Source organism: Acetatifactor aquisgranensis (assembly GCF_943193215.1).
Classification (GTDB): domain Bacteria; phylum Bacillota; class Clostridia; order Lachnospirales; family Lachnospiraceae; genus Acetatifactor; species Acetatifactor aquisgranensis.
Window position 1 is genome coordinate 1 of record NZ_CALPDH010000036.1, and the last position, 51,072, is coordinate 51,072.

Sequence of the window (51,072 nt, forward strand, 5' to 3'; positions counted from 1 at the left end):
ATTTTACTCTGAGGTATCTTTTTATCAACCACCTTTCTTGGAATTCCCTATGTTTGTATTATACAGGAAGCTCCATTTTGATATAATCTCCTGCTCCCCATTCCCCAATCTGCCGGAAAGCCGGGATGCCTGCCTGAATGCCCTTATTTATGCTTTCCTGTCAAAAGACGGCTTCTCCTCCAGATAATCCGGCAGTGCTTCCAGTTCCTCCCCTTTGCCGTTCTTTAGGGAACGGTACTCATTAAAGTAGATTCCGTAAAATTCCCTTTCTTTTTCCCGTTCAGCCGGAGTCCTCTCGCAAGCCCACCCGTATCCCGAACCGAGATACGTCAATACCTTTGTGCCCTGGCAGTAAATGTCCGCACCGTATCCCCCGCTTGTCAGGATGGGGCAGGTCAGCGTCCCGCCCCCTGCCAGGGCGAACTTCTTTTCGGCAAGGCTCTCCGTCCTCCCGTCCGCCGCCTCCAGAAAGTCAAGCAGCGTCAGCTCCCCGCTTCCATGGCATTTCGGATTGCCGCCCTGCCGCTTCAGCGCATTTTCAGCCTGCCGGTAAAGCGCCTTCCTGTCGGGCGACACATCAGACATATACTCTGCACACAGCTAATCCGGACAGAGTATGCACTGTGGAATACATGCCAAACACAAAAAACTCTCTGCGTCAGGCTGTCTTCAAAGGATTCCGCACAGACATGGTGTCGGAGGATATAGACTGACAAATCGTCCTCCGCCTATGGATATATTCCAGTTCTGCCCTGCCTGCAGTATTCGCCGCCTTCCGTGCCAGCTCCTTGATCTCGTCAGTAAACTCAGCCTTTGATTTACTGCTTTTCCCGGAACTTGGAATGATTGACCAGTCAGGCCCCCTGCCGCTCAATGGCATACTGTGTTTCGTATTTGCAGAATTTACTGCACTTAAAGCCGAAATTCCCATGAGTACACCTCACAATTCATTTTCCTATCTGCGGTTCCCCTTCCACTCAAAGCCACTCCTGCTCCCCTGATTCCCCAATCCGCCGGAACGCCGGGGATACCTGCCTTGTTGGGCTGTGGCTTATCGGGGATATACAGCCGATAGAATCTATTTTCTGTTCATGAAATCCCAATACGCCTGCATACTGTACTGGTAATATGCCGCCGCTTTTTTCTGGCTCAACAGCTTCATATCACTAATCTGTTTCTGGAACATATCCATGAAATTTGTCCTGTCGTTCAATCCCATCATACCCGTTCCCGGTGGAAGTGATGTAAGCCCTCCGTTCTTGTCTACACCCATATAGGATTCCAATGCAGTCATTTCCACTAATGAAGCATTCCGGGGATTTATTTTGTTGATATATATGGTCTGCTCGAATTCATCCCCATTCTCATCAACACCTTTTGCAATCACAGTCGGGTCATCTTCTGTTGAGCCTTCTGCATATTTGATATAGAAGGACAGCCCTGTCCCATTGCTGCCGGAATACAGCATATCATCTGTTTTCAGATAAACAGTATGGCCTTTCTTAACCGCCGCATTGTTTACCTGTTCTGCAAAATTCTTTCCTGTCGTATTCTGCTGTGTTTTTCTTGCTCCCTGCCATGCCGGATATCCCGCTGTACCTATTCCATTTACACTCATCTCCAAATATCCTCCATTATTTATTATCACGGCTCCTCTGTCGGTCAGAACCACGCCCGCTCCCTTGTAATAAGTCCGAGCGGTTCATTGCCTTATAAATACCCTCCCCCTCACCTCCGGGCAGACCGCAGAGGCAAAGCACTATGCGCCTCTGCGGAATAAGATGTAAAGAATATAAGTTCCATCTTACTGCTACAGAGAAAGTATGTCAAATTGTTTCGGTGATATATCCATTTTAAACAGAAACTGAAATGCTTGCCTCATGTTCCGCAGAAACCGTCTCTCCTGTTTTTGTATAGGTTACAGGCTCCTTTACGGCATCCATCTTTATTTCATCGGAGCCTATGCTGCCAGAATCTACATTATCCTTCAACAATACCTTTCCTTCTTCACTGATCTCCACGGTATCTGTATTGGTGTCAGCATTCCTGTTTCCCTCTATCCTATCTTCCAGCTTTTCACGTTCTTCCCTGCGCTTCTGGATAGCCTCTTCACGCTGCAACTTTGCTTTTTCCCTTGCCTCCCTTGCGTCTTCTTCCATTCCTTTGTCAGCTTCCGCCTTATAATCCTCCGCCTTACCGGAAAATTCATCAGCATACCCCATTGCGCGCTCCATTGTTGCTGTATCGCCTTTACGCCTTGCTTCCTTGAAAACACGCATAGGGGTATTCATCAGATTCATATTCGTCCTTGCTCCTACAAGACCTTCCATCGTCTTTGTATTCATAAAACCGCCTCCCAATCATCGTTTTTAAGAGCATATAAACCCTCATTTATTTTTTCGGTGGCGTGGATATACGATATTAGGTTTATGTTTCAAACAGCCGTTTTGGTGTCATGTGCGGTATCCGAAAACGGCATTAAAATAGATATCACGAAAATACCTTTTCCGGCTTCTTTATGCACTGCCCCGTTATATCTATTCACCACATCGCCAACATTCAGCAGGCCGATACCGTGTTCCTGTGAATCGTCTTTATTCGTAAAGCCTTCTGTAAGCTTTTCCGTCCTGTCCATACTGTTTTTTACTTCGATCAGAAAACATTTCTTTACAGTCCTCGCCTGAATATTGATAAAGCGGCTTTCATCTTTCTGCATCCTTCCACACGCTTCCAAAGCATTATCCAGTATATTGCCCATTAGGACACATAAGTCAAATTCATTGATGCAGCATCCCTTTGGCATCTGCATATCACATTCCCATTTGATGTCCTCCCCTTCCGCCTGTTTCCGCTTCAGGTACAGGAGAGCGTCCACCGCCTTATTCCCTGTCAAATCTCCCCCTGCATCCAGAATAACACCCTCCATATTTTTTAAGTAGTCCTCTATCTTCTCCCATTCTTTATTCCGTGACAGCGCCGTCAGAGCAATAATATGATTTTTCATGTCATGCCGTAACCGTTCCGACTGTCTGTACTGCTCCGTCAGCATTTTGTAAACCGAAATCTGCGAATGGTACTGGCTGCTCTTTTCCTGCTCCAGATAAATCCGGTTCATTCCAAACACATAAAACCCTGCCGCTGCCATAGAAAGGAAAGCCAAAACCAAAAATTCAGAATGGCTGAAAATCTGGTCGTAATACACCCCCATGCCGCCCCCGCTTCTGACCATAATTCCATTGCTCGCACCCAGGCTTGCCACATCATACACTGTAACGATCACAAGCAAAGGAACAGCCAATATGGCATACCACTTTCCCGGCTTGCCGCAAAAAACAGGCTCAAGACGTTTGGACATCAAATATATCGCAAATATGGCAAAGCAATAGCCAATACCGCTGACCAGTCCTCCTTTCCAACCTCCAAAAAGCGGTTCCGGAATCTTTTTTACCGTATGTAGGAAAAACAGCACCAGACAGTCTAAAAGAGAAGCGCAGAACTCTGATACCAGCTTTATAACCACTATCAGAATAGAGGCCGCCAAAATCCTTTTTTCCCTATCTGACCGAAAAAACAGTATCACCAATCCCACAAAGAATATAGAACCCGACACTGCGAAGAAGCTATACAGGTCAGGATACCGCCGACCCAAAATATTCCTTAACAGCAGGCTGCAAAAGGAAATGATTACAAACAACCGCGCCCTCCTTTTGGAAGTTCCTAAAAATTTCATGCAAAACTTGTCCGCCGCCCACAGACACCCCAAACAGAATGGCGCTACAATTAAAATATCAGCATAGTCTGAGAGTTGTTTCATAGTATACCTCCATTTTTCCGCATGACCTTAAGCATCTCCTGAACAAACTCGTCATACCTTCTCTTTGCAATCACGATTTTTTCCCCGTTTTCCAGAACCACTTCCTTCCTGCTATACCCGTCAACATATTTCAGATTTATAAGATAGCTTTTGTGGCATCTGAAAAAACCTTTATCCCGTATTTTGTTCTCCAGTTCCCCTATCTGTTCATAATAAGTAAAAATTCCTTCCGGTCCATGGGCATCGACTATTCTTCCTTTTATCTCGAAATAATATATATCATCAAGGAATAACTTCTTTTTCTGCCTTTCCCTGCTTACTATGATAAATTCCTGTGAACGGCTTTGTGTTTTAACGATGGCTTTTTGCAGTACATTTTTTAGTTTCCTGTCATCCACAGGCTTCAACAGATATTGGAAAGCCTCCACGTCATACGCTTCAAACACATACTCCCTGCTGGAAGATATAAAAATGAGTATCTTATCAGATGCCTTTTTACGAAAAGCCTGTGCTGTTTTCATCCCATCCAAATCCTGCATAATGATATCAAGGAAAACAATGTCAAAACTTTCCAGTGCCTGCAGCAGTTCCCCGCCGCTTCGGAACTGGCGGATGATGCATGGTATTTTCATTTCTTCCATAATTTCTTTAATTCTCTTTGCCATATTGCAGCATTCTATGACTTCATCATCACAAACCGCTATTGAGAGCATTTCATCACCTGCCTTATATGGGTATATCGTATATATCGACAAAAACGGGCATAAAGTTTTGTTAATGATATGAACGGGCTTTTTCGTGTAATAACCGTTTCAAATATATTTTTCGCCATTCGTCCGATATAAGGCGGCACAAACGCAAACCGCCGTGTAAGCATATTACCTCTGATTCCCCTTTCCAATACGCAGACCGCCGCATATGGCGGTTTGCCATAGCGGCGGTCTTTAATCATCAAAAAACACCATCTACTCTAACAATTTTTTCTTTAACATTTCAATCTCTGTTTTTGAGATACCTTTCTTTAATAAATAGTCTTCTATTGTTCCATATTTTTCTCGCAGAAATGACAAAACAGCATCCATATACTCAGATTTAATGTATAATAGAAAATCAGGAATGCCTCCCGGAACATTTTTTGCTATTTGAGACATTTGATACAGATAGGCATTTGATACTTCATAATCTGCAATAATGTCTATGTCCGCAACATTTCCTAAACCTCCATGCCCGCACACTTGGCACCACCATAAATGAAACTGTGCAGACGATAGGTTCTTGATTTTGTTTGTGCCGTTATTTATACTTATGGCAACGGCAAAAATCGTGTTTATTTTGGGCTGGAAGCCCGTTTCCTAAACTGATTTCAGGTACTCTCATTTGCACCACCACCTGTCCAGCCATTTAAGAACCCCGGTTCACGGCCAAAGGACGTATAGTAAAATGATAAGAGACAGAGTACCGTGCCGTAAATTCCACCAGGAGGTGCCAGTATGGATAGAATTTACGACAATTGTTGTGGTATTGATGTTCACAAAAAACTTATCGTTGCCTGCTTCCGATGCGGCAAAAAGCAGGACGTGCGTGAGTTTGGCGCAACAACCAGAGAACTCCTCTCATTGGCTGACTGGCTCAAAGAAGGCGGCTGTGAAATGGTCGCTATGGAGAGTACAGCCTCTTATTGGAAGCCTCTGTACAACATCCTTGAATCTTCTGACTTGAATGCCATGGTGGTCAATGCCCGCCATATGAAAGCTGTTCCAGGTCGAAAAACAGACGTAAAAGATGCGGAATGGATCGCTGACCTTTTACAGCACGGTCTGCTCCAGCCCAGTTACATTCCCGACAAAGACCAGCGGGAACTGAGGGAATTAGTCCGTTATCGCAAAAGCCTTGTAGGTGAACGTACCAGAGAATTGAACAGGCTCCAGAAGATGCTGGAAGGAGCCAACATCAAGTTGTCCGGGACCGTATCTGACATCAATGGCAAAAGCGCCCGCAGCATCCTGGAGTATCTCCTTACCGGGGAGCCCATCGATGAGGCAAAATACGATGAGATGTATAATCAGAAGGTCATTGCCCATAATCTCAAAGCCACCAGGGAGCAGATCATTGATGATCTCAATGGTGCCATGTCATCTCTCCAGCGCCGGATGATGAAGGAACTTCTCATCCATTTGGACGAACTGAATATTCACATCAGAAATCTGGATGATGAGATTGACAACTTCATGAAACCGGAGGAAAAGCAAGCTTCCCAGGCAATCCAGGACGTGACTGGCATAGGCAATACCAGTGCCCAGGCCATCATTTCTGTCATTGGTACGGATATGGAGCGTTTTCCAACGGATAAACACATTTCATCCTGGGCAGGGTTGTGTCCTGGAGACAATGAAAGCGCCAAAAAGAGAAAATCTGGAAAGACCAGAAAAGGGAACTCTCTACTACGGACAACATTGATCACCTGTGCGCATGCAGCTGTAAAAAACAAGAAGTCTTACTTCCATGCTCAGTTTATGCGGATAAGTGCCCACCGAGGGACAAGGCGTGCCTGTGTGGCCGTTGCCCATTCCATGCTCATTGCGATATACCACATCCTCAAGGATGGTGTTGTTTTCAAGGATCTGGGAGCTGATTATTACAACCAGTTCAACGAGGAACGCAAGATCAATGCATACCTTAAAAAGTTAAAAGCGCTTGGTTGGGAAGCTCCAGTAGTTGCCGCATAAACCTGTCAGTTAAGTTTAAAATCAGCTTTTTTGAGTTTGAGGGGGCAGTCTGCGCTTTTTTGGCTACCCGGAAGGTTGTGTTTCATAGTAATAAAAGCAGCAGCGCTGAAATTACTCCTGTTCTGTCTTTCCCCTCCTGGCAATGAAAAAGTGTGCCACCTTCTGAATCAGCCATTGTATGAAAAATTTGAAATATGGCTTCATCATTTTCATAATAAGAATTGCTACCATTCCCATACCCCATAAAGCCGTATTCAATGTTTCCATCCTGCCCAGTTCTATAAATTTTGCATCCATTGTTATATCTTCTCAAGATTTTTCACAAAAAAAATTTAAAAAATGAAAAAAAACAGTTGGCAAAATGCTCCTACCTGTGTTATAATAATTTTGTTCGCAGGATTAGTACATTGGTAGTATATCAGCTTCCCAAGCTGAGGAGGCGGGTTCGATTCCCGTATCCTGCTTTCAGGAAAGTTCTAAGATTTATCAAAAAACCAATCAAATTGTATTTGATTGGTTTTTATTTTGCCTGAAACTCAGGTATACTGCTTATAATCTGGCTTTTCTCATCTATGCTCCGCCTGTTCCCGTGGCTTTTGGTATTGCCTGTCGGCCCACTCACAGGTATGTGGATGCGGGTTTAAAGGTATTGTCAGCCCAGCCGCTGCTAGCTCGTATGGATTTGGACTAAAACAGGCGTAAAGCCTTTATTCAATCAGCAAAGTGCTGAGCGATATCGCTTTGTTGAGCCCGGGGAGCTATCATTTGATTTCACTGTCTTTCTGCCTCTCAAGAATCTCCTCCAATGTCCTGGGCGTATACTCCATGTAATCTATCATGGCGCCGCAGTTGAACATTTCGCAGGGCTTATCGTATAGCATCTCCATCTCGTATTTCACGCGCTTCATCATATTCCACTCAAAGCTGATATGCACATGCCCATACAAGTGATACCAGCCGTAGTAATGATGATTGAAGCAGGGAATAGGGTAATGGCTGAGCACGACTCCCTTTTTGTCAGGAAAAAGCAGTTCCTTATAATCTGTTATCTCCATGAAAAGAGACTGGAATTCCCGGTTTTTCAACAGATTCCTATCGTGATTCCCGACAATCAGATGTTTTTTTCCGTTCAGCGCCCTGACGATTTCATTGGTTTTAGTAGCGTTATACCAACTGATGTCCCCCAGGACAAATATCTCGTCATCTGGGCCTGCCGCATTGTTCCAGTTCTCTATCAAAGCCTCGTCATGTTCCTCTATGGTCTTAAAAGGCCTGTTGTCGAAAGCCAGCGCCGCTTCGTGGCCGAAATGTGTGTCCGCAATAAAGAAATATGCCATGGAATCTCTCTCCTTTCAGCCAGCCTGCGCCCCTAGGATATCAATCTGGCACATCCCCATGGTCTCCAGAGCCGCCTCGTGAGTCTTCGGCGTCACACCGGCGCAGCAGGAGGCATCCACGGCAATCTTCATCTCAGGAAAGTGGGCTTTCAGCAGCAGCGCGTTGGACACTACGCAGATATCCGTGCACAGCCCCACCAGTTCCAGCTCTATCTCTCCTTCAGCAGCCGCCTTGGCGATTTCCTCTACCAGCTTCGTGGAGCCGAATGTCCCTTTTTCGATAGTACGGTAATTTTTCTCCGACAGGGCGTACAGAATTTTTTCGTTCAAGAGCCAGCCGTCGCTGTCCTTGACGCAATGGGGCACAGGCAGCTTTTTACCCTCCGATGTCTCCAGATAATCCGCATGATGCGTGTCCAGAGTGGCGAATATCCTGCCCTCGAATCCCTCAATCTTTGCCGCCACATTGTCCACGATTCCCTGGGCCTCTTTCGTCCCCAGCGCTCCGTCCACGAAATCTTTCTGCATATCTACCACAATCAGAATCTTCTCCATAAAACCCCATCTCCTTATCTTTACGAAAAACCCCGGGACAGATATCCGTTCCCGGGGGATTGCATTCGCCTAAACTTATGCCAGTTTACTCTTTGCAAGCTCAGCCAGTGTCTTGAAGCCCTCGGCATCATTCACTGCCATCTCTGCCAGCATCTTTCTGTTGATTTCCACCTCAGCCAGCTTCAGTCCGTACATGAATCTGCTGTAGGACAGGCCGTTCATCCTTGCCGCGGCGTTGATACGGGCAATCCACAGCTGTCTGAACTGACGCTTTCTCTCTTTTCTGCCCGCATAAGCGTTGGCAAGAGCTCTCATGACAGACTGCTTCGCTATTCTGTACTGTTTGCTCCTTGCTCCCCTGTAACCTTTCGCAAGCTTCAATACTCTTTTATGTTTTTTCTTGGCGTTCAAGCCACCTTTAATTCTTGCCATTCTTAATCTCCTCCTGATTCTAATTTAAACCGCACATCTTGTCCGCCTTACAAGTAGGGCAGAATCTTCTTCATATTCTTCTCGTTCGTCTTGTCCGTTATGGCAGGTTTCCTCAGATTACGTTTGGTTTTCCGAGACTTCTTGGTCAAGATATGGCTCTTGTAAGCCTTATTTCTTTTCAGCTTACCCGTTCCTGTCACTTTAAAACGCTTTGCAGCAGATCTGTTTGTCTTCATTTTGGGCATAGCAATTTCCTCCTAAATTTTAATAATCTATATATACTCGGCGATAAAATCCTTTACAGCAAACGCCGTTTATATATTAACTCACTCATCCTAACGTTTTTCGGATAAAAACATCGTCATGCTCCGGCCCTCTACTTTCGGTGCCTTTTCAATCACCGCGATATCGGCCACGCTCTGGGCAAAATCATCCAATATGTGCTTGCTGGTGTTCATATGGGCCATCTCACGACCGCGGAACCGCAGCGTCACTTTCACCTTGTCGCCCTTGCTCAAGAATTTCCTGGCGGCATTGACCTTGGTGTTCAAATCGTTGGTGTCAATGTTGGGGGACAGGCGGATTTCCTTGATTTCAATGGTCCGCTGCTTCTTCTTTGCCTCTTTTTCCTTTCTGACCATCTCATACTTGTACTTGCCGTAATCGACGATCTTGCACACCGGGGGCTTCGCGGTGGGGGCAATCTTCACCAGATCCAAACCCGCCTCCTCAGCCATTCTCATTGCCTCTCTGGCGGGCATGATGCCCAGCTGCGCACCGTCCTCCCCAATCAGACGAATCTCCTTGTCCCGAATCTGTTCGTTAATCATTAAATCGCTAATGGTCTTATACCTCCCCATAAGAAAAGTGGATAGCATGACTATCCACTTTCACTCACCGAACACAGAGCAGCTTCCTGCCTGTGTATGAAATCTATGTCGTGAACGCTTACTGGCTCGATTGCCGTAAGGTGAGAGCGGATACTCTGCTTGGTCATGTGTTTCAGCACATCGTGTTCTTCACACTTTCTTACATTACCATAGATTTCATTTGTTGTCAATATCAAATTTTGATTTTTTTGTTTTTTGAATCCAGATTATTTCTCCGTAAACGTGGCGCAGGCCGTCTCTTTGCAGTCGCAGGCACCGCAGCCCTTGATATCCACATGGTCCGCATGACATTTATAGTTGGAATTGTAGACACATTTCACCGCTTCGCAGTCAATGCTGATGGTTTTGCTGGGATGCACCACAGAGCTTTTGAAAGAATCCATCCCCTCCCGCCTTTTGGTAAAACTCTCGCAGCAGGTCTCTTCACAGTCGCAGGCTTTTGTACCGCCCACGCAGATATCTCCCTTACAGCACAGATGCTCCTCGTTGTAGCCGCAGTTTTCCACCGCGCATTTCAAATCCGCCATATAAGCCTCCTTCTGCGCTGCTGTCCCGTTTAATGAAATCCATCTTCGGATTCGCGGCAAGCAGCGCAGAGGCGGCGAATCCGGACAGGACTTTCGTCCGCTCCGGTTCCGGCCGGATGCGGCACCTAGTCCTGTCAGAATCAGTATGCCCCATTCTTTCCGTCCTATTCTGATGTCAGTGAAAAGATAATTGATGATTTATACTGCTTAACGATTTCACTTGCCGTGAAACCAGACTGCATAACGCTGACTGGTTCAATCGCATGATTGCATTAGGCAGTATTCAGCGTTATGCAGTATAAATCACTTTGCGCTCTCCTGCACCTCTTCTTTGCGGATCTCCTTGGTGCGGATTTCTTCACAGATCTGGTCAAGGAACGCGGCAAGGGGTTTCTGTCCTTCGTCCCCGGCGAACCGGCTCCTGACGGACACTAGTCCCTCCTCTTCCTCCTGCTGACCTACCACCAGCATGTATGGCACTCTGTCCAGCCTGGCCTCGCGAATCTTGAAGCCTATCTTCTCGGAGCGGTTGTCCACTGTGGCGTCGATATCCTTATCTTTCAGCTCCTTCAGCACTTTTCCGGCATAAGCCTCGTACTTTTCGGAGATAGGCAGCACGCGCACCTGCTCCGGGCACAGCCAGGTCGGGAACTTTCCTGCGTATTTCTCAATGAGCCAGGCCAGCGTCCGCTCATAGCAGCCGATGGAAGTCCTGTGGATGATATAAGGACGGACCTTGTCGCCGTTCTCGTCGATATAGTACATGTCGAACTGCTCCGCCAGCAGGGCGTCCCACTGGATGGTGATCATGGTATCCTCTTTGCCGTACACGTTCCTGGCGTTGATGTCCACTTTCGGCCCGTAGAAAGCGGCCTCGCCCACATCTTCCACAAAAGGAATCCCCAGTTCCCCGAGCACGCGCCTGATAGAGCCCTCCGTCTCCTCCCATACTTCCGGCGCACCGATATATTTCTCACGGTTCTCCGGGTCCCATTTGGACAGATGATATGTCACGTCCTCCTCCAGCCCCAGGGTCTGCAGGCAGTACTGGGCCAGGGCGATACAGCCCTTGAACTCCTCCACCATCTGGTCCGGCCTGACAATCAGGTGTCCCTCGGAGATGGTGAACTGCCGTACCCTGGTAAGCCCGTGCATCTCCCCGGAATCCTCGTTGCGGAACAGCGTGGAAGTCTCGCCGTAGCGGCAGGGCAGATCGCGATAGGATTTCTGGCTGTTCTTGAACACATAGTACTGGAACGGGCAGGTCATGGGGCGCAGGGCGAAGACTTCCTTGTCTTTCTCTTCGTCCCCCAGCACGAACATGCCCTCTTTGTAATGATCCCAGTGGCCTGAAATCTTATACAGGTCGCTCTTTGCCATCAGCGGCGTCTTGGTACGGACATAGCCCCACTCCTTGTCCTCCAGATCCTCGATCCAGCGCTGGAGCTTCATGACCATCTTGGTCCCCTTGGGCGTCAAGAGCGGCAGTCCCTGACCGATTACATCCACCGTGGTGAACAGTTCCATCTCACGGCCCAGCCTGTTGTGGTCCCGGCGCTTGGCATCCTCCATGCGCTCCAGATGGGCCGCGAGTTCTTCCTTTTTGTTATAAGCGGTACCGTAGATGCGCTGGAGTCTGGCCTTGTCGGAATCACCTCTCCAGTAAGCCATGGAGGAAGAAATCAGCTTGAATGCCTTGACTCCTTTGGTACTCATCAGATGAGGCCCCGCGCACAAATCCACGAAATCGCCCTGACGGTAGAAAGAAATCTCCGCATCTTCCGGCAGATCCTGTATCAGCTCTACCTTATAGGGCTCGCCGCGATCCTCCATGAACTTCACCGCTTCCGCCCTGGGCAGGGTGAAGCGCTCCAATTTCGCGCCGTTTTTGATGATTTTCTTCATCTCCGCCTCAAGGGCGTCCAGATCCTCCCTGGAAAAAGGCTCATGGTCGAAATCATAATAGAATCCCGTGTCGATGCTGGGGCCGATGGCCAGCTTCACCTGGGGGAACAGGTTCTTCACCGCCTCTGCCAGCACATGGGAGGCCGTATGGCGGATGGTCGCCAGACCCTCCTCATCGTTTGCCGTGCAGATGCTCAGCTCACAGTCACAGTCGATGACTGTCCTCAGATCCACTACTTTCCCGTCCACCTTGCCGCAGCAGGCAGCCCTTGCCAGCCCTTCGCTGATGTCCAGGGCAATGTCGTATACGCTGAGAGCGTTTTCATACTCCTTGACGGAGCCGTCCTTCAATACGATTTTCATCTGTGTCCTCTCTCCTTTCTGTTCCTGCAGGCTCTCCTGCATCCGCATTCCTTCTTTTCCCTGCCCTGCTCCAGCTTCCCGGTGCCGGCTTCGCAGCCACTGCCGTCCCCATTGCCGCAGCCGATTATGACACCGTGGGGCAGGGGTGCCATCCGCAGGCCGTGAATGATTCCGGCCAGCAGGCATATGGCCCCTGTCATCCAGAGCATCGTCTTTGTCACGGTCACCTCCCCATCGAAACAGGTCTCTTTCAGCTTCCTGCAGTTCTCTTTGAACTCTTGCATTTTCTGTCATCTCCTTTTCCGAATTTTTCCATTTGCACATACCGAATTCAGCCGGGGATGTCCCCGCTGCCCAGAGTGAGCCCTGCGCGCCGCTCCGGCGGTGTCTTCCAAGCGCCCCGGCCTTTTCGCGCAGCTCTGTGCACAGACCCGTGCATAGAAAAACGTCCCCTGCAATCAAAAATTGCAAGGGACGTTTCTGTCTGCCATTCCACCATGGGAATCCGTAAAACGCGGTTCCACCCTTGTTGCAGCCACAAGCAAAGCTGCCACTTTCTTAAGCCTGTAACGGAGGCTTCCGTGCCCGATTAAGGGCCGCTCCGAGATGGTCTTCAGAAGCCTTACGCCGAACCGCTCACAGCACCGGTCTCCCGGGCGGTCCTCTCTGGGAACGTTCCACATCCTACTCTTCTCTTCAACGCTTTTTCTGGAGTGCTCTACTTCCCTATCATAATACCTTTCCGCCGGAAAGTAAAGTACTTTTTTTCGGAAATATCTCCGAATCCGGCTCAGGTTGCCTTTGTGCCATTGATGGCCGTCATGATGCAGTCGTTTACCTCTTCCCGGCTCATGTCCAGCGCCACCGCCAGCTCTCCGTAGAGATTCTCCTCCGCCAGATGAAGATACTTCGCATCCAGAGCGGTCATTTTCCTGCCAGCCTGAATCCGCTTCTGTTTCCGCAGATTTATGGTCTTGATAAGCTTCACCAGCTCCTCGCAGTCATTGGACTTCATGCATTCCTTGTATATCTGCTCCGTCATCTTTTCATTGATGATGGTCAGCAGCTGAATCTCCGGAATCGTCCCAATCAACCGTTCCGCCTCTGTCCGCTCCAGCACTTTGCGCATCAAGGGTTCCTTTTGGGAATCCACCGGCACATATACTGTGCTTCCCGCTGAATACAAAGGTTTCAGGATATAGTATTGTTTCTCCTTATCCACGCCTGAAATATTCAGGGCCGTGATATTTTCCACCACACAGACGCCCTTATTGCTGCATATCACATAATCTCCTATCTGAAACACCTGAAACCTCACTTTCTGCAAATCTGCAAATATCAACCTCCGCTATATGTTATAACCATATTATAACAGGTTTAAACGCAATTTGTCAGCATTTTTCATTAATGAGGGCGATTTTTGTGAAATATGCGCATGGCGTAATCGTAGTATTTTGTACAAAAATTAAAACATATTTTGTCAATCGATAACTTTTACACTTTCAATAACAGGCTGATTGGCCTTTTCCACTGTGCCATTATTGTCAGTCACCGGCGTATCCTCACAGATGGCATCCACCACCTCGATGCCCTCCGTCACATAGCCGAAGCAGGCATACTGTCCGTCCAGGTAAGTGCTGTCCTCATGTACGATGAAGAACTGGGAGCTGGCACTGTCCATCATCTGGGAACGTGCCATGGAGATTGCGCCCCTGGTGTGGGACAGATTGTTCTCGACACCGTTCTGGGAGAACTCGCCCTTGATTTTCTCATCGGAGCCTCCTGTGCCATTGCCCAGCGGATCCCCTCCCTGTATCATGAAGCCGGAAATAATGCGGTGGAAAGTCAGTCCGTCATAGAAGCCGTCTCCCGCCAGCTTCAGGAAATTCTCCACTGTGATGGGAGCCACATCCCCGTCCAGCTCCACGGAAATGGTGCCGTAATCTTTCACTGTGATCTCCACATGATGTTTCCCTGCGACATCTGTCGCCGAATCGTCTTTCTCCTGATTTTCTTCTTCCGGTACGCTTTCGCCTGCATCGTCGGTATCGGTCGTATGCAAAATGGATGATGTAAGGTCTGATTCGTCCAGCTGCGCGATCTCTTCTGCAGAATCTGCCGAAGATTCCGTCTCTTTGCTGTCCCCGCAGGCCGCCAGGGATACTGCGATTACTGCTACCATCAAAATGCTCAATAATTTCTTTTTCATTTTCTCTCCCTTTCTATTCTATAAATACGCAACAACAATGCCACCATAGATGTCAATGCACCTATGATGGCACAATCGCACTTTTTTTATGCAAAATCACCAATGGTTCTCTGCGTCCTCTGCGGGAAGACTATATTGTATAGTCAAAACGCTGACCAGTATAACTCTGACGCTCCTCTTTTACGGTACTCCAGTCTACCTGGCTGATTTTCTCCGCCAGCTCCTCTACCGTAGAGGCGAACACTGTGGTGCGTTTGCCGCTTCTTCCCTGGGCCATGTACTCGGCCGCCTCTGCTTTCTCGGCATCCTTTGCCGCTGTCCGCTTGTCCTCGCGCTGTTTCTCGATGCGCTCGCGCTGCTTTTCGCTGTTCTTCTCCAGCTCTGCGAAGAAAGATACTTCTCCGTCATCGCCGAAAGAAATACCGATGCGGGATATGTCGTCCGCTTTGTCGCCAAGCTGCGTCTTCATCTCATCCAGCTTGGATACGGCATTGTCCAGGATTTTCAGATTCTTGTTCTTCACGTCCTCGTCCGCAGCCATCTTCTCCAGTTCTTCCGGAGTGAACAGGGCCGTGTACTCGCCCGTGCCCCTGGACAGCAGGGAGGCAGCCTCCTCGTCCGTCTCAAAATCCGCCACCATGAAATCCATGTTGCCGTAGGACTTCTGCAGCTCTTTCAACAGCTTCTGGGCCGCTTTGCTTAAGGTAGGGGACTTTTTATTCTCCTTGGCAGCGTCCGCTTTCTTTGCTTTGTCAGCTTTGGCCCGCTCCGCGTCCTTTGCGGCCTGGGCGGTCTTCTCATAAATACTGCTCTGATAATAACTTCCTATTTTTTCCATTTTCTGCCCTCCATAGCTTTTTACCGCATCTTCCTTTGATGCCCTGTCTTTCAGCCATACCTCTTACCGGGGGACACCCCGTCTGTCTTTTATTTCGGCAAAAATAAGGAAAACTTTACCGTAAAACGGAATAGACTTCACATCGCGGATATGATATACTTTATACACTTACACCAGATAACATATAATGAACAGGATTTTAAGAAAGAAGGAGGTGATGATATGGCATTGACCCAGGAGGATCTGCAGGCGATAGCCGGCTTGCTCCAGCCTATCCAGGGAGAAATCCAGGCTATGAAAGGAGAAATCCAGGCTATGAAAGGAGAAATCCAGGCTATCAAGGGAGAAGTCCAGGCTATCAAGGGAGAAGTCCAGGCTATCAAGGAGGACGTTCAGGAATTAGCTCGCCGCACGACCAATATTGAGCTGACTCTCGAAAATGAAACGAACCGCAATATCAAAATAATTGCCGAGGGACATCTGGATTTAAGCCGAAAGCTGGATGATGCTCTGAAAGTGGAAAATGAAAAGGAGTTGCTTCTGATTCGCGTCAATATACTCGAAAACGAGCTGAGGAAAGTCAAGGAACGGCTGGCACAGATTGCGTGACACCATTCGTACACAGGATAAAGGACAACAATACCCATCGCAAGGAGGAACCGTACATGAATTATCGCAAATTAGGTAAGACAGGGCTGATGGTCAGCGAAATCGGCCTGGGCGGAGAATGGCTGGAGCGCCATAACGCGGAAGAGGTGAAGCAGGTCGTCCAGCACTGCCAGGAGGCCGGAATCAACATTCTGGACTGCTGGATGTCCGAGCCAAATGTGCGCACGAACATCGGGAAAGCCATTGCCGGGAGCCGGGAGAAATGGTATATCCAGGGCCACATCGGCTCCACCTGGCAGGGCGGCCAGTATGTCCGCACCAGAGACCTGACACAGGTAAAGCCCGCTTTCCAGGATCTCCTGGAGCGGCTGCAGACGGACTACATAGACCTGGGGATGATTCATTTCGTGGACGAGCCCGCGGAATTCCGCAAAATCATGGCTGGTGAATTCCTGGAGTATGTCCAGGGTCTGAAAGAGGCCGGAACCATCCGCCACATCGGCATGAGCACCCACAATCCTTCCGTGGTGAAGCTGGCGGCGGAAAGCGGCATAATCGAGATGGTCCTGTTCTCCGTCAACCCGGCTTTCGACATGCTGCCTCCCACGGAGAACATCGACGACTATTTCGCGAAAGACTATGACGAGGGCCTTGGAGGCATCGCCCCCGAGCGTGAGGAGGCCTACCGGCTCTGCGAGCAGAATGGAGTGGGCATCACCGTCATGAAAGGATATGCCGGCGGCAGGCTGTTTTCCGCGGAGAGCTCTCCTTTCGGCGTAGCACTGACACCTGTACAGTGTATCCATTATGCGCTGACCAGGCCCGCCGTGGCCAGCGTCATGGTGGGATACGACACGCCGGAGCATGTGGATGCCGCCGTGGCCTATGAGGCTGCCACCATGGAGGAAAAGGACTATGCCAGCGTGCTGGCCAAGGCTCCCAGTCACAGCTACTATGGGCAGTGCACCTACTGCGGGCACTGTGCGCCCTGTCCCGCCGGCATCGACATCGCTATGGTAAACAAGCTTTATGATTTGGCCCTCATGCAGGACGAGCTGCCCGCCTCCTTAAAGGCCCATTATGACCAGCTCTCCGCAAATGCCAGCGCCTGCATCGGCTGCAAGGGCTGCGAGAGCCGCTGTCCTTTCGGCGTCAAGGTTGCGGAACGGATGGAGAAGACACGGAAGCATTTCGGCTGACGCGCGGCCAATGTCCCGGCGGCGGTTCTGAAACCATATCTCAGAACCGCCGCTTCAGCGCCCGCTCTGTGGGAATAATCGGCAGCATCATGATGATGCATTCCACCAGGCTGACAATGCCGCCCCACAGTCCTACCATACTATCGCCTTTCCCCAGACAGGGCAACATGGCCGGCACGGAAAGCACAAGCATCACGGTGCCCACCCGCAGCCAGAGCCGCCCCATATACGCATGGGCGAAATTCCACGCCGCCTGGCTGGCCATGGACCTGGCGGTGCGGTATCCGAAGAGGCCGTTGATTTTCCCGGGCGGCCAGCGCAGGAATATTACACCGAAAACAATCATCAACAACGGTATCAACAAGTTCATACACACCATGAATATCCAAAATCCCATTTATTTTCCTCCTGTTTAACGTTTCTTCTGTCCCCGGAACTTCCGTACCTGTCTGCCTCCTGTCTGTCAGCCGGCTTTGTCCGGCAGCCTGTACTTCCCAAAAGCTTTCTCTATATCCCAATGCACATCCCGGAAGAACAGCGCCAGCCACACTCCATATGCGGCAAGCGCCGCCCAGCCGGTTATCCACCTTGCCCCCAGGGCGCCCAGCAGCATGACTGCACCCCAGAGAAGACAGGCATTTCTTTCATCCCTGGCCATCCGTGCCCTGTCGTACTTCGCCCTCTCCTCCTCGGGCAGGCTGTGGAAGCCGCTGAGCCAGTCAGCCGCCCTTTCCCTGCCGAGGGCAAAGAACAGCGCCAACAGCCAGAAGCAGGGCACCATAATGATACACGCGTAAAAACCAAGCATCTCCGCCCTCCTTCCCTATCTGATATAGAATCCGTAAAGCTGCATCTGCCGGTTGAAGCTCAGGGTGTATGTCACATTGACATTTTCATAGGAGGCACTCACCTGGACTGCAGCATAGACTTTATTTCTCTCATGGATTTCTACCATATAAATATTGCCGATAGTCCGCAATTCTCCCCAATCCGGGCTGATATAGTCCCTGATTGCATGGAAACCGGTCTGCTCCAGCGCTTTCTTCAGTTCCTCACAGGCATAGTCCTCCAGCGTCTCGTACTCTCCCGCGCTGAACAGCTCTATGACCTCTTCTGTAAGGGAGCGAACCTGCGCGGAATCAAAAATTTTGCTCTTCTCTATATCCCGGCCTTTCGGAAACATCCAGTAGGCAAGCCCTGCAATCGCCGCCAGCACTGCCAATATGACTCCGAAAATGCACAGAATCCGCCTGCGCTTTCTCCCATGGAATACTTTTTCTTCGTTTTTCCGTTCTTTCTCGTCCATATTTTCATTGAATTCTTCAGCGAGAATCTCCGGCTGTCCCATTTCCTCCAGAATCTTCGACAGTTCTCTTCCCTCTCCCAGCGCAATCTCGATGTCGGAGTCCAGCTGCTTCAGAATCTCGCTCTTTTTCACAGAAGAGCACCTTAAGCCTTTGCCCACCTGTTTCACATATTCCTGTTTCGTCATTTCCAGCCAATCCTTTCTCTGATTTGTCGAAACGCAGCTTCATTTCTTTTCATATTTGCTCTGAATCACCAGAATGTACACAGCCATAGCCACTATGGTCTCTACCGCCACTCCCAGAATGGAAAGGATAAGCAAGCCTTTATTCCGGTCCGCAAGTATAGGCAGCCCCAGGAGCATGAAAACAATGCCGTATCCAATGAACAGCCTGCCCACCGCCCGGTTATAAGCTTTTACGTCACGCATCGGAAGCGCTCTTACATTATTAAAGAACCCGACTTCCTTTTTCGCGAAAAAAGCCCTGATGCCCAAAATCACCAGCAGGCATCCCCCTGCTATCCATAAAACAAATCCCCATAACGTTCCTGCATTCATCTTATCTTCCACCTCCTGATTTCAACTTTGCGGCCCATCTTCCTTACACGAGTCCGCCTGTCCGTCTTCCATAATGCTGTCCACAGTGCAGGAAAAAGTCTCCCACAGATTTCTGAGTCCTGTCAGGGCATCTTTCCCCTCCTCTGCCAGCCGGTAATACTTTTTCGAGACTTCCTTGCCCTTAGGCTCGCTCCATCTGCTCACTACCAGGCCGTCATCCTCCATGCGGTAGAGGACAGGGTACAGCGTACCCTCCTTTAAGAGAAACATGCCCTGGCTTTTCTCTTTCAGCTCGCTGATCAGCTGATAGCCATATTTCTCTTTTTCCGAGAGGAGCTGCAGCACCAGCATCTCCAACACGCCTTTCTTCATCTGCTGTTCATATTTCTGCTTCAAATCTCCACCATCCTTCAACCTCCGCGCAAGAATCAGTTTTCCGAATTTGATTTCCGCAATTACTTAGTATTGCTAAATATATGATATTACTATAATATCATTTTGTCAATATTTTTTTCTGAACACAAATACAGCCATCTGACGCACTTTCCAGAGCATCGGATAGCTGTATCCCTTATGACATTTTCAGATATTATTCTTTCCGCCCCTCTCCGGCAGCGCCCTCTTGTACAAGTTCCGTATTTTTCCTATGTACATACTCTTTCGTATCCGCAGGCAGGCCCTGTTTTCTAAGGGAATACTCCGCCAGTCTCTTCACGATATAGTATAGCGTGGCGAACAGCGGCACTCCCACGATCATTCCGAAGAAACCCATCAGTTTCCCGAACAGCAGCATGGCCACCGTCACATAGAGCGCCGACAGGCCTGTGGAATTTCCAAGGATACGCGGCCCGATGATATTGCCGTCCACCTGCTGCAGGATAATGATGAATACCAAAAATATCAGGCATTTCATGGGCGAAACCAGCAGCAGCAGGAAAGCGCTGGGGACCGCCCCGATGAAAGGACCGAACATGGGAATGATGTTCGTCATGCCTACGATGACGCTGATCAGCAGGGCGTATGGCATCCGCAGGAGGCTCAGGCACACGAAACAGATGATGCCCACTATCAGGGAATCCAGCAGCTTTCCGGAGATAAATCCGTTGAAAATCCGATTCGTCTGTGTCAGAGCTTCAAAGACGGCCCGGTTAAAGCGCTCATTTCTGCTGACAGACAGGAACAATTTCCTGCACTGGGCCAGATAATGCTCCCTCCCTAACAGCAGATAAATCGTCACCACCACGGACACCACCGTGTTGATCAGCGCAGAGCCCATAGAAAGGATACTGGTCGCCACTGTGGACACCGTAGCCAACAGGTTCGTCCTGATCCAGGCCAGCAGCGAGTTCTCCGAGGATTCAATCATCTGCATCACGGCCGCAGCCGCGTCATTGTCCGATTTCAGATAGCGGTTCAGCTTCTCCAGCTGGGTCTCCAGCAGCTTCGGCAAATCCCGCACCAGTCCGCTGATGCTGTCCACCAGCTGAGGCACCACCAGCGCGCAGAACAGAACCAGAATCGCCAGCGCCGCAATCATCGTAAGCAGGACTGATATGGGCCTTGCGAACCGCCCAAGCCCTTTTGCCCGCCCGAGCAGCCGCTCCAGGCGCTTTTCAACGGGACACAGCACATAGGCCAGCGCGATTCCCACAAACAGCGGCTGCAGCGCGGAGCGGATGATACCAAGCGCCGCCCTGATCTCTCCGAAACGGAAAATCAGGAAGAAAAAGCAAACCGTAGCGGAAAGGCTGGCAAAAATCGTTATTCCCAGCTTCCAGTAATCCCTGTCTTGATTCATGATATCTCCCCCATAATCCTTATCCTGTCTCCTGTTTTCATAAAAAAGAGCTCACCCTGATACAGCCCGGCAAGGATAAGGCGCTTCAGGACCTTCCTCATGCGGGAATTCAGTCTGTGGTATGACCGTCTCTTCTCCCAGGGCAGTCCGGCCACATATGCCCTCTCCCCGCCCAGCGCACAGAGCATTTTCTCATATCGCTCAGGCTCCAGAGCTGCTATCCTCCCGAAGTCGCAGGAAATATAAGAAAATTCTTCTCCGTTTTCATCCAGCTTCGCATCCAGCAAAGCCAGAAAGCGCTCTGTGGAACCGCTATCCGCCTGGTCATATGTCTGCTCTGTCCAGCAGGCGACTGTCGGGCCGTCTTCCTTTTGGGCCACCCGCCGGAAAGTGCTCTTGCCGTATTTATCGTACTCCCGCACATAGGCCGCTTTCTCTTTCGGCTTCCCTGCGCCCGGCTCCTCCCGCAGCACTACGCCTGTGTCTTCCAATCGTTTCCATACTGCCTGCCGCACCTGTTCATACGGAGCGGGGAAATCCAGTCTCCCCATAATCTGCTCCACCGTGTAGCCGATATCGGTCAGATGGCGGATAGCTCCTCCATTGGCCGCCTCATGGGTGAACCGCGCCAGAGCGTCCTGAAAATACCGATTCTCTTCCATAATGAATCCGTTTCTTTCCTGTTTTTATCTGATTATGCCATAAAATCTCCAAATACGCAATATTTTTCACGAACCAACCCCTGTACCGGCACTCCACAAAAGGCTTGCATTTTGGCGGAATTGCGAGTACAATAATGAGAGCTACACATCACATCCATGCTTGTGGGGTAAATACATAAAAGGAAACGAGGTACATCATGAAAAACAATCAGAACAAATGGTTGAGCGCCGCGATCCCTGCGCTGCTCCTCCATTGCAGCATCGGTACGGTCTACTGTTGGTCTATCTTCAGCCAGGAAATCGCTGACTATATCGGCTTTTCCAAGGGAGCCACGGAGTGGGCGTTCAGCTTTGCCATCTTCTTCCTTGGAATGTCCGCGGCTTTCCTGGGCAACATCGTGGAGAAAGACATCCATAAGTCATCCCTCATCGCTTCTATCTGCTTTGCCTGCGGCATGGCGGGAACAGGTTTCTTCATTTATTACGGCGGCGCACATCAGCACAGCCCGCTGGCTCTGATCGGCATCTACGTCTGCTACGGATTCATCATGGGCGTCGGCCTGGGAACCGGATATCTGTCCCCGGTCAAGACCCTGATGCTCTGGTTCGAGGACAGGAAAGGCCTTGCCACAGGTCTGGCAGTGGCCGGCTTCGGCGCCGCAAAGGCAATCGCCAGCCCTATCATGCAGGCTATGCTGGACAACCTGGGAGACGGCGGCATCTACAAGATGTTCCTGATTCTGGCGGTGGTCTATTTCATCATGATGTTCACAGGCCATCTGCTGCTGAAAAAGCCCGCTTCCTGGCATGAGCCCCAGAAAGCTGAAAAGGGCAAGGGCATGATGGATGTCATCCGGACCAGGCCCCTCACTAACTACATCGGCATCTGGCTGATGTTCTATATCAACATCACCTGCGGCCTGGCGCTGATCTCCCAGGAGAAAATGATCGTGAAATGTATCGGACTGGCCGGCGCGGCAGGCATCATCTCCACCGTGTCCGCTATCTTCAACGCGGGCGGCCGCCTCGGCTTCTCCGCCTGGGCCGACACCATGAAGGACAGGAATACCATCTATAAGCTGATATTCATCCTCTCCATCGCTTTCACGGCGATTACCATCGTCACCGGCGGCATCAAGAACGGCGAGGGCAACATGGCTTTGATAGTCCTGGTACTGGGACTGATTTTCGTTGTCAACGCAGGCTACGGCGGCGGCTTCTCCAATGTACCTACTCTGCTGTCCGATCATTACGGCATGGGCAATATCAGCGCCATCCACGGACTGACCCTTTCCGCATGGGCTATCGCGGGCCTTACCGGCAACCAGATGGCCAACTGGATTGTGGATCACACCGGGGAATTCATGGATGTGCACGGTGTCAGCGTCAATCCTGCGGGATACCAGAACGTGCTGTACGTCACCATCGTGCTTTATATCGTGGCATTGCTGATCAGCCTCTTCCTGGTGCGCCCTCCGAAGGAAAGCACAAAATAATTTCAAAATGTATCAAGAAACGGGACTGCTGCCCCAGGGGCGGCAGTCCCGTTTCTTCATCCTTTCTCCTGATTTTCTGTCATATGAATCAGTTTCAATATCATATCCCCGGTGCCCACATTGTAGCCTGCCACACTGTAGATTCCCCGCATATTCCTGTCGATTAGGACTGCCAGCGGAAGCTTTCCGGGCTCAAGGTACAACCTGCGGGCCAGAGCCTCCATGTCGCCTCCGAAGTCGTCATACATAAGCTTTATTTCCGGCAGCGCCTCCAGCACGCGCCTGCAGGCAGGATTCTCCCGGATTCGCGGATGAGCGGCCACAAAGAACATGCCTGTCTTTATTTTTGCATAGGTCTCCCTGCGTTCATAGATTTCATTTAAAATGTGCTCTGTGGGCTCCTCGCCTTCCCCCAGCCAGATGAACAGGCCGCTCTCTTCCCGCACCAGATCGGAGAGGAGATGTCCGCTTCCGTCCGCGTTCTTGAGGGCAAAATCCGCGATGTCGTAGTCTGTCAGCATATCGGAAAGCTTCGCCTCGGCCAGCTCCAGGCGGATTTCTTTCCCCTGTCCCTCTTCCAGCTCAAAGAAAAGCTGTTTTGCCAAAATATTGCCATTGGGAAGACGGTTCGCCGTCAATGCCCTGTATCTCCCCGGGAAAACGGGAATCGGCCCAATTATCCTGCTTTTGTTCCGAAAGCCCAGCCGGAGCGGGCGGTACGCGTCCCCGTCAAAGCGGGCCAGGGTCCAGTTTCCGAAGTAGTTCCATTCCACGTCTTTCTGTCCGCATACCTGAATCCGTCCTGTCCCCACGTGCCGCTCCAGAGGGAAAAATCCTCCGGCGGATTCGGGCACGGCATCCTCTCCGCCTGAAACCGCGGATTTTTCTCCTGTCTGCTGATTCCAATCCGACTGCACCCACACCTCCGGCATCCCCTCCACCGGATTCAGCCTGGCCGGTATCCCCAGCGTTCTCAGAATCTGCACGCAGACTGTCTCCTGCGTCATTCTGCTCCCATAACCGCTCTCCAGCGCACCGGCCGCAGAAGTGACAAGGTTCCCATACTCCGTCTTTTTATCCGATTTGATTTTTTCCTTTACCAGCTGCCAGGCAAGTGCCGGGTCCTTTCGGATCTCCTCCGCCAGATTCCTGCCGCGCTCCGCGCTCTCCTGTTCCAGCCAGCCGCGGATGAAGCGCCGGAATGGACGAATCATCTCATTCCACACTCTGGGGCACAGCACATAAGGCACCAGAAGCGCATCTTCATACATCCCCTCCCAGGCTGCCGTCTCCACACAATTCTCTTCCAGCACTTCGGCCGTAATATCCCGGTAATCCTTTTCCCGCAGGCTTTCCAGCACTGCCAGTTTCCAGCGTTCCGGATAGGCCCCGGCAGCAGGTTTTTTCAGGAAATCCGCAATCTCTTTCTGATTCCCGCAGGCCTTTTTCATAATGGCGATGCATCTGTTCCTTTCTTCCTCATCCAGGCCCGCTGTGGCCTGTGCGGCCAGCTTTTCATCATAAAAGCTGCTTTCCTTTTCACGGCGCAGTCGGTTCATCTCCTCCAGCCGCTTCCTGCCTCTGCTCTTTTCCCCATCGGTCAGAACGACGCGGTTCAGAGCGGAATCTTTCGGCGCGGAGAAAAGCATCTCCTCCCAGCGATCCAGCTGCCGGGCTGTTCCATCCAGAACAATCTCGCAGCATTCTCCTTTCCCTGCATCCACCAGTTTTTCCCCATAAGCGCTGTCCTTAGATGCCGTGATATGGATGCTGCCCAGTCCTGTCCGAAGCATGCATCTCCCATTCCTGTCCGTCCTGACAGAAGCAATCTCTCCATAGAACGCGCCGTTCATGACTTCAAACCGCACCAGCGCATCCGGCTGCGGATTTCCTGCCCGGTCCCGCACAGCCACTTCCTGCTCTGCCGTCAGGGCATAACGTCCTGACTGGTTCAGCACATGGCACATATCATCGCTGTCCAGCACCTGCTCTTTATCTTTCTTTTCCGCGGCATCCTTATCGTTCTCCGCCACAGGAAGCAAGAGGCGGGAATGCACCAGCATGGCTCTGGAAGAGGCCCCGGAAAACCAGCCCTTATTCAGGACCTCCTCAGGCTCACAGGCTCCGAGGAAAGCCCACTCTCCATCGCACCAGGCCTCCACCCATGCGTGGTTATCGTCACAATGGGACCAAAGAGGAACATATACCTGTCTGGCGGGAATTCCCAGGCTGCGGAGTACCGACACGGTAAAAGTGGATTCTTCCCCGCATCTGCCATATGCGGAATAGAAAACGCACATGGGACTGGCTGTCCGCTCGTCCGTGGCCCTGTAGGTGGCCTGGGAGGCGCACCAGTAGTTTGCCTCCAGCACCGCCTGGCGCATGTCCATCCCCGCTATCCTGTCTTTCAATTCACCGTAGAAAAACTCTCTGTGTTCCGTCAAATTCTCATTGTTCACACGATGGTGCAGCACATATGCGGCGAACAGTTCTTCCGGAACACGGCCTGCAAAAGGGCCTTTCTCCCACAGGAAAGCCCCATGTCTGGCATAAGCCTCAAAAAGCTCCACCGGATAATCTGCCGCATCGCTCATGGGCATGGAGGCATACAGGCATTTCAGAGCCTGTACCTGATCCGCCTCCGGGGCTGACTCTGCCAGCTGTTCTATCTGCAACGCTTTTTTCCCGCAGTTTCCCTTTCCTGCCAGCCGATTCAGCTGTTCTCTGAAAGGCCTTTCCAGTTTCTCCATCAATTCCTGTGTAAACATAACCGCCAATCTCCTGTTCCCGCATAAAAGTTCTTTTTCTGCAAAAAGACGAAAAATGTGCTTTCATTATAGGAAATATCTTCCATTCTGTCAACACATATGCGGCGGTATTCTTCCGGCGTTATGTCGTATATCCGCGCACCACCGCCCGCTTCGCGATCAGGTAAGCGGCAGTGTAATAGAGCAGATACAGCGATGCCATGACTGCCGCCACAATCCCCGCGATCATCGGCACCATTTGGGCGGCGGTTTCCATATTCTGCAGGCACATCAGATGCACCCCGAAAGCCGCCACCGGAATACTCATAGCCAAAGGCAGCGCAAAGGGCAGCAGGAAGAAGCTGAAAGTCTGCCGGAACAGCGCCCTTGCCTGCTCCCGCTCGCTCATTCCCAGTCGGAACAGAATCCCATAGCGGCGCTTGTCCTCCCCCAAAGCAGACAATGTCTTCAGGGCCAATATAGCCATGGCCAGCAGCAGAAAAACTGCGGAGGCAAACAGGGCGCCCACCACCACAATCGCCGATATATTGTTTTCCTCCCGTCTGACATGCTCGCGGATTTCAAATTCAATCCGATCATTGTCCATGTCATCCGATGCGCAAAGCTGAATCAGTGCCTGGCGCAGCCCCATCCCATCGAACCTGTGCCGCTTCGTGATATAAGCCATGCTCTCCTCCACACACTCCATGTTCGCCACCGCCTCATCCGGCACCACCACATAGAAATAAAGGTAGGTGATTTTCGGATAATCCGAGCGGCTGCTTTGGAAAGTGTATGTCTTCCCGTCCTGTTCCCAGACCATGTCCGACCAGTCTGCCCGGGCTGCTTTCGGATTGCTGCACACAATCATGAACTGTCCGTCCAGCTTAGCAGGCTCCACTCCCAGAGGTTCCATCAATGCGTTGAAATCACTGAGAGGCATGAAACTGTCATTGGGAGCCATACTATAATCTGTCCTGCTGTAAAACTCCTGCTCTCCTGTCTCATAGATGCGCCAGGAAATCTTCTGTTCAATCCCCGCGTATTCTTCGATAAGACTTTCCGCCTCCTCCAGCGGAATCTCGCCCTCTCTATAGATTCTGTTAGCATAATACATGATGTCATAGGGACAGGACATAATCAGGGTTTCCTCCTGGCTGGCTTTCTGGATGAAAGAAAAATTCGTCCCCGCCACGGCCAGGCTCATCAGCAGCGCCAGACATCCGAACATCACAGAATTGGCATTCAGGCTTCCGGAGAGCTGGCGCAGCACAAAGGTATTGGAGCCGCGGCTGCACAACTTCGGTCTGCGCAGCAGGAGAAAGACAATACTTTTGGCAATTCCCATGTGAAAGAACAGTACAGACAGAATAAAGCCGGCCAGCAGATATTCCATGCTTTCTGCGCTGCCGCCCCGCAGTGCTGTATCCGTTCCTGTCCAGAACCGAATGCCGCAGGCTATCAGCGCAGAAAATGACACCGCTGTCACAAAAAAACAGCAAACAGGATGGCGCACTCCCTTTTCCACCTTTTTCTCTCCGTGAATCAGATCATAGATGCTCACCCGCTTCAGATAAATCGCTGACGCCGTGGAGGCCAGCAGGAAAATCCCCACAATCAGCAACACAGTGCGGAACAGTCCCTCTGCGGAACAGGAGGCAATGGAGAACTCCATTTCCAGAAGTTTCATCATCACCGCCATCAGACCCTGGAAGAAAAAGATTCCTGCCGCCAGCCCTGCGCCCAGGGCAATGCTGCAGATAACCAGCGTCTCCGCCAGAAATATGGTCAGGAGATTCTTCCTGGTCATTCCCAGTGTCAGATAGGTTCCGAATTCCCGCTTCCTGCATTTTAGCAGGAAAGATGTAGAGAAACTTAGCACAAAGGCCACCACCATGGAAATCATGACCACCATGATCCTCAGTGCAGTCCTTGCGCTTTCTCCTCTGTCCACAAAGACAGTGAGATTGCTGCTGTATATGATATTGTTGATGGCAAACAGCAGGGCTACCGTAAGGGATACGGTCAGAAAATAGATAAGATAGTTTTCCATCTGCCGTTTCACATTTCGGAGGGCAAGTTTAAAATACATCTGCCTCACCTCCTAACGCGGCCTGGACAGACCAGATTTCCCTGTACATATCCTGTCTGCTCCGCTCGCCTCTGTGTACCTCGCTCCATATCTTTCCGTCCTTTAAAAAGAGCACTCTGTCCGCGTAGGAGCCCATCAGCGGGTCATGGGTCACCATCAAAATGGTAGAGCCCAGAGAGCGGTTCATCATCTGAAAAGTCTTCATCAGGTTCTTCGCGTTGGCGGAATCCAGCGCGCCAGTGGGTTCGTCCGCCAGCACCAGGGCCGGGTTGGTGATAATAGCCCGGGCGCAGGCGGCTCGCTGACGCTGGCCGCCGGAGAGTTCATAAGGGAATTTATCCAACTGGTCTGCCACGCTCAGCGCCTTGGCCACCCGCTCCAGTTCCTTTCTGCTTTCTTCGTAGTCTGTCTTTTTGAGATTCAGGGGCAGTACAATGTTCTCCCCTATGGTCAGGGTGTCCAGCAGATTGTAGTCCTGAAAGATGAAGCCCAGTCTGTCACGCCGGAAAACGGAAAGCTCATTTTCCTTCATCCCGGTCAATCGTTTCCCATCCACACGGATTTCCCCCGCGCTCACCCTGTCGATGGTGGAAATCACGTTCAGCAGCGTGCTCTTGCCGGAGCCGGACGCTCCCATGATGGCGGTGAATTCTCCTTTTTCTATGCCAAAAGAGATTCCGTCCAGCGCTTTCGTGACGACGCTGCCGCTGCCGTAATATTTTGTCACATCCCTGATTTCCAGAATTTCGTTCATATACGCACCTCTTTCCCTTGCTTTCTTTTTTGTTGCTCTATCGCTATCTTAACATGGGACGATGCGGTTTGTTCTAACGGAAACCTTATTTTTCCTTACGCTTTTGTAAGGAAAGGCGGAGGATAAAAACATAATGTCAAGGCCGCGCAAGGCTGTCGAAAGTCAGTCTGATACAGGTATACTCTCCTGCTCTGGATTCTATCTTCAGGAATATTCCGAGGCGGACACAGAGCTCTTTTACGATATAGAGCCCCATCCCCGTACCATGGGATGAATGATAAGGCGCCGTTTCTTTTTCCGCGCTGCCTCTTCCGGTAAAACCGCGCTCCGTGACCCTGCAAAGTTCATGGGCCGGAATGCCCGGGCCGTTGTCCCGGACCAAAATCGTGTCCTCAGCAGCCCGGACAGAGACCTGACAGCCAGGGCAGTATTTCGCGCAATTGACCAGAAGCTGTTTCAGGATAAAGCAGAGGGATTTTTCATCGGAATGAACAGTGAAATCCCCCTCCGCCTCCACGCTGATTCCCGCGCCAATCAGCAATTCCATCTGGCTCTTTATGGCCTCTCCGATGACTGAGGCCACGGAGAACTCCCGAATTTTCACATCTTTCTGCGCTGTCCGCAGCCTGGCGTACCAAAGTATGCTTTCTGTCAGATTGTCGGCGCGCTTCAATTCCCGGCGCAGCCTGCGCGCATCCTTATCGTTGTCCAAAATCAGGGAACAGGCTGTCAGCGGTGTCTTTATCTCATGAATCCAGCTCTCCACATAGTCGCAGTATTCCTCTTTTTCCCTGCGGGCCTGTTCCACGATGCCCACGGTGCTGCGAGACATCTCCCTCATAATCTGAAAATAACGTCTTTCCACACTGTTTACAGGCCTGGGGAGCACTTCTCCCAGAAGATATTTTTCAGAAAGGCCATCCAGAAGCTTCTCCAGCCTGTCTGTCCGTCTCCGCTCCAGCAGCGCCACTGTAAGCAGCCAGGAAAGGATGATAATAAGATAAGTTATCTCCAAAATTCCGATTATTTTTCCGGCTCCTGCAATGGCCAGTATCATGCCGAAAATAAGTCCGCCCATGCCGAGGAAACAAAGGGTGACTGCTTTGGACCGCAGGGCATCTTGGAAACAGCGGACAGCAGAGCCTAACTGCCCCCGCCGCGCCATCCTGCCCTTCACAGCCTGTACCCCACGCCCCGGACTGTCCGGATATAATCTTCCGCCCCCAGCCTGCCAAGCTTCTCCCTCAGACGGTTCACATTGACATACAGTGTATTTTCATCAATATACAGGCTGTTCTGCCATAAATCTTCCACAATCTCCTCTTTGGTGCAAAGCCCTTTCCGCATCAGGCAGGCCAGGATCCTCGTCTCGTTTTTTGTCAGCTCCTGGGTCTGTCCCCCGCGGCACACGGTCAGATCTGTCAAATTCAATGTCAGATCCCGGGCAGTCATTACCGGGCTGCTCCGGCGCTTCAGAAGCCTCGCCATGCGGGCCAGCAGGACAGATGAATGATAGGGTTTGCGGATATAGTCGTCCGCGCCCACGCCGAACCCCAGGATTTCGTCTTCCGCCGAATCTCTGGCAGTCAGAAAAATCACAGGCACATCCGAATGCTGCCTGAGCTTCCGGCACAGTTCAAAACCGCTCTCCCCCCGCAGATTCACATCCAGCAGCGCCAGGTCACAGGGCGGGCTGTCCACCGTCTCGTAACCATTGGCCTGCAGCAGCGCCGCCAGTTCCCGGCGAATGCTTTCATCGTCTTCTATCACCAGTATTTTCTCCATGGAATATGCCTCCTGGTTCTCAACCACAAACGCTTTTTGCTCTTTCCCTATTCACTATCCACCAAATCGCAGCGATTGTCAATGGCTTTTTAGGCGGCCTCCCTTTATCCTTTTTACATTTATCCCAGCGCCACGTCCAGCGCCATCATTACCGTAAATCCTGCCGCAAACAGGATTGTCCCCACATTGGAGTGCTCCCCTTCTGACATCTCCGGAATCAGTTCCTCCACTACCACGTAAATCATGGCCCCGGCGGCAAAGCTCAGAAAATACGGCAAAAGCGGCAGCACAAAGCCCGCGGCCAGAATGGTCAGCGCCGCTCCTATCGGTTCCACCGCACCGGAAAGCACTCCATAGAGGAACGCTTTCCCCTTGTCTGCGCCCTCCGCACGCAGAGGCATGGAAATGATGGCTCCTTCCGGAAAATTCTGTATGGCGATGCCCAGTGAAAGCGCCAGCGCGCCCATGGCGGTAATCCCGGCATCTCCGGAAACCCATCCGGCGTAGACCACGCCCACCGCCATTCCCTCAGGCAGATTGTGGAGCGTCACCGCCAGCACCAGCATCGTAGTCTTCTGCAGGCTGCTCTGGGGTCCTTCTGCCTTGCTGCTGTTCATGTGCATATGCGGAATCGTCCTGTCCAGAAGCAGCAGGAACAGGATGCCTGTCCAGAAACCCACAGCCGCCGGCATGAAAGCCCACTGTCCCATGGAGTCCGCCTGCTCCATGGCAGGAATCAGCAGGCTCCAGATAGAAGCCGCCACCATGACCCCTGCCGCGAAGCCGGTCAGCGCCCTCTGCAGGATAGGGTTCAATTTGTTTTTCATGAACAGCACACAGGCCGAGCCCAGGGATGTTCCGAAGAATGGAATCAGGATGCCTAATGCAGTATTTGTCATAGTATGTCCTCCGAATGTTTTCTGGCTATGGTTAGTTGCTGCTAACTTCTTTTTAGTATATCATTTTGATTTTTGGATTGTCAAGGGGGCTGAGGGTGGTTTTCTGCATATACGGCTTTATTGGAGTATTCCCCATTTCTGAAAATTATTATAGATGTGAGAGGCATCCCCACGCAGGGGACGACGTCAAGCACATCTTCACTGTGAAGCAGGAAGAAAAATTTCAATCCACGTCCCCACGCAGGGGACGACTCAGAGAGGTATTATGTGGATTTAAATAATTATTCTGTTAAATGAAAACTGGCCTCCCGAACAGGCAAGAGCCTTTTTTGAAGCGCAATTGCCCCGGCTCAATCACTGGAATACAGAAAAATAACTTCCTGTGGACAGGCAAGCGCGTATTCCCCGCTGTCTCTGACAAAGGCGGCGGGGCAGCTTTAAGTCGGATGGTAATGGAATTGCAAAAAATACCATCAGAAAGTCTGTACATGCCGATTCATTTGATATGGATTCACGAAAGGATAGCACAATGGAGATAAGGCAAATTAACGATAGCGCAGAAAAACAATCCATCGCCCGATACGTACTGGAAGCCTTGCCGGATTGGTTCGGCATTCCGGAAGCCCGGGAAGAATATATCAAATCCAGCGCGGAACAGCCCTTTTTCTGCGCATGTGACGGCGGCAATCCGCTCGGTTTCCAATGTCTCAAAGAAACCGGCAAAGATACTGTTGAGCTGGCCGTGATGGGTGTCTTAAAAGAGTACCACAGAAGCGGAATCGGCAAAGAATTATTCAATCAGGCCAAAAAATCCGCCTGTGAAAAAGGATATTCTTTTCTCCAGGTAAAGACGGGACAAATGGAACCCATGCCAGATATATGTCATGTCTTTATGATGTAGAAACGGCCCGAAATAAATGGACTGAAATCGCACATTACCTACAGCAAGATGGCGTTGCGCTCGGCGCAGATTCCCAGGGTGGCGCAGGTGTCCACACATACGCCGGTGCAAATGTTCCCCGACGCTGTCAGAACAGCTGCCGCCACGCCGCCCGCATCCACGTAGTTCGCAATCTTCCTCTCGTTCTGGACTGCCAGGGCTTTCTCGTAGAGTTCTTTCCAGATTTCCTGCGTCTCTCCTCTTCTGTCATATTCCGCTTTCAGTATGGAATACCAGCGTCCGCAAAGCCTTTCCGTCTACCTAAAAGCTATGGCCTCCGCCGCCTCCGCTGCTTCCGCCTCCTCCGCCACTGCTCCCACCACTTCCGCCTCCTCCTCCGCCGGAGGCCGGGTCATAAGTCTTTGTCTGGTGGGTATAGATGGCATTCGGCTTTGTGAACCGGAATCTCCTGTAGACATTGGACAGCAGCGCATTCTCCCCTGGTTTCCGCAGTCTGGTAAAGCAGATGACCAGCCCGAAATTGGCAAGCAGCGCAAGAATCATGGCCAAAAGAGCGTTGCTGATGTATTTCATAGGCTGGGCGATTCTCTGCCCCTCCAGCAGCGCACAGATCTCCGCAAAGGCTTCCCTGGCGCATCCGTAGTAATCCCCGTTGGAAGCATAACGGTACACATTGTCCGTCACTGTATCCGCATAGGCTGAAGTGATTACCTTATAGACGGCGCCGTCGCTGTGAATCCAGATATTGCGGTTGTCCATGTCAATGACGAACACCGTGCCGCTGGCTGTGCCGAATCTTTCCATATAATAGCTTCTGGCCAGGCTTTCGGTGGAAGCGGCATTGCTGTCCGTGGTCAGGAAAGCCGCGCTTCCATAGGCCGTAATCCCCTGCATCGCCTGGGACAGCTCCAGGTGCTGGTCTTCCGTGAGAAGCTCCGCTTGGTCTTCTATGTAAATTCGGTAATTTGTATCTGGATTAACATAATAAATTCCTTCTTCTGCTGCAGCCTTCAAATCTGTCAGGCCTGGCTGTGCCGCGCTTTGCTGCTCCGTATCGCTTCTTTCCAACTCCGCCTGTCCAGCTGTCGCTGCCTGCCCTTGAGCCAGCTCTTCTTTCCGCTCCTGCCCCTGGCTCCAGGCCAGCTCCTCTATCCGCTCCCGTCCCTGGCATCCGGGCAGCTCCGCCCACAGTATCCCCGCCCAGAACAAGAACAAGCCTGTCAAAATCCGGACAGCCCAGAGTCGGTGTGCATTCTGTCTTTCATTTATCTCTCTACTCATTTTCGTCACCTCCCCGCCTGTTCAACTGGGGAAGTCTGCGTGTAGTCAGCATATTATGCTGCCTGATGATATCCAGGATGGCCCAGAGCACAGTACCCATACAGGCAAAAGCTCCTATGTAATAGAACCAGTCTGAAACCGGATTCGCAAGCAGAATAACCGCTGCAAGCACAATCCCCGCCAATGGCTTCAACAGAGTACGCCACTTCTCCTTGAAATGACCTCCCCAAAACGACTTTTTCCCCTGGCTCTCCCTGCCGGAACTTCCCATCAGACGCTGAAAGACGCGCATGCTTCCATAGCCAACCGCCAAAGTAACCGCGGCATACATCAGCATCCGGGCACCTCTCGTCTTTCCCCCGCCCATCGCGCCTCCCAGGGCACGAAACAGAAAGGACGGCACCAACACAAATCCATACATTAACAGAATCATCCCGAACACTTTCAAAAAGGTGCCGCTCCCGGTTCTCCGGATTCTTCTCCGTCTCTGCCATCCCGCGGCATCCGCTCCGGACACAGGTCGCACAGAAGCCAGCCCTTTGTCATCCTCCCCGGACTCCCTGGCCAGGATATGGTTCATCTGCCTATTGGAAATCAGGATGCACAGAACCGCCAGCAATGCGGCAATCAGCAGGATTTTCCCCGGCGTAATGGTCAGGAACAGGTTCAGCAGAAGAAACAGGGGCACCGCCAATATCCCGGAGCCTGCCAGATATTTTTTCATATCCACCGGCAGATCGGCCGCAGCCTTTCCCGTCTGGCCGTTCACCACCGCATAGCTGACCCTGTCCCCATTGCGGTAGGACAGAAACCATACCGGCAGCATGGCCAGCACAGATGTCCTTTCGTCAGGGCGCAAAGCGTTCCGGATCCGCTGTCCGTCTCCAATTGCTTCCGCATGGTATTTCCTGCACACCGAATCCCGCGCCAGCTGACCTGCCGCGTGCCGGACGACGATATCCTCCGCTTCCTGGAGATAGACGTATTTTTCCACATCGCTGGCGTCGGCATAAAATCCGCTCAGGAAAGAGGGCGCGAATTCCTTTCCCTGCCGCAGATCAAAGGGCGCTATGGCGCCGCTTAAGCTGTCCGAAAAGGCAGAGGACGCATCGTATGCCATCCCGCTGTACTTTGCCTCCACCTGACATTCCAGTCGATAATGATCCGTAATCAGATAGTCTCCTCTTCTGCGGGTCTTTTTGCCGGGGAACGAGATTCCGCTTTTCTTTTCAAAGGTGTACACCCAATAGGGCATATAAATCCCCCGGAATTTTTCAATCAGCGTCTCGTCTTTCAGCTCCTTCGGCGCAAAAAACGCCCTGCGCATCATTTTTCCATAAGCAGCCTTGCAGTCCTCTTTCGTCCTGGTAAAAGGAAGTATGTAACCGGGGCGCCTTGTCCTGCTGATACGGCTGTCCAGGATAGTGGAAGCCCCACAGAAGCTGCAGAACGTGGCCGCCGTGGTGTCCTCACTGAGGATTTCGCCGCCACACTGGGGACAGGTGAACACTGTCACCTCATACTCCCCCTCTTCTCCCCCTGGCATTACAGTCTCCTCCGCGTCCCGCTCTTTGCAGACGCTGTAGGGGTCTGCAAGGGTGCCGCAGTATTCGCAGTAAAGCTGCTGTCTGGCAATGTCAAATTTCAGATTCCCGCCGCAATTGAAGCATTCGTACATGAGCTTCCTCCCCCTTTATCATGCTTTCGTGGAACAGAATCCCTCTCTCCGATTCCCACCTAAATTTATCACAGATTCCCCTGACCGTCAGCGAAACCTCTGTCGGATAGCAGGGCTGTCTACCTGAATTTTCTAATTATATCCAGCATTCAGCTGCTCTTGCCTGCAAAACCGCAATCCCATAATATGACCGTCTGCAGCCATTCTGCCACGATGCGCCGCTCCGGCTCCTGACCGGGGCCTCATGTGTCATATGCCTGCGCCATCTGCCGGATTCTTTCCGCCAGTTCCCGCCTCATCCATTCCGGGCTTATCACTTTGGCCGACGGCCCAAAGGACAAAATCAGCCCATAGACCCAGTCGTCCACCGAACAGCCGAACCGGATTTCAAAATCCCCCTGTGGAAGCACTGCGATTTCATCCTCCTCGAATCTGTCATAGATCCGGTAGGCCTCTTTTTTATCTATACGTAAGGTTATTTCCGTGAAAACACTGTCTGTTTCCGGTGCTTTCTGCTGTTTCCCCGACTTTTCCGGCCTGTCTGCCGCCGCATCCGTTTCCGCCATTTTCCCCTGCGTGCCAGGCAGTTCTTCTTCCCGGTGCCTCTCCTCTGTCTCAAAGACTTCCTCCAGCACTTTCACCCGCTTCATCCGCAGCACCTTGAACAGCCGCATAGCCCCTCTGGCCCGGCACCAGGCCCGCACATACCAGGTGTATTCCTTGAACAGCAGCTGGACCGGCTCTGCCTGACGATGGCTCATGTCCCCATATTGACCAAAGTAGTCAAATTCCAGGACATGCCGGTTCAGGATCGCCTCTTTGATCTGTCCGAACAGCTCCCCGCGCCTGCCGCTCCAGTCAGAGAAATCAATGGCCACCCAGTCCCGGGTCTTGGTCCTGAAAAAAGTCTCCAGCTTTTCCAGGGTCTTCTCTTCCCCGGCCGCCCCTGTCTCCCGCAGGCTGGCCAGGGCCGCCAGAATCCCGCGCTGCTCCTCCGCGGAAAGCAGCATCTTGTCCAGGATGAATCGCTCCATAAGGCGGATGCCGCCGCCCTTGCCCCTGCCCGCATAGATAGGAATCCCGGCCATGGACAGGCTCTCCACATCCCGGTATATGGTGCGCGCGGACACCTCAAAATGGGCCGCCAGTTCCTCCGCCGTTACGGTGCCTTTATTCATCAGGATATAAATCATTTCCAGTTGTCTGTTTATCATCACGCTTCCCGGCACGCCTCCGATGACGGCGCTATATATTCAAAGGCTATGTCCCCTCTGACATATTCATAATTCTCAAGCTTGATTTCCTGAAAGCCATATTTTTCATAAATATGCAAGGCGGGCTTCAGTTTACTGTTCGACAGGATGAAAAGCCTTTCTGCTCCATGGCTGAATGCCCAGTTCATTGCCGCTTCAAAAACCGCGCTCCCCGCCCCTTTGTGAGGGACATTTTTGTTGGAGCCAAGCTTGCATAACTCCCATGTCTTCCCCTGCACCTGCATGGCCATGCAGGTGGCAAGCGCCACATCATTTTCGACAGCAAAAAATATCATGGCTCCCGACTTTATTTCATCATCGATTTTCTCGAACGTTTCCTTATCATGCTCTTCCAGGGATCCAAAATTTGATACAATCCACTCTGTATTGAAATCAATAAAGTCCTGTCTGTACCTTTCTTCAAACTGTATAATTTCCATTTTCACTTGTCTCCTCTTTTCCTAATATTGTAATTACTGCATTCATTGCATTGCATAATTTTTCACACTCATCCAGATTTAATTGCACTATTTGAGCTCTTATCTGATCATCCGTCAAGTCAATCAATCTCTCTGTCTCCATAGTTCCCTTTTCAGTTAAGGTGATACAGGTAATTCTCTTATCCTTTGCGGACCGGTCTTTCTCAATAAGGCCGTTTTTACACAAGCGGGTGACTATCCTGCTCAAATAGCTTTTGTCAATGTGCAGATTTTTTGTGATATCGCTTTGAGCGCATGTTCCGTGTGTTTTGATTTCAAACAGGATTCTCATTTCCGCTATTGAATATGTCGTGTCAAGACAGCCTGAATCTAAGAAGCCCATATTCACCGTGTAGAAACGGTTGAATTTCCTTATCTCCTTGATTGTTTTATCATATCTATCCATATTACCTCTTTCTAAATAGTTGACATCGTCCACTTTTAAAGTATATACTATTTATGGAACGTTGTCAACGATTATGCCTCGCCAGATGCACGGCAAAACTCCCGCCGTCCCTGGCAGGGGCAGCGGGAGCAGCTTTCCGCAGCGGAATCCACGCTCCGCAAATATGCTGTTGTCAGAAATTGAAGCTGCCGTCCCATACAGGCATGTCGGAAAGGTAGGCGCTCTCCACAGCCGGAACATAGTACGCGCCATAATCTTTCAGGCCGTCATCCATAGCCGCTTCGGGCAGTTCCACATAAAAGCGGTAATAGGGCATATAATACCTCTCCCGCTCTCCCGCGCGGTAGACCAGCTCCACTTTCCCGATGAACTCCTCTCCGGGCATCTCATAGGGCGCTGTGGTGATATAATTGCCTTTCCGCAGAAGCTCTTTCGCCTCCTCCGCCGTGATGATCGGATACTCTCCCACCATCCTCGACAGATCAGGCCGGAAGCTCCTGGCCAGGTACAGCCTGCCCTGGTCATCGCAGTAAAAGGCCGTCCGGTTGAAATTGTAATTGATGATGCGTTGGACCATATCCTCCGCCCGGTCATAAAATTCAATCCAATAGCTCTGCTGGAGATAGATATTGTAGCCGCCGCCATAGATATTCGCCACGGGATGCTCCATCCCGATGAAATCCTCGTACTCTTTTTCCAGATACTCTGCCGTCTCCGCCAGCTCCCCATAGGCAGCGTAATGGGTAAAGCGATATTCCTCCGGCAGGGATACGGCCGGTTCAAAAGATACCGTAGCCGTCATGGCCTGATTCACCTGGATTTTCAGCCCTTCCGCTTCCCCGATTAGCTTCGTGGGATTGAAATACCCTTCCGGCACGGTGTCTCCGCCCATCTCCAGCTTCTCCGTTATGATTCGCCTCGTCTCTTCGTCCGGCACATCATCCGTGATGGTCAGGGATTCCTCCTCCAGTCCTAAGCTGCCCGCGACCTCAATCAGGAATTCCCGCATTTTATGAAAGTCTCCGCCCTGTGCGATGTAGCTCTCATCGTAGGAGAGAACATTTTCATACACCGGCAGAGATGAAATCCCCAACGCCTCGCTCCAGGGGTTCGCATTGACTAACTCCGAGATGTCATGCACTCTGACGCCCTCATAGCCTGCTGCTTCCTCCTGCCCAATCTCTGTCACGGAAAGCATGGGAAGCCCTGCGGCGCCCCCCGTCTCCTGTGTGCCGGGTTCCTGTCTCCCCTCTGGGTCATGGGACGCGTGGAGCGAGGAGTCCTGGCCCGACTGATTCTGTTTTTGTTCCATGACGATCCATCCCACGCATGCCGCCAGCAGGAGACCGGCCGCTGCGGCAGCCCATTTCCACAGACTTCCGGCCCTTTTCCTCCCCTCCCGGTTCCGCAGCCTGTCGGTCTCTTCCAGGACAGAGTCCTCCAGCAGGTTCAAAGCGTCACTGATCTGTTCTTTCCTCATACCACAAATCCCTCCTGTTCCAGATAAGCCTTCAGCCCCTGTCTCGTGCGGTACAGCATGCTCTTCGCCTTGGATTCGCTCATGCCGAAATATGCGGCCACTTCTTTCAGGGAATCCATATAGTAATACCTTCCCACGAAAGTATTTCGGGCTTCCGGTGTCAGCGTGCGGAGATAAGCGCCGATGGCCTCCGAGAGCAGATGCAGATTCACGTCCTGTTCCGTGGCATCTTTGCCGGAAACGCAGTCTTCCAGCTCGGACAGGGACAGGGCGTATTCCGATGCCTGCCGCTTCTTCCGGTTCCGTCCCCGGAACATGTCGATGGACAGCTGTCTGGTGATCCTGCCCAGGTAGGCGGAAAGGACTTCCGGTCTGTGGGGCGGCATGGAATTCCACGCTTTCAGATAGGTATCGTTGACGCTCTCCTTGCTGTCCTCCAGGTCAGCCAGCACATGATAGGCAATCTTCGACAGATAGCGCCCGTATTTGCGCTCTGTCTCCTGAATCGCGTTTTCATCTCTCTGCCAGTACATCCCTACAATCGCTTCGTCCTGCATCCCTGTTTCCCCTTTCCTGTGGCTCCCTTTTGTCGCTCCCATTCCCTGGCATTCATTCCCTGGCTCTTCTGCGCCTGCCCGTTGTCTCTTCTGCGCTTACCCGTTGGCTCTTCTGCGCTCCGTTCATCGCTTTCGTTATCAGATATGGAATAACCGGATTCTCCTCCGATTCTTTCTTATATCCTCCCGAAACCTCCAGGCCGCATATCACGCTGCTTTACGGAACTTCTTGGGGCTGATTCCCCCGCTTTCCGGGTGCCTTTCGGCCTCAATACTTGATTCCGCTTCCAAAATTCCAAGAGCCTTTTTCTCTTGCGCTTTGCTTACCGCTTTCACTATATATTCCGACAAAATCAGGAGTTGGTTGCATGAAAAATAGAATTTTTATAGATTTTCCGCATATCCTTTTAGATAGTCCAACAACGGTTCCAGATATGCCCGGTCTGTCCAGTCGCAGGCCTGCCCTACGGCACACATGAGCGCTTTCATCCACGGCTCATAGGTGTCGGGGTCTCTTTTCGCCACGGCTTTCTGCAGCATCCTGCACAGGGCTCTGTCCCGGAATCGGCCTCCGCCCGGTACAGATCCTCCAGGGACGAAGTCCCCTCCCGCCAGTGCTGGATGAGATTCCCCAATCTGGCGGCTTTCACCGCATGGAGTTCATCGGAAAACATCCTCATAAATATTCTGCGTGTTATTTGTCAGGACGGACAGCTTCTCATTGTGCTCCCACATCTCCTTTATCCGCTCCCGGTTTTCATCCGGTTCCCTCAGCAGTTCCGCCAGCTCGTCCAGTTCTCGCAGCTCCGGCTCGCCCAGGAACTGGATTCCGTCCCGCAGGTACAGGGGCTGGTAGGAATAGAATATCTCATTGTTCATCAGGGCATGGAAATCCATGAACAGATATTCGCACACGCCCTGCAGCAGATCCGGCGTGAACACATCCAGCTTCTTGTCCAGGGTATGTCGTCTCAGCCCAAGCCCGGCTCTGGAGCGGCAGGGGATTCCCTTGGCTTTCAGAATCGCGCTGAACAGAACGGAAGCCTGTCGGCACGACACTGTAATCCTCTTGGTTACATCTTTCCTCCCCTCATCCCCTCCATTCAGATACAGGATACCGGCAAGCATGGATACCGCCGTGATGTACAGCTCATCCTCGTTCTTGAAGCGGCGCTTCGGGTAAGAAGCGAATTTCCCGAAATAGGAGCCCTCCAGATAAGGGGAGGGCTCCGTGAAATACATGGACGGATGGGTGATCTGGTCGCAGACCCACCGGCCTATGGACGGTATCTCGTCCGGCAGGGACAGCAGGAAGTCCTTGTATGCCCCCCATAGGTATAAATGCTGGTCTCCAAATAGTGGCGCTGAATTTCTTCGTTCATTGTCTTTCCCTCTTCCTACCAGATATTTTCTCCCTTTTCGGAAAAATGTTCCCTTTAACGACTCCGCCCCGCCAACCTTTTCAAATCCACCGCTAAATCCACCACTCCGGCGTCAGTTCCCCCAGCGTGGCGGTCCGTTTCCGCTCATAGTCCAGCATGACCTCAATGTCCCTGTAGGAATCCGGCATCAGCTGGGCCATCAGTTCCCGGCAGGCCCCGCAGGGCGCTCCCGTCCGGCCGTCCGGCATGATTGCCAGCACTTTCCGGATTTCGTGCTCGCCGTTGGTCAGCATGTTGAACATGGCGTTGCGCTCGGCACAGATTCCCAGGGTGGAGCAGGTGTCCACGCATACGCCTGTGTAAATGTTCCCGGAGGCTGTCAGAATGGCGGCCGCCACGCCGCCCGCATCCACATAGTCTGAAATCTTCCTCCCATTCTGGACGGCCAGGGCTTTCTCGTAGAGCTCTTTCCAGATTTCTTCCGCGTCTCCTCTTCTGTCATATTCCGCTTTCAGTATGGAATACCAGCGTTCGTCGCACCGGCCCTGGTTGTTGATGCCCCCTGCCCGCCATGTGCCCTCCAGGGCCATGCCGCATTTTTGCATGACTTTCCCGGAGTTCGGATTGCGGGGATCGTGGCAGGCGTTCACGCAGTTCATGCCCACTTCCTCAAAAAGGTAGGCCATCACGGCCTCCAGCGCCTCCGCGGTGATGCCCTGTCCCCAAAAGCGGCGGCCGATGCAGTAGCCTATGGTGGCGGATTCGGTTTCGTCACTGGACTTCACGATGCTGATGCTGCCGATCGGCTCCCGGATTTCTTTCAGTTCAATAGCCCACTGATAATAGGAAGACTCACCGTACCTGCCGACCCAATCCGCCAGGACATGCCTGGTGACGCTTACGTCCCCGTGGGTGGGCCAGGTCAGGAATTTCGTCACTTCCGGGTCGCTGGCCCAGTTGCGGAACATGGCCTCCGCGTCCTCTGCCCGGAAAGGCCGCAGGGTCAAACGTTCTGTCTCGATTGTTTTGGTTCCTTTGTGTTCCATATCATTGACTTCCTTTCTACTACAATATATTTATGGTTAATAACCCTTACAGCCAGTAAGGAATTACCCATCTTGTTGCTTAAGCTGTATAATGATGGAGCAATCGGTATGTCGGTTCCTTTCTGTTGTTCGAATTTATATAGTTGTTTTAACGTATATACACTCCTGTGGCACCATAAGAAATCTCTTCCTTCCTGCGTCATTTCATGCCGGATATATAGCATTCGTACAGGTACATATTTCTGCAGACCGTATCCATAAATTCATCGTTATAGAAAGACTTCTTATGCGTCATGTGGCAGTCCGCCTTGCTGTCCACAATGTGAGCAATCAGGTCAAAAAAAGCGGTGTGGCTCATGCGGCAGGTCCCGTCTTCCTCCCTGCGGTAGATCAGGACCTCATCCTCCAGGAAGCAGACCGCGTCTCCCCATGCCGCGTCTCCCCTGTCCTTTGGCGCGCCCAGGAGGAAATTGAATCGCACCATGGCATTGGTGGCCTGCGTCAGGCGGCGCAGCGCCGTTTCATCATATGCGTACAGTTCGCTGAGGGCTTCCGACGCCTTCTTTGCGTCGATTGGCTTCCCCTGCTCTGCCTTGCGGAGCACCTCAAGCTTTCCTTCGCTTCGTTCCGGCAAGGGGAACAGTTCACGGAAATAGGCCTTTTCTATCTGCTGCTCCTTCCATGCCGACTCCTTTTGGTAACGTTTCTCGTACTCTGTGAAGTACAGGTCGGTCGTAAGCCACGCAAGCAGCTCTTCCTCAAAAGGCGAACTGCCGTCGAACTGGCTGCGCACCTCCCGCCACCCATAGTATTCCAGATACCTGGCCCAGGAGCTGACATAGCCGTCATGGCGCGGGTGCAGCACCCAGTCACGGAATGCGTTCTGGAAACTGCGGCTGCACAGATGCTTTTTCCAGCTCCCCGCCGAACCATATCGTGCCCTCAGGGCGCTGAAGCGCTGCATAAGCGGCACATATCCGCATTCATGGACAGAACGCCCATCTCCCGTATGATCCAGCGCGTCCACGAACGCCTGGAAAAATTCCTGCCGCTCCCGGCACAGATGGGTGTATTCCTGCATTTTCGCCGCCAGCTGCCGTGAAAATAGAGGCTGTGGCAGGTGGCAGAGGTTACGGAAGACGAATTCCGTATCGGACTTGGGGAGGGAGGACATCAGCAGCCATTGCTCCGCCATGTCCGGAAAGCCCTCCCCGAAGGCGGCCTGCTGTTCCTGATTCCCCGTGCCCTGCCAGAGACAGCATGCTTCCCGGCAGAAAGAAAAGAAACGGCGCTCTTCTATCAAATCAGGCCAGCACTGGAGATCCTGCACATACTCCCGTTGACTGGGGTGTGCGGCAAGCAGCCCTTTCATACGGTCATACTCGCTTTCCGCCCCAGGCGATGCCGCCAGCTTCGCCTGCCTGTCAGCAGCCGCCGCACCGTCCGCCGTACCATCGCCATCCATGAAAAATCCATATGCCATGCACAGGGCAAAATACAGATCCTGCCCTATCCCCTCCGGACGAACCTGGCTTTCTTCCTGCAAAAAGCCGCAGAGACCTGCCAGGACTTCCGGGCTGTACTGCCTTTGCAGAAAAACCGGATGGCAGATAACGGACAGCCATTTGCGCTCTTTCCACTCTTCCCATAAGATGTGCAGAAATCGTTTTCGCTTCCCTGGCAGATTCCTCTTTGACGCGTCTGTTCCGCTTTCTGTCCCTGTCTCTTCCTCATGGTATTTCCGGCAGATGAGCAGCAGAATCTCCCGCGCCTGGCGTTTTTCCGGGTTTGGCAGAAAATGGTCTACCCACCTTTGTATGATTATATGTACATTTTGCAGAGATTGCAATACTTTTGGTAATTTCATCAAAAAACCTCCCCACATGCCCTGTGCGGTACCGCTACTCATTTCCGGGGCTGCTTTTTCGACTTATCGCGACAGCATCCACACTCACGACCCTATCAGCACTCCCTTTCCCCGGAAAGCAAAACCGTACTTCCGAATCCGCTCCGCGGGAATCCCCTTTGCCTCCAGAGATGCCGCATACTGCATGCGGTCAATCTGCTTCAGCGCAGCCGCCACAGTATCCGCAAGGCTCTTCTCCTCCGAATCCTGTACCTTAAACTCGATAATAATAGCATTTCTATTGCGATTATTTATTATCGCATTTCCGTTTTCACTATTTATTTTCGCATCCTCCTCCAGATTCCCGTCCTTATACTGCCTGGGCTCCAGCATCACATCGTACCTGCCAAACCCGCTCTCCCGGTTGGAAGTCAGCACATACCTGTCCGTCAGTTCCACCATCAGCCCTAAGACAAATCCATGGTAGAAGCGTTCCGGCTCCTCCCCGGAAGGCCTGTTCCCGGTGTCGAAATAGCTGAAGCTCTGCAGGGCCACCCTGTTCATATAGATATTCATCGCCTTAATGTCATCCGCCAGCAGCGCCCTGATAAAATCGTTATAGCTGCTGTCATCCTCCGCAAACCAGTCCCGAACCATGCTTTCGAACATGAAGCGGACTTCCCTGTTCGTCAGCGCCAGTGTGTAATAGCACCGTCCTGTCTCCTCGGAAAATTCCGTATCCTCCGCTTTCAGGTACCCGCTGGCCAGCAGAAGGCTCCAGATGGCATTCTTTTTCCGGTTCAGCTGATTGTATACAATCTGCTCGTCTATCTCCATCCGGATTGCTTCACCCTGCATCAGGCTTTCGAAATCCTGCTTTACCTGCTGGCTGCCCTCCCGAATCAGCTTCCCCACAAGGCTGTTGTAACGTGCCCGCTTTCACCTTTGCAAAAGAAAGGCTGACGACAGGGCAGGTTCCCTGAAGGCGCCTGTACCTGTAATCCCCATCCGGAGATTTTTCCTGCCAGATGGCAAGGCCTTCGAACAGTTCCCCTTTCCCCGCAAAATCTATGGAGAAGAACTTCTCCACCATGCTCATGTTCAGCGTCTTGCCAAAGCGCCGGGGGCGGGCAATCAGGGTCACGCTGTCCTCGTTTTCCCACCATTCTTTGATAAAACTGGCCTTGTCTATATAAAAGATGCCTTTTGTGATGACTGTCTCGAAATCCTGATGTCCGATGCCGACTGTCCTTGCCATAAATTTCCTCCCAACATGATGATTTGTCTGTTACCAAGGAATTGTCTGCAATTTTCCGACAGTTCCTACCTCTAAACTTGTGTATAGATATCCTATCACACATTTATAGTTGTTATACCGATATAATAGTCTACCAAATCCCATAACCAATCATTCAGATTTGAGAATTGGTAACCCAGCCGTTTCGCTTTATCAGTGTTAATGCTGTGGCTTGGTTCCCCATTATATGGGGCAGTATCACCAGATGAATTGATAATCGACTTTTTTCCTGTCTTAGTTTCCACATAATCAAGAATCTCTCTGATAGACACAGTATTATCAGAGCACCCATTGATTGCTCCCTGAAAGTCTATGTCCACAAGATATGCTAAAAACTCACCTGCTTCCTTTGCATGAATCAAGCTCATCTGGCTATCCACATTGTCAATATTCATAGGCATGCCTTTCATCGCATGTTCGATGTAGAACAATAGCCTTTTTGTATAGTCATCTTTGCTTGTGACAAACGGATATCTGACCGCAATCCAGTTTCTATCTCTATACTCTTGCCATAATGCGCATTCAGCCTGTCTCTTAATTTCATCATAAGAAAAATCTGTCCTATTGCACCAGACAAGTTCCTTATGTAATCCATCGAATAATTCTTCTCGAGTATCTACCACTTTGGGCTGATAAACTGCAGTACTAGACATGTATATATACTTATTGAAGCAAACTGTCTCCATCATATATTTCATGTCATTGGAGCAATAACCTAACTTGTCAATCACAACATCGAATCTTCTTCCGGAAAAGGCATTTTTTAACGATTCAGGGTTGGTTCTTTCAATTTTAATTCTTTCCACTTGTTCACCAAAACAATCCTGTGCTGTCTGCCTGGTCGCAAGAGTAATTCTATGCCCCTGCTCTATCAATTTCTGTACCATCGGAATTCCAAAATACTTTGTACCGCCCACTACTAAAATTTCCATACTGTGCTCCCTCCTTTTTCCGGCATCTAAACCTCACTCTCCAGGAAACAAACCGAATGCGGCGCAGAGGATGCCCTTTCCTATTGTAGCACATTTTCTCCTGAGCTGAAAGAGCATAGTTTTCGCTGTGCGCTGCAGAACTCTGCCATCGAAAACAATCGAAACGATTACAAACATGGAAAACATCGAAAACATACTATAGCAAATTACTCCTTGCGCTTGTCTTCTGCCTTTGCTAAAATGAATGGAAACAACAAATATCATAGCCAGGAGATAACGGAATGAACCATTTAGAGGAAAGAAACCAGAAGATAATCGATGCCGTCATAAAAAAAGCAGCTATTGCGTGTCCGGGCGCGCTGGCTTTGATAGGGATAAACGGTTCCTTTATGACGGGGGACTATTATGAGAGGTCGGATTTGGACCTGCTCATCCTGATCAACGATGACAGAGGCTGGCAATTGGGTTGTACCTTTATCCAGGACGACTTACATGTCGGACATGACATCTACTGTACCACCTGGGAACGTCTGCAGAAAGACGCCGAATATGAACACCCCAATATTTCCAAGCTGATGGATGCCAAAATCGTCTATTGCGCAGACGAGAAGTACCGAGAACGGCTGGAGAATCTGCGGAAAAAGGCCAGCGGCATTTTGACGGCCCCTTTCTCTGAGGAAGACTATACGAAAGCAGAGAAGCTATTAAAAGAGGCGGAGCATTATTACACATTGGCCATGATTTCGGAACAGCAGTCTGATGTGCTGGACGGGGCGGGCAGGGTCATTTATTATGTCGAAAACGCGATTGCAATGTTAAATAAACGGTATTTCCGTTACGGCGTAAAACGAGCTTATGAGGAGCTGAACGCCATGGAAAATCGGCCGGAAAATCTTTGCGGCTTGATAGATGCTGTCCTCTCGGCCACATCCGTGACGTCAGTGCGCACCCATTTGTCCGCGCTGATGAAAGAAACCATGGCCGCGTTCCACCATGTGAAAGAAACCCTTGCCCTCCGGAAGAAACCGGCATCCCCAGATGAACTTGACGGCACTTACGAAGAAATGTACTCAAATTGGCGGAATAAGATGCATGCGGCAGCGGAAGCAGACAACCGGCATCTTGCATTTATGAGCCTGGTCAGCGCAAAGGCAATGTTCGATGAAATCCACAGCGAAGCGGCGATTGACAGATATGACGTGCTGAGAGCATATGATCCGGAAGACTTGCGCAAGACGGCCGCAGGGTTCGACGGTATTTTGAGCGAATATCTGAACGAATACAAAAAAGCGGGGCTGCAGGCAAAACATTATTCCGATATCGATGCTTTTGTGCTCGATTACCAGGCAGCTCATTAGAGGAATGAACCACCTCGCAGCAATCCCACATAAGCATTGGACAATGCCGTTGTATTTTACTATGATAATTGAGCCGACTTCAAGTTTAGCCATTCAATTGGAGGAACGAATGGGAGGAATGAAGTATTATATTTTTAATAATAAAGGAGTTTGGCAATGAAAAATCTTTTGAAAAATAACCGATTTGCAGTTTTCATAATCTTAACTTTTTTAATTTTTGTAATGTCCAATGGAGAATGGTGTATCCCGATTTTTGCATGGATTTATCCAATTTTGTTTTTGCATATGCTTTCTCTCAATCATACCCGAAAAGCATATCTTATAATTGGCTCAATATATGCCATCGGGTTTGTTTTCCAGTTTGAAAAAGCCATCGGAATGGATATAAAAATATGTATCGTGGCAGCTTTTTTGATAGCTTTTCTGAAAATTCTACCATATATCTATTGGTCTAAATCAAAAATGAGATTTCAAGATACTGTTATTTTTGCAAGTATAATGGTATCAATAGAATATATCATGTATTTGGTATATCCTATTTTGGGCGGGTTGTCTGACGCTTATACACAATACCAAAATCTATACCTGCTACAAATAGTAACGGTAACAGGGATTTACGGAATCACCTTTTTAATGTATTGGACGGCGGCAATGGTTATATGGATTTGGAACAATAAAAGCAAAAAAGAATACATCAGGAAATACATAATCGTATATGGTTCTGTAATTTGCCTGGTATTTGTCTATGGAGTTGTTATGTATCATTTTGCAGGAAATTCAGATAAAAGTGTCAGGATCGCTGGGGTAACCGTTCCGATTTCAGAGCTGTTAAATAATGATAAAGATGTATATTCTACATTTTATACCAATACATTTACTGATGAAAACTTTACCAATACAAGGAATAAACTAGCATCAGTAGCTGATGAACTTTTCCTGAAAACAGAGTTGGAAGCACAGGCAGGTGCAAAGATTGTTTTTTGGTCGGAACTGAATGGAGCGGTTTTAAAACAAGATGAGGATATGCTTCTGCAGCGGGCGTCGGATATGGCGAAACAGGAAGAGATTTATTTGATTGTTTCATTACTGGTGAAAACCCCTTACGAGGACTTAAAGGAAAATAAAACGGCAGCATTTAATCCACAGGGAGAACTGATATCAGAATATTTTAAGCATGGACGTTCCATCGGAGAATTGTGCCAAAAAGGAGATGGAATGCTAAAAAGTTTTGATACAGAATATGGTAGAATTGCGCCGTTTATATGTTCTGATATGGCATTTTTGTCTAAAATACAGCAGGCAGGCAGAAATAATGTAGATATACTAATAGTTCCAGCTTCGGATTGGAAAGAAATGACATTATTAGCTGCAAAGACAGCGATTGTGCGTGGGGTTGAAAATGGAAGCAATATAATCAGACATACAAATAACGGAATGTCGATTGTTTCAAACGTTAAGGGCTGTGTGTTGGCACAGGCCGATTACTTTCAGTCTGATACAAAGACATTCTCAGCACAGGTTGCTATGAAAGGACGCTTTACCCTTTATTCGTATATCGGAAATCTATTTGTATATCTGTGCAATTTATATTTGTTAGGGAGTTTCATACTTCCCAAAATGAAACGATTAAATAAATTGCCAAAAGCGAAAAATCGGAATTTCATAAGGAAAGGATAATGGTTAAAGAAGTAAAATGGACAAAATATTTATGGCTGAGTTTACTTTCATTTGGAGGATTTATGCTTGAATTACTGTCGGATTATTCCGGCTCCAGTACCGGGGAGGCACTTCAAACTGCGTGATCAGGGTCTGCAAACCCTTATCTTGAAATCTTATACTGCATAACGCTGAATACTGCCTAATGTAATCATGCGAATGAACCAGTCAGCGTTATGCAGTCTGGTTTCACGGCAAGTGAAATCGTTAAGCAGTATAAGCCAATCCCGAGACGGATTCTGAAAGTTAAAGCAACCTGTCATTCTGCAAAATAACATAAGTCCCAACTTGGTCATCATATCTTGCATAATCTAATTCCATCATGCGATATAAATATTGCTTCACTTCATCGGTAGAAGAAAATTTTGTTGCCGCATAGGGAGATTCCGGATTCGTTTTTTCAAACAGCAGATATCCATTATCCATTTCAATCAAAACAGCAGCATGGGAAGCGCATATCCTGTCACCGCTTTGCGTCCAAAAAGTAATCAAAGAAAATGCGCTTTCCTTGAATGAAATCTCCTGCCCATTCCACTTTTCCAAAATGGCCTGAAACATTTCCTGCTCACTGCATTGCTCTGTAATGCCAATCGGGTCAAACAGGGTAAAATATTCTGCCTGCATATCCTTGCTCCAGTCAATCAGCGGAAAAGGCACATACGCTTTATGCTCGCCCTCCACGGCTTCCCGCCCGAAAAGGATATCGCCGTCAGTATAAAGCCATGCCGTATTCTCGTCCCAACAATCAAAATCCTCTTCTTTGATCACGTTCCCTATTGAGATATTGTCCTGGCTCAACTCATAAGCCACAATCCTACAGACGACATCGTGATAATTTCGATTATTGCGCTTATACCATTGTGTGGACATGGCAGGATAATCCCCATAATCAACTGTCATTCCGTCTATTGTCATAAAATCCCCCACCAATGAAAAAGACGGACATTCCCTCATACTGTCATTATAGTCTGTCGCCCAGCTCAATACAGCATCCACATAATCTGCCTGAATACCGGCTTTTGTCAGGATATCCCGCACTTCATCCATAGATGATTCACTGTCTAAATTTGAATATGTCAGTTTATTCCGGAGCGCAGCATCTGTATTTTGATTCCCCGGAACTTCGTCCCCCGACATTCCATCGCCTGGAGTTTCTTCACCCATCGCTTCGTCGCCAGAAGTTTCGTCACCCGGCGTTCCGTCGCCTGGAGTTTCGTCACCCGGCGTTCCATCGCCCGGAGCTTCGTCACCCGGCGTTCCGTCGCCTGGAGTTTCTTCACCCATCGCTTCGTCGCCCGCCTGGCTGCTTCCCTGCTTCTCCCCTACCGCCGTAAACGGCATTTCTGCATTGCCGCAGGCAGAACAAAACAGTAAAACCATTATTGCGCATGAACAGGTAATTTTTATATGTTTTTTCGCACTTTTCATCATATCCCACAAGACCGCCTTTTCCTTTTTTCATTTATTGATTCTACCACAACCCCTTTTGCATTTCCATAAACAAATCCTTAAGATTACAGTTCATTGGTCGTGTCGTGATTCACGGTCTAAATGGTTTTATGCGGGAAGTCAAATCATATGTTCATCCATGTAATCTGCCACATCGGACCACCCTGAGACAGCGGCTTCCGAATCCTCTCCCTCATCGGTGTTCGCTTTGCTTTCGTACCGGGTGTACACCCGCAGGCATCCCGTATCCCCCTGCCCAAAGACCTGGAAAAGGAACTGTCCTTTGCTCCATCTGTATTCCTGTCTATGTTTTCCTTTCGCGGCCGGAAATACTCTGCCCGTGTCCGGGTACTGGCGGGGGAGATGCCAAACTTAATAGGGAGGACGCAGAATGAACGATATCATGGAATCTGCGGACCGGGAATCCTTCCGTAACCTAAAAGTTGTAAAATATATACTCAAAACATCAACTGATAGTCACCCCAAGTTTTTGTAAATAAAGCTCATCGC

General features: G+C 50.5%; 55 protein-coding genes, 1 tRNA gene and 1 pseudogene. 9 read left to right on the forward strand and 48 right to left on the reverse strand.

The features are described 5' to 3' along the window. Positions 1 to 147: 147 nt before the first annotated feature. The 6 genes from NFS35_RS23465 to NFS35_RS23490 all read right to left on the reverse strand — a co-directional run bounded on the left by NFS35_RS23465 (position 148) and on the right by NFS35_RS23490 (position 5,049). Positions 148 to 585 carry a hypothetical protein gene (locus NFS35_RS23465; protein ID WP_251209486.1) on the reverse strand — a complete coding sequence of 146 codons (438 nt, stop codon included), beginning with the start codon at positions 583 to 585 and terminating at the stop codon, positions 148 to 150. A 493-nt stretch (positions 586 to 1,078) separates the two neighbouring features. Further along, positions 1,079 to 1,618, reverse strand: a complete 540-nt coding sequence (locus NFS35_RS23470) for a hypothetical protein (protein WP_251209487.1) — start codon at positions 1,616 to 1,618, stop codon at positions 1,079 to 1,081. Positions 1,619 to 1,853: 235 nt separating this feature from the next. Further along, on the reverse strand, positions 1,854 to 2,345 hold the full coding sequence (locus NFS35_RS23475) for a hypothetical protein (protein ID WP_251209488.1): 492 nt from the start codon (positions 2,343 to 2,345) through the stop codon (positions 1,854 to 1,856). An 89-nt stretch (positions 2,346 to 2,434) separates the two neighbouring features. Next, positions 2,435 to 3,541: a sensor histidine kinase gene (locus tag NFS35_RS23480; protein WP_251209489.1), complete on the reverse strand. Its 1,107-nt coding sequence runs from the start codon at positions 3,539 to 3,541 to the stop codon at positions 2,435 to 2,437. A 269-nt stretch (positions 3,542 to 3,810) separates the two neighbouring features. Then, a complete protein-coding gene (locus NFS35_RS23485) occupies positions 3,811 to 4,569 on the reverse strand; it encodes a LytR/AlgR family response regulator transcription factor (RefSeq protein ID WP_251209490.1) in 759 nt (252 codons plus the stop codon). A 210-nt stretch (positions 4,570 to 4,779) separates the two neighbouring features. Beyond that, positions 4,780 to 5,049 carry a tyrosine-protein phosphatase gene (locus tag NFS35_RS23490; protein ID WP_251209491.1) on the reverse strand — a complete coding sequence of 90 codons (270 nt, stop codon included), beginning with the start codon at positions 5,047 to 5,049 and terminating at the stop codon, positions 4,780 to 4,782. 255 nt (positions 5,050 to 5,304) lie between these two features. Between NFS35_RS23490 and NFS35_RS23495 the strand changes: the two genes are divergently transcribed. Then, on the forward strand, positions 5,305 to 6,540 hold the full coding sequence (locus tag NFS35_RS23495; protein ID WP_251209492.1) for an IS110 family RNA-guided transposase: 1,236 nt from the start codon (positions 5,305 to 5,307) through the stop codon (positions 6,538 to 6,540). An 82-nt stretch (positions 6,541 to 6,622) separates the two neighbouring features. Here NFS35_RS23495 and NFS35_RS23500 read toward each other — a convergent pair whose 3' ends face one another. Then, positions 6,623 to 6,784, reverse strand: a complete 162-nt coding sequence (locus NFS35_RS23500; protein WP_408629652.1) for a tyrosine-protein phosphatase — start codon at positions 6,782 to 6,784, stop codon at positions 6,623 to 6,625. Between the two features lie 149 nt (positions 6,785 to 6,933). Here NFS35_RS23500 and NFS35_RS23505 point away from each other — a divergent pair. Then, positions 6,934 to 7,004 (forward strand) — tRNA-Gly (locus NFS35_RS23505). Between the two features lie 297 nt (positions 7,005 to 7,301). Here the strand turns inward: NFS35_RS23505 and NFS35_RS23510 are convergent. From NFS35_RS23510 to NFS35_RS23565, 12 genes are all read right to left on the reverse strand, one after another. After that, positions 7,302 to 7,877 carry a metallophosphoesterase family protein gene (locus tag NFS35_RS23510; protein WP_251209494.1) on the reverse strand — a complete coding sequence of 192 codons (576 nt, stop codon included), beginning with the start codon at positions 7,875 to 7,877 and terminating at the stop codon, positions 7,302 to 7,304. A gap of 15 nt (positions 7,878 to 7,892) precedes the next feature. Then, on the reverse strand, positions 7,893 to 8,432 hold the full coding sequence (locus tag NFS35_RS23515) for a cysteine hydrolase family protein (RefSeq protein ID WP_251209495.1): 540 nt from the start codon (positions 8,430 to 8,432) through the stop codon (positions 7,893 to 7,895). A gap of 75 nt (positions 8,433 to 8,507) precedes the next feature. Next, a complete protein-coding gene (rplT, locus tag NFS35_RS23520) occupies positions 8,508 to 8,864 on the reverse strand; it encodes a 50S ribosomal protein L20 (protein ID WP_251209496.1) in 357 nt (118 codons plus the stop codon). A gap of 47 nt (positions 8,865 to 8,911) precedes the next feature. After that, positions 8,912 to 9,109 carry a 50S ribosomal protein L35 gene (gene rpmI / locus NFS35_RS23525; protein ID WP_251209497.1) on the reverse strand — a complete coding sequence of 66 codons (198 nt, stop codon included), beginning with the start codon at positions 9,107 to 9,109 and terminating at the stop codon, positions 8,912 to 8,914. Positions 9,110 to 9,199: 90 nt separating this feature from the next. Next, complete coding sequence (gene infC / locus NFS35_RS23530; RefSeq protein WP_251209536.1) at positions 9,200 to 9,694, reverse strand: translation initiation factor IF-3; 495 nt, start codon at positions 9,692 to 9,694, stop codon at positions 9,200 to 9,202. A 266-nt stretch (positions 9,695 to 9,960) separates the two neighbouring features. Continuing rightward, the gene (locus NFS35_RS23535) at positions 9,961 to 10,281 is read right to left on the reverse strand and encodes a DUF1540 domain-containing protein (protein ID WP_251209498.1); all 321 of its coding nucleotides are present in this window, start codon (positions 10,279 to 10,281) and stop codon (positions 9,961 to 9,963) included. Positions 10,282 to 10,584: 303 nt separating this feature from the next. Continuing rightward, positions 10,585 to 12,549: a threonine--tRNA ligase gene (gene thrS / locus NFS35_RS23540; RefSeq protein WP_251209499.1), complete on the reverse strand. Its 1,965-nt coding sequence runs from the start codon at positions 12,547 to 12,549 to the stop codon at positions 10,585 to 10,587. Then, a complete protein-coding gene (locus NFS35_RS23545; RefSeq protein WP_251209500.1) occupies positions 12,546 to 12,833 on the reverse strand; it encodes a hypothetical protein in 288 nt (95 codons plus the stop codon). Before NFS35_RS23545 ends, thrS begins: the two co-directional genes overlap by 4 nt. Before the next feature lie 174 nt (positions 12,834 to 13,007). After that, positions 13,008 to 13,232 carry a hypothetical protein gene (locus NFS35_RS23550; RefSeq protein WP_251209501.1) on the reverse strand — a complete coding sequence of 75 codons (225 nt, stop codon included), beginning with the start codon at positions 13,230 to 13,232 and terminating at the stop codon, positions 13,008 to 13,010. A gap of 107 nt (positions 13,233 to 13,339) precedes the next feature. After that, on the reverse strand, positions 13,340 to 13,855 hold the full coding sequence (locus NFS35_RS23555; protein ID WP_251209502.1) for a CarD family transcriptional regulator: 516 nt from the start codon (positions 13,853 to 13,855) through the stop codon (positions 13,340 to 13,342). 174 nt (positions 13,856 to 14,029) lie between these two features. After that, complete coding sequence (locus NFS35_RS23560) at positions 14,030 to 14,758, reverse strand: peptidylprolyl isomerase (protein WP_251209503.1); 729 nt, start codon at positions 14,756 to 14,758, stop codon at positions 14,030 to 14,032. Between the two features lie 130 nt (positions 14,759 to 14,888). Continuing rightward, on the reverse strand, positions 14,889 to 15,596 hold the full coding sequence (locus NFS35_RS23565; protein ID WP_251209504.1) for a DUF6033 family protein: 708 nt from the start codon (positions 15,594 to 15,596) through the stop codon (positions 14,889 to 14,891). A 222-nt stretch (positions 15,597 to 15,818) separates the two neighbouring features. Between NFS35_RS23565 and NFS35_RS23570 the strand changes: the two genes are divergently transcribed. Next, entirely contained in the window at positions 15,819 to 16,205 is a 387-nt protein-coding gene (locus NFS35_RS23570; RefSeq protein ID WP_251209505.1) for a DUF5320 domain-containing protein, read from the forward strand. A 56-nt stretch (positions 16,206 to 16,261) separates the two neighbouring features. Further along, the gene (locus tag NFS35_RS23575) at positions 16,262 to 17,404 is read left to right on the forward strand and encodes an aldo/keto reductase (protein WP_251209506.1); all 1,143 of its coding nucleotides are present in this window, start codon (positions 16,262 to 16,264) and stop codon (positions 17,402 to 17,404) included. A 40-nt stretch (positions 17,405 to 17,444) separates the two neighbouring features. Here NFS35_RS23575 and NFS35_RS23580 read toward each other — a convergent pair whose 3' ends face one another. From NFS35_RS23580 to NFS35_RS23610, 7 genes are all read right to left on the reverse strand, one after another. Then, the gene (locus tag NFS35_RS23580) at positions 17,445 to 17,801 is read right to left on the reverse strand and encodes an SdpI family protein (RefSeq protein WP_251209507.1); all 357 of its coding nucleotides are present in this window, start codon (positions 17,799 to 17,801) and stop codon (positions 17,445 to 17,447) included. 66 nt (positions 17,802 to 17,867) lie between these two features. After that, positions 17,868 to 18,212 carry a DUF3784 domain-containing protein gene (locus tag NFS35_RS23585; RefSeq protein WP_251209508.1) on the reverse strand — a complete coding sequence of 115 codons (345 nt, stop codon included), beginning with the start codon at positions 18,210 to 18,212 and terminating at the stop codon, positions 17,868 to 17,870. Between the two features lie 15 nt (positions 18,213 to 18,227). Then, entirely contained in the window at positions 18,228 to 18,896 is a 669-nt protein-coding gene (locus NFS35_RS23590; RefSeq protein ID WP_251209509.1) for a DUF3887 domain-containing protein, read from the reverse strand. Between the two features lie 39 nt (positions 18,897 to 18,935). Then, positions 18,936 to 19,268, reverse strand: a complete 333-nt coding sequence (locus tag NFS35_RS23595) for a hypothetical protein (protein ID WP_251209510.1) — start codon at positions 19,266 to 19,268, stop codon at positions 18,936 to 18,938. Between the two features lie 21 nt (positions 19,269 to 19,289). Continuing rightward, a complete protein-coding gene (locus tag NFS35_RS23600; RefSeq protein ID WP_251209511.1) occupies positions 19,290 to 19,664 on the reverse strand; it encodes a PadR family transcriptional regulator in 375 nt (124 codons plus the stop codon). Between the two features lie 193 nt (positions 19,665 to 19,857). Further along, positions 19,858 to 21,066, reverse strand: coding sequence for an AI-2E family transporter (locus tag NFS35_RS23605; RefSeq protein ID WP_251209512.1), 1,209 nt, complete (start codon positions 21,064 to 21,066; stop codon positions 19,858 to 19,860). After that, positions 21,063 to 21,728, reverse strand: a complete 666-nt coding sequence (locus NFS35_RS23610) for a hypothetical protein (protein WP_251209513.1) — start codon at positions 21,726 to 21,728, stop codon at positions 21,063 to 21,065. The genes NFS35_RS23605 and NFS35_RS23610 overlap by 4 nt, the downstream gene beginning before the upstream one ends. Before the next feature lie 197 nt (positions 21,729 to 21,925). Between NFS35_RS23610 and NFS35_RS23615 the strand changes: the two genes are divergently transcribed. After that, on the forward strand, positions 21,926 to 23,224 hold the full coding sequence (locus NFS35_RS23615; protein ID WP_251209514.1) for an OFA family MFS transporter: 1,299 nt from the start codon (positions 21,926 to 21,928) through the stop codon (positions 23,222 to 23,224). A 56-nt stretch (positions 23,225 to 23,280) separates the two neighbouring features. Here the strand turns inward: NFS35_RS23615 and NFS35_RS23620 are convergent, their stop codons facing one another. The 6 genes from NFS35_RS23620 to NFS35_RS23645 form a co-directional block, all read right to left on the reverse strand. After that, positions 23,281 to 25,992, reverse strand: a complete 2,712-nt coding sequence (locus NFS35_RS23620) for a transglutaminase domain-containing protein (protein WP_251209515.1) — start codon at positions 25,990 to 25,992, stop codon at positions 23,281 to 23,283. Positions 25,993 to 26,113: 121 nt separating this feature from the next. Then, complete coding sequence (locus NFS35_RS23625) at positions 26,114 to 28,063, reverse strand: ABC transporter permease (protein ID WP_251209516.1); 1,950 nt, start codon at positions 28,061 to 28,063, stop codon at positions 26,114 to 26,116. Beyond that, positions 28,053 to 28,817, reverse strand: coding sequence for an ABC transporter ATP-binding protein (locus NFS35_RS23630; protein ID WP_251209517.1), 765 nt, complete (start codon positions 28,815 to 28,817; stop codon positions 28,053 to 28,055). The genes NFS35_RS23625 and NFS35_RS23630 overlap by 11 nt, the downstream gene beginning before the upstream one ends. Before the next feature lie 136 nt (positions 28,818 to 28,953). Further along, the gene (locus NFS35_RS23635) at positions 28,954 to 29,994 is read right to left on the reverse strand and encodes a sensor histidine kinase (protein WP_251209518.1); all 1,041 of its coding nucleotides are present in this window, start codon (positions 29,992 to 29,994) and stop codon (positions 28,954 to 28,956) included. After that, a complete protein-coding gene (locus NFS35_RS23640; RefSeq protein ID WP_251209519.1) occupies positions 29,991 to 30,602 on the reverse strand; it encodes a response regulator transcription factor in 612 nt (203 codons plus the stop codon). The genes NFS35_RS23635 and NFS35_RS23640 overlap by 4 nt, the downstream gene beginning before the upstream one ends. Positions 30,603 to 30,721: 119 nt before the next feature. Continuing rightward, on the reverse strand, positions 30,722 to 31,501 hold the full coding sequence (locus NFS35_RS23645) for a ZIP family metal transporter (protein ID WP_251209520.1): 780 nt from the start codon (positions 31,499 to 31,501) through the stop codon (positions 30,722 to 30,724). A gap of 505 nt (positions 31,502 to 32,006) precedes the next feature. On the opposite strand from NFS35_RS23645, the gene NFS35_RS23650 reads away from it, so the two are divergent. Further along, entirely contained in the window at positions 32,007 to 32,402 is a 396-nt protein-coding gene (locus NFS35_RS23650) for a GNAT family N-acetyltransferase (protein WP_251209521.1), read from the forward strand. A 38-nt stretch (positions 32,403 to 32,440) separates the two neighbouring features. On the opposite strand, the gene NFS35_RS29450 is transcribed toward NFS35_RS23650, so the two are convergent. The 15 genes and pseudogenes from NFS35_RS29450 to NFS35_RS23725 all read right to left on the reverse strand — a co-directional run bounded on the left by NFS35_RS29450 (position 32,441) and on the right by NFS35_RS23725 (position 46,039). Next, entirely contained in the window at positions 32,441 to 32,563 is a 123-nt protein-coding gene (locus NFS35_RS29450) for a hypothetical protein (RefSeq protein ID WP_330640424.1), read from the reverse strand. Between the two features lie 139 nt (positions 32,564 to 32,702). Next, positions 32,703 to 33,683, reverse strand: coding sequence for a TPM domain-containing protein (locus tag NFS35_RS23660; RefSeq protein WP_251209522.1), 981 nt, complete (start codon positions 33,681 to 33,683; stop codon positions 32,703 to 32,705). After that, positions 33,676 to 35,361, reverse strand: a complete 1,686-nt coding sequence (locus NFS35_RS23665) for a hypothetical protein (RefSeq protein WP_251209523.1) — start codon at positions 35,359 to 35,361, stop codon at positions 33,676 to 33,678. Before NFS35_RS23665 ends, NFS35_RS23660 begins: the two co-directional genes overlap by 8 nt. A gap of 242 nt (positions 35,362 to 35,603) precedes the next feature. After that, positions 35,604 to 36,575 (reverse strand): helix-turn-helix transcriptional regulator, encoded by a 972-nt coding sequence (locus NFS35_RS23670; protein ID WP_251209524.1) that lies wholly within the window; start codon positions 36,573 to 36,575, stop codon positions 35,604 to 35,606. Beyond that, positions 36,575 to 37,054 (reverse strand): GNAT family N-acetyltransferase, encoded by a 480-nt coding sequence (locus NFS35_RS23675; RefSeq protein WP_251209525.1) that lies wholly within the window; start codon positions 37,052 to 37,054, stop codon positions 36,575 to 36,577. Before NFS35_RS23675 ends, NFS35_RS23670 begins: the two co-directional genes overlap by 1 nt. After that, positions 37,035 to 37,499 carry a MarR family winged helix-turn-helix transcriptional regulator gene (locus NFS35_RS23680; RefSeq protein WP_251209526.1) on the reverse strand — a complete coding sequence of 155 codons (465 nt, stop codon included), beginning with the start codon at positions 37,497 to 37,499 and terminating at the stop codon, positions 37,035 to 37,037. The genes NFS35_RS23675 and NFS35_RS23680 overlap by 20 nt, the downstream gene beginning before the upstream one ends. A 172-nt stretch (positions 37,500 to 37,671) precedes the next feature. Continuing rightward, complete coding sequence (locus tag NFS35_RS23685; RefSeq protein ID WP_251209527.1) at positions 37,672 to 38,979, reverse strand: hypothetical protein; 1,308 nt, start codon at positions 38,977 to 38,979, stop codon at positions 37,672 to 37,674. Beyond that, a complete protein-coding gene (locus tag NFS35_RS23690; protein WP_251209528.1) occupies positions 38,976 to 39,578 on the reverse strand; it encodes an RNA polymerase sigma factor in 603 nt (200 codons plus the stop codon). The genes NFS35_RS23685 and NFS35_RS23690 overlap by 4 nt, the downstream gene beginning before the upstream one ends. Positions 39,579 to 39,920: 342 nt before the next feature. After that, on the reverse strand, positions 39,921 to 40,061 hold the full coding sequence (locus NFS35_RS23695; RefSeq protein ID WP_251209529.1) for a hypothetical protein: 141 nt from the start codon (positions 40,059 to 40,061) through the stop codon (positions 39,921 to 39,923). Between the two features lie 135 nt (positions 40,062 to 40,196). Next, on the reverse strand, positions 40,197 to 40,778 hold the full coding sequence (locus NFS35_RS23700) for a hypothetical protein (protein WP_251209530.1): 582 nt from the start codon (positions 40,776 to 40,778) through the stop codon (positions 40,197 to 40,199). Between the two features lie 232 nt (positions 40,779 to 41,010). Further along, positions 41,011 to 41,964: a GNAT family N-acetyltransferase gene (locus NFS35_RS29455; protein ID WP_330640425.1), complete on the reverse strand. Its 954-nt coding sequence runs from the start codon at positions 41,962 to 41,964 to the stop codon at positions 41,011 to 41,013. Positions 41,965 to 42,163: 199 nt separating this feature from the next. Further along, on the reverse strand, positions 42,164 to 43,831 hold the full coding sequence (locus tag NFS35_RS23715) for a hypothetical protein (RefSeq protein WP_251209531.1): 1,668 nt from the start codon (positions 43,829 to 43,831) through the stop codon (positions 42,164 to 42,166). Positions 43,832 to 43,915: 84 nt separating this feature from the next. Further along, positions 43,916 to 44,734 (reverse strand): annotated as a pseudogene (locus NFS35_RS23720) (PD-(D/E)XK nuclease domain-containing protein); the annotation flags it as partial. Next, the gene (locus tag NFS35_RS30065) at positions 44,658 to 45,068 is read right to left on the reverse strand and encodes an AAA family ATPase (protein ID WP_330640427.1); all 411 of its coding nucleotides are present in this window, start codon (positions 45,066 to 45,068) and stop codon (positions 44,658 to 44,660) included. The gene NFS35_RS30065 and the pseudogene NFS35_RS23720, both read right to left, overlap by 77 nt. A 95-nt stretch (positions 45,069 to 45,163) precedes the next feature. Continuing rightward, positions 45,164 to 46,039 carry an NAD-dependent epimerase/dehydratase family protein gene (locus NFS35_RS23725; protein WP_251209532.1) on the reverse strand — a complete coding sequence of 292 codons (876 nt, stop codon included), beginning with the start codon at positions 46,037 to 46,039 and terminating at the stop codon, positions 45,164 to 45,166. Positions 46,040 to 46,320: 281 nt separating this feature from the next. On the opposite strand from NFS35_RS23725, the gene NFS35_RS23730 reads away from it, so the two are divergent. From NFS35_RS23730 to NFS35_RS29140, 3 genes are all read left to right on the forward strand, one after another. Continuing rightward, on the forward strand, positions 46,321 to 47,397 hold the full coding sequence (locus NFS35_RS23730; protein ID WP_251209533.1) for a hypothetical protein: 1,077 nt from the start codon (positions 46,321 to 46,323) through the stop codon (positions 47,395 to 47,397). A gap of 156 nt (positions 47,398 to 47,553) precedes the next feature. Then, on the forward strand, positions 47,554 to 49,074 hold the full coding sequence (locus NFS35_RS23735) for a nitrilase-related carbon-nitrogen hydrolase (protein WP_251209534.1): 1,521 nt from the start codon (positions 47,554 to 47,556) through the stop codon (positions 49,072 to 49,074). Then, positions 49,074 to 49,199, forward strand: coding sequence for a hypothetical protein (locus NFS35_RS29140; protein ID WP_275564732.1), 126 nt, complete (start codon positions 49,074 to 49,076; stop codon positions 49,197 to 49,199). Before NFS35_RS23735 ends, NFS35_RS29140 begins: the two co-directional genes overlap by 1 nt. 160 nt (positions 49,200 to 49,359) lie before the next feature. Here NFS35_RS29140 and NFS35_RS23740 read toward each other — a convergent pair whose 3' ends face one another. Next, positions 49,360 to 50,544, reverse strand: coding sequence for a DUF4300 family protein (locus NFS35_RS23740; RefSeq protein WP_251209535.1), 1,185 nt, complete (start codon positions 50,542 to 50,544; stop codon positions 49,360 to 49,362). Positions 50,545 to 51,072 lie beyond the last annotated feature (528 nt).

Coding starts and splice junctions, on each gene's coding strand:
- NFS35_RS23475 (WP_251209488.1), bottom strand. CDS start 2,345: ATGAATACAAAGACGATGGAAGGTCTTGTAGGAGCAAGGACGAATATG.
- NFS35_RS29455 (WP_330640425.1), bottom strand. CDS start 41,964: ATGGAACACAAAGGAACCAAAACAATCGAGACAGAACGTTTGACCCTG.
- thrS (WP_251209499.1), bottom strand. CDS start 12,549: ATGAAAATCGTATTGAAGGACGGCTCCGTCAAGGAGTATGAAAACGCT.
- NFS35_RS23645 (WP_251209520.1), bottom strand. CDS start 31,501: ATGACAAATACTGCATTAGGCATCCTGATTCCATTCTTCGGAACATCC.
- NFS35_RS23515 (WP_251209495.1), bottom strand. CDS start 8,432: ATGGAGAAGATTCTGATTGTGGTAGATATGCAGAAAGATTTCGTGGAC.
- NFS35_RS23680 (WP_251209526.1), bottom strand. CDS start 37,499: ATGGATAGATATGATAAAACAATCAAGGAGATAAGGAAATTCAACCGT.
- NFS35_RS23685 (WP_251209527.1), bottom strand. CDS start 38,979: ATGAGGAAAGAACAGATCAGTGACGCTTTGAACCTGCTGGAGGACTCT.
- NFS35_RS23610 (WP_251209513.1), bottom strand. CDS start 21,728: ATGGAAGAGAATCGGTATTTTCAGGACGCTCTGGCGCGGTTCACCCAT.
- NFS35_RS30065 (WP_330640427.1), bottom strand. CDS start 45,068: ATGGCAAGGACAGTCGGCATCGGACATCAGGATTTCGAGACAGTCATC.
- NFS35_RS23730 (WP_251209533.1), top strand. CDS start 46,321: ATGAACCATTTAGAGGAAAGAAACCAGAAGATAATCGATGCCGTCATA.
- NFS35_RS23715 (WP_251209531.1), bottom strand. CDS start 43,831: ATGAAATTACCAAAAGTATTGCAATCTCTGCAAAATGTACATATAATC.
- rpmI (WP_251209497.1), bottom strand. CDS start 9,109: ATGCCCAAAATGAAGACAAACAGATCTGCTGCAAAGCGTTTTAAAGTG.
- NFS35_RS23660 (WP_251209522.1), bottom strand. CDS start 33,683: ATGAGTAGAGAGATAAATGAAAGACAGAATGCACACCGACTCTGGGCT.
- NFS35_RS23605 (WP_251209512.1), bottom strand. CDS start 21,066: ATGAATCAAGACAGGGATTACTGGAAGCTGGGAATAACGATTTTTGCC.
- NFS35_RS23625 (WP_251209516.1), bottom strand. CDS start 28,063: ATGTATTTTAAACTTGCCCTCCGAAATGTGAAACGGCAGATGGAAAAC.
- NFS35_RS23725 (WP_251209532.1), bottom strand. CDS start 46,039: ATGGAAATTTTAGTAGTGGGCGGTACAAAGTATTTTGGAATTCCGATG.
- infC (WP_251209536.1), bottom strand. CDS start 9,694: ATGATTAACGAACAGATTCGGGACAAGGAGATTCGTCTGATTGGGGAG.
- NFS35_RS23495 (WP_251209492.1), top strand. CDS start 5,305: ATGGATAGAATTTACGACAATTGTTGTGGTATTGATGTTCACAAAAAA.
- NFS35_RS23630 (WP_251209517.1), bottom strand. CDS start 28,817: ATGAACGAAATTCTGGAAATCAGGGATGTGACAAAATATTACGGCAGC.
- NFS35_RS23500 (WP_408629652.1), bottom strand. CDS start 6,784: ATGGGGTATGGGAATGGTAGCAATTCTTATTATGAAAATGATGAAGCC.
- NFS35_RS23650 (WP_251209521.1), top strand. CDS start 32,007: ATGGATTCACGAAAGGATAGCACAATGGAGATAAGGCAAATTAACGAT.
- NFS35_RS23550 (WP_251209501.1), bottom strand. CDS start 13,232: ATGTGGAACGTTCCCAGAGAGGACCGCCCGGGAGACCGGTGCTGTGAG.
- NFS35_RS23700 (WP_251209530.1), bottom strand. CDS start 40,778: ATGTATTTCACGGAGCCCTCCCCTTATCTGGAGGGCTCCTATTTCGGG.
- NFS35_RS23535 (WP_251209498.1), bottom strand. CDS start 10,281: ATGGCGGATTTGAAATGCGCGGTGGAAAACTGCGGCTACAACGAGGAG.
- NFS35_RS23585 (WP_251209508.1), bottom strand. CDS start 18,212: ATGCTTGGTTTTTACGCGTGTATCATTATGGTGCCCTGCTTCTGGCTG.
- NFS35_RS23565 (WP_251209504.1), bottom strand. CDS start 15,596: ATGGAAAAAATAGGAAGTTATTATCAGAGCAGTATTTATGAGAAGACC.
- NFS35_RS23620 (WP_251209515.1), bottom strand. CDS start 25,992: ATGTTTACACAGGAATTGATGGAGAAACTGGAAAGGCCTTTCAGAGAA.
- NFS35_RS23570 (WP_251209505.1), top strand. CDS start 15,819: ATGGCATTGACCCAGGAGGATCTGCAGGCGATAGCCGGCTTGCTCCAG.
- NFS35_RS23735 (WP_251209534.1), top strand. CDS start 47,554: ATGAAAAATCTTTTGAAAAATAACCGATTTGCAGTTTTCATAATCTTA.
- NFS35_RS23470 (WP_251209487.1), bottom strand. CDS start 1,618: ATGAGTGTAAATGGAATAGGTACAGCGGGATATCCGGCATGGCAGGGA.
- NFS35_RS23465 (WP_251209486.1), bottom strand. CDS start 585: ATGTCTGATGTGTCGCCCGACAGGAAGGCGCTTTACCGGCAGGCTGAA.
- NFS35_RS23580 (WP_251209507.1), bottom strand. CDS start 17,801: ATGGGATTTTGGATATTCATGGTGTGTATGAACTTGTTGATACCGTTG.
- NFS35_RS23690 (WP_251209528.1), bottom strand. CDS start 39,578: ATGGGAGCGACAAAAGGGAGCCACAGGAAAGGGGAAACAGGGATGCAG.
- NFS35_RS23670 (WP_251209524.1), bottom strand. CDS start 36,575: ATGATAAACAGACAACTGGAAATGATTTATATCCTGATGAATAAAGGC.
- NFS35_RS23575 (WP_251209506.1), top strand. CDS start 16,262: ATGAATTATCGCAAATTAGGTAAGACAGGGCTGATGGTCAGCGAAATC.
- rplT (WP_251209496.1), bottom strand. CDS start 8,864: ATGGCAAGAATTAAAGGTGGCTTGAACGCCAAGAAAAAACATAAAAGA.
- NFS35_RS23665 (WP_251209523.1), bottom strand. CDS start 35,361: ATGTACGAATGCTTCAATTGCGGCGGGAATCTGAAATTTGACATTGCC.
- NFS35_RS23545 (WP_251209500.1), bottom strand. CDS start 12,833: ATGCAAGAGTTCAAAGAGAACTGCAGGAAGCTGAAAGAGACCTGTTTC.
- NFS35_RS23640 (WP_251209519.1), bottom strand. CDS start 30,602: ATGGAGAAAATACTGGTGATAGAAGACGATGAAAGCATTCGCCGGGAA.
- NFS35_RS23590 (WP_251209509.1), bottom strand. CDS start 18,896: ATGACGAAACAGGAATATGTGAAACAGGTGGGCAAAGGCTTAAGGTGC.
- NFS35_RS23675 (WP_251209525.1), bottom strand. CDS start 37,054: ATGGAAATTATACAGTTTGAAGAAAGGTACAGACAGGACTTTATTGAT.
- NFS35_RS23510 (WP_251209494.1), bottom strand. CDS start 7,877: ATGGCATATTTCTTTATTGCGGACACACATTTCGGCCACGAAGCGGCG.
- NFS35_RS29140 (WP_275564732.1), top strand. CDS start 49,074: ATGGTTAAAGAAGTAAAATGGACAAAATATTTATGGCTGAGTTTACTT.
- NFS35_RS23560 (WP_251209503.1), bottom strand. CDS start 14,758: ATGAAAAAGAAATTATTGAGCATTTTGATGGTAGCAGTAATCGCAGTA.
- NFS35_RS23740 (WP_251209535.1), bottom strand. CDS start 50,544: ATGATGAAAAGTGCGAAAAAACATATAAAAATTACCTGTTCATGCGCA.
- NFS35_RS23615 (WP_251209514.1), top strand. CDS start 21,926: ATGAAAAACAATCAGAACAAATGGTTGAGCGCCGCGATCCCTGCGCTG.
- NFS35_RS23595 (WP_251209510.1), bottom strand. CDS start 19,268: ATGAATGCAGGAACGTTATGGGGATTTGTTTTATGGATAGCAGGGGGA.